This window comes from Mesorhizobium sp. B2-4-14 (genome assembly GCF_006442155.1).
In the GTDB taxonomy this organism is placed as follows: Bacteria; Pseudomonadota; Alphaproteobacteria; order Rhizobiales; family Rhizobiaceae; genus Mesorhizobium.
On record NZ_VFVA01000028.1, the window covers coordinates 1 to 56,155 of the forward strand.

The 56,155-nt window shown below is 64.6% G+C and carries 54 protein-coding genes and 2 pseudogenes (1 of these 56 cut by a window edge); 23 read left to right on the forward strand and 33 right to left on the reverse strand.

The window, feature by feature from the left end; translation table 11 throughout:
• Nucleotides 1–300 precede the first annotated feature (300 nt).
• The 5 genes from FJ938_RS21540 to FJ938_RS21560 form a co-directional block, all read right to left on the reverse strand.
• Nucleotides 301–1,812, reverse strand: a complete 1,512-nt coding sequence (locus tag FJ938_RS21540) for an ABC transporter ATP-binding protein (RefSeq protein WP_140697187.1) — start codon at nt 1,810–1,812, stop codon at nt 301–303.
• A 177-nt stretch (nt 1,813–1,989) separates the two neighbouring features.
• Nucleotides 1,990–3,021: a BMP family protein gene (locus FJ938_RS21545; protein ID WP_140697190.1), complete on the reverse strand. Its 1,032-nt coding sequence runs from the start codon at nt 3,019–3,021 to the stop codon at nt 1,990–1,992.
• Nucleotides 3,022–3,172: 151 nt separating this feature from the next.
• Nucleotides 3,173–4,378, reverse strand: coding sequence for a 3-oxoadipyl-CoA thiolase (pcaF, locus tag FJ938_RS21550; RefSeq protein WP_140613522.1), 1,206 nt, complete (start codon nt 4,376–4,378; stop codon nt 3,173–3,175).
• A 1-nt stretch (nt 4,379) separates the two neighbouring features.
• Nucleotides 4,380–5,174 carry a CoA-transferase subunit beta gene (locus FJ938_RS21555; RefSeq protein WP_140613523.1) on the reverse strand — a complete coding sequence of 265 codons (795 nt, stop codon included), beginning with the start codon at nt 5,172–5,174 and terminating at the stop codon, nt 4,380–4,382.
• A complete protein-coding gene (locus FJ938_RS21560; protein WP_140613524.1) occupies nt 5,171–6,028 on the reverse strand; it encodes a CoA transferase subunit A in 858 nt (285 codons plus the stop codon). Before FJ938_RS21560 ends, FJ938_RS21555 begins: the two co-directional genes overlap by 4 nt.
• 121 nt (nt 6,029–6,149) lie before the next feature.
• Here FJ938_RS21560 and FJ938_RS21565 point away from each other — a divergent pair, with 121 nt between their 5' ends.
• A complete protein-coding gene (locus FJ938_RS21565; RefSeq protein WP_140697193.1) occupies nt 6,150–6,920 on the forward strand; it encodes an IclR family transcriptional regulator C-terminal domain-containing protein in 771 nt (256 codons plus the stop codon).
• Nucleotides 6,921–7,159: 239 nt separating this feature from the next.
• Here the strand turns inward: FJ938_RS21565 and FJ938_RS21575 are convergent, their stop codons facing one another.
• From FJ938_RS21575 to FJ938_RS21590, 4 genes and pseudogenes are all read right to left on the reverse strand, one after another.
• Complete coding sequence (locus FJ938_RS21575; protein WP_181169152.1) at nt 7,160–8,455, reverse strand: FAD-binding oxidoreductase; 1,296 nt, start codon at nt 8,453–8,455, stop codon at nt 7,160–7,162.
• Nucleotides 8,456–8,457: 2 nt separating this feature from the next.
• The gene (locus FJ938_RS21580) at nt 8,458–9,837 is read right to left on the reverse strand and encodes a glutamine synthetase family protein (protein ID WP_140612533.1); all 1,380 of its coding nucleotides are present in this window, start codon (nt 9,835–9,837) and stop codon (nt 8,458–8,460) included.
• Between the two features lie 5 nt (nt 9,838–9,842).
• Nucleotides 9,843–10,109 (reverse strand): annotated as a pseudogene (locus FJ938_RS21585) (glycosyl transferase family 1); the annotation flags it as partial.
• Nucleotides 10,110–10,228: 119 nt separating this feature from the next.
• The gene (locus FJ938_RS21590; protein ID WP_246673451.1) at nt 10,229–10,600 is read right to left on the reverse strand and encodes a hypothetical protein; all 372 of its coding nucleotides are present in this window, start codon (nt 10,598–10,600) and stop codon (nt 10,229–10,231) included.
• 83 nt (nt 10,601–10,683) lie between these two features.
• Between FJ938_RS21590 and FJ938_RS30045 the strand changes: the two are divergent.
• Nucleotides 10,684–10,877 (forward strand): annotated as a pseudogene (locus FJ938_RS30045) (aldehyde dehydrogenase); the annotation flags it as partial.
• 109 nt (nt 10,878–10,986) lie between these two features.
• Complete coding sequence (locus tag FJ938_RS21600; RefSeq protein ID WP_140697196.1) at nt 10,987–11,430, forward strand: GFA family protein; 444 nt, start codon at nt 10,987–10,989, stop codon at nt 11,428–11,430.
• A 102-nt stretch (nt 11,431–11,532) separates the two neighbouring features.
• On the opposite strand, the gene FJ938_RS21605 is transcribed toward FJ938_RS21600, so the two are convergent.
• Together FJ938_RS21605 and FJ938_RS21610 are read right to left on the reverse strand one after the other, a co-directional pair.
• Nucleotides 11,533–13,605, reverse strand: coding sequence for a 3-hydroxyacyl-CoA dehydrogenase NAD-binding domain-containing protein (locus FJ938_RS21605; protein ID WP_140697199.1), 2,073 nt, complete (start codon nt 13,603–13,605; stop codon nt 11,533–11,535).
• A 100-nt stretch (nt 13,606–13,705) separates the two neighbouring features.
• Complete coding sequence (locus tag FJ938_RS21610; protein ID WP_140697202.1) at nt 13,706–15,418, reverse strand: MFS transporter; 1,713 nt, start codon at nt 15,416–15,418, stop codon at nt 13,706–13,708.
• 266 nt (nt 15,419–15,684) lie between these two features.
• On the opposite strand from FJ938_RS21610, the gene FJ938_RS21615 reads away from it, so the two are divergent.
• Nucleotides 15,685–16,215, forward strand: coding sequence for a TetR/AcrR family transcriptional regulator (locus FJ938_RS21615; protein WP_181169153.1), 531 nt, complete (start codon nt 15,685–15,687; stop codon nt 16,213–16,215).
• Nucleotides 16,216–16,422: 207 nt separating this feature from the next.
• On the opposite strand, the gene FJ938_RS21620 is transcribed toward FJ938_RS21615, so the two are convergent.
• The 4 genes from FJ938_RS21620 to FJ938_RS21635 are packed head-to-tail and all read right to left on the reverse strand — an operon-like array spanning nt 16,423 to nt 20,935.
• Nucleotides 16,423–17,370 carry an ABC transporter permease gene (locus FJ938_RS21620; RefSeq protein ID WP_140697207.1) on the reverse strand — a complete coding sequence of 316 codons (948 nt, stop codon included), beginning with the start codon at nt 17,368–17,370 and terminating at the stop codon, nt 16,423–16,425.
• Between the two features lie 3 nt (nt 17,371–17,373).
• Nucleotides 17,374–18,354: an ABC transporter permease gene (locus FJ938_RS21625; protein WP_140697210.1), complete on the reverse strand. Its 981-nt coding sequence runs from the start codon at nt 18,352–18,354 to the stop codon at nt 17,374–17,376.
• Nucleotide 18,355: 1 nt separating this feature from the next.
• Nucleotides 18,356–19,873, reverse strand: coding sequence for a sugar ABC transporter ATP-binding protein (locus tag FJ938_RS21630; protein ID WP_181169154.1), 1,518 nt, complete (start codon nt 19,871–19,873; stop codon nt 18,356–18,358).
• A gap of 48 nt (nt 19,874–19,921) precedes the next feature.
• On the reverse strand, nt 19,922–20,935 hold the full coding sequence (locus tag FJ938_RS21635; protein ID WP_140612521.1) for an ABC transporter substrate-binding protein: 1,014 nt from the start codon (nt 20,933–20,935) through the stop codon (nt 19,922–19,924).
• A gap of 202 nt (nt 20,936–21,137) precedes the next feature.
• Here FJ938_RS21635 and FJ938_RS21640 point away from each other — a divergent pair, with 202 nt between their 5' ends.
• The 7 genes from FJ938_RS21640 to FJ938_RS21670 all read left to right on the forward strand — a co-directional run bounded on the left by FJ938_RS21640 (nt 21,138) and on the right by FJ938_RS21670 (nt 30,128).
• Nucleotides 21,138–23,543: a glucan 1,4-alpha-glucosidase gene (locus FJ938_RS21640; protein WP_140697213.1), complete on the forward strand. Its 2,406-nt coding sequence runs from the start codon at nt 21,138–21,140 to the stop codon at nt 23,541–23,543.
• A 51-nt stretch (nt 23,544–23,594) separates the two neighbouring features.
• Nucleotides 23,595–24,608, forward strand: a complete 1,014-nt coding sequence (gnd, locus tag FJ938_RS21645; protein WP_140697215.1) for a phosphogluconate dehydrogenase (NAD(+)-dependent, decarboxylating) — start codon at nt 23,595–23,597, stop codon at nt 24,606–24,608.
• A 22-nt stretch (nt 24,609–24,630) separates the two neighbouring features.
• A complete protein-coding gene (zwf, locus tag FJ938_RS21650) occupies nt 24,631–26,007 on the forward strand; it encodes a glucose-6-phosphate dehydrogenase (protein WP_140612515.1) in 1,377 nt (458 codons plus the stop codon).
• Nucleotides 26,008–26,022: 15 nt separating this feature from the next.
• Complete coding sequence (locus tag FJ938_RS21655; RefSeq protein WP_140697218.1) at nt 26,023–26,727, forward strand: ROK family protein; 705 nt, start codon at nt 26,023–26,025, stop codon at nt 26,725–26,727.
• A 211-nt stretch (nt 26,728–26,938) separates the two neighbouring features.
• Complete coding sequence (locus tag FJ938_RS21660; RefSeq protein WP_140697220.1) at nt 26,939–27,403, forward strand: MucR family transcriptional regulator; 465 nt, start codon at nt 26,939–26,941, stop codon at nt 27,401–27,403.
• A 122-nt stretch (nt 27,404–27,525) separates the two neighbouring features.
• Nucleotides 27,526–28,626, forward strand: coding sequence for a pyridoxal phosphate-dependent aminotransferase (locus tag FJ938_RS21665; protein WP_140697222.1), 1,101 nt, complete (start codon nt 27,526–27,528; stop codon nt 28,624–28,626).
• 263 nt (nt 28,627–28,889) lie between these two features.
• Nucleotides 28,890–30,128, forward strand: a complete 1,239-nt coding sequence (locus tag FJ938_RS21670) for an MFS transporter (RefSeq protein WP_140612509.1) — start codon at nt 28,890–28,892, stop codon at nt 30,126–30,128.
• Between the two features lie 17 nt (nt 30,129–30,145).
• On the opposite strand, the gene FJ938_RS21675 is transcribed toward FJ938_RS21670, so the two are convergent.
• The 6 genes from FJ938_RS21675 to hemC all read right to left on the reverse strand — a co-directional run bounded on the left by FJ938_RS21675 (nt 30,146) and on the right by hemC (nt 36,230).
• Nucleotides 30,146–30,862 (reverse strand): glutamine amidotransferase, encoded by a 717-nt coding sequence (locus FJ938_RS21675; RefSeq protein WP_140697225.1) that lies wholly within the window; start codon nt 30,860–30,862, stop codon nt 30,146–30,148.
• Nucleotides 30,863–30,880: 18 nt separating this feature from the next.
• Nucleotides 30,881–31,360, reverse strand: a complete 480-nt coding sequence (locus FJ938_RS21680) for a TerB family tellurite resistance protein (protein WP_140612505.1) — start codon at nt 31,358–31,360, stop codon at nt 30,881–30,883.
• Between the two features lie 36 nt (nt 31,361–31,396).
• Nucleotides 31,397–32,998, reverse strand: a complete 1,602-nt coding sequence (locus FJ938_RS21685; RefSeq protein WP_140697228.1) for a heme biosynthesis protein HemY — start codon at nt 32,996–32,998, stop codon at nt 31,397–31,399.
• A 10-nt stretch (nt 32,999–33,008) separates the two neighbouring features.
• Complete coding sequence (locus FJ938_RS21690) at nt 33,009–34,475, reverse strand: COG4223 family protein (protein WP_140697231.1); 1,467 nt, start codon at nt 34,473–34,475, stop codon at nt 33,009–33,011.
• A gap of 109 nt (nt 34,476–34,584) precedes the next feature.
• Nucleotides 34,585–35,301 carry a uroporphyrinogen-III synthase gene (locus tag FJ938_RS21695; RefSeq protein WP_140612499.1) on the reverse strand — a complete coding sequence of 239 codons (717 nt, stop codon included), beginning with the start codon at nt 35,299–35,301 and terminating at the stop codon, nt 34,585–34,587.
• Between the two features lie 2 nt (nt 35,302–35,303).
• Nucleotides 35,304–36,230: a hydroxymethylbilane synthase gene (gene hemC, locus FJ938_RS21700; protein ID WP_140697234.1), complete on the reverse strand. Its 927-nt coding sequence runs from the start codon at nt 36,228–36,230 to the stop codon at nt 35,304–35,306.
• Between the two features lie 101 nt (nt 36,231–36,331).
• On the opposite strand from hemC, the gene tsaD reads away from it, so the two are divergent.
• The 7 genes from tsaD to FJ938_RS21735 all read left to right on the forward strand — a co-directional run bounded on the left by tsaD (nt 36,332) and on the right by FJ938_RS21735 (nt 41,176).
• On the forward strand, nt 36,332–37,417 hold the full coding sequence (gene tsaD / locus FJ938_RS21705; RefSeq protein ID WP_181165728.1) for a tRNA (adenosine(37)-N6)-threonylcarbamoyltransferase complex transferase subunit TsaD: 1,086 nt from the start codon (nt 36,332–36,334) through the stop codon (nt 37,415–37,417).
• 26 nt (nt 37,418–37,443) lie between these two features.
• Entirely contained in the window at nt 37,444–38,460 is a 1,017-nt protein-coding gene (locus FJ938_RS21710) for an NAD(P)H-dependent glycerol-3-phosphate dehydrogenase (RefSeq protein ID WP_140697329.1), read from the forward strand.
• A gap of 20 nt (nt 38,461–38,480) precedes the next feature.
• Complete coding sequence (locus tag FJ938_RS21715) at nt 38,481–38,777, forward strand: YciI-like protein (RefSeq protein ID WP_140697236.1); 297 nt, start codon at nt 38,481–38,483, stop codon at nt 38,775–38,777.
• A gap of 88 nt (nt 38,778–38,865) precedes the next feature.
• On the forward strand, nt 38,866–39,291 hold the full coding sequence (locus FJ938_RS21720) for an EVE domain-containing protein (RefSeq protein ID WP_140697238.1): 426 nt from the start codon (nt 38,866–38,868) through the stop codon (nt 39,289–39,291).
• Nucleotides 39,246–39,944 (forward strand): methyltransferase, encoded by a 699-nt coding sequence (locus FJ938_RS21725; protein WP_181169155.1) that lies wholly within the window; start codon nt 39,246–39,248, stop codon nt 39,942–39,944. Before FJ938_RS21720 ends, FJ938_RS21725 begins: the two co-directional genes overlap by 46 nt.
• A 50-nt stretch (nt 39,945–39,994) precedes the next feature.
• On the forward strand, nt 39,995–40,411 hold the full coding sequence (locus FJ938_RS21730; protein WP_140612487.1) for a DUF1761 domain-containing protein: 417 nt from the start codon (nt 39,995–39,997) through the stop codon (nt 40,409–40,411).
• 21 nt (nt 40,412–40,432) lie between these two features.
• Nucleotides 40,433–41,176, forward strand: a complete 744-nt coding sequence (locus FJ938_RS21735) for a glycosyltransferase family 25 protein (RefSeq protein ID WP_140697243.1) — start codon at nt 40,433–40,435, stop codon at nt 41,174–41,176.
• Nucleotides 41,177–41,197: 21 nt separating this feature from the next.
• On the opposite strand, the gene gcvA is transcribed toward FJ938_RS21735, so the two are convergent.
• On the reverse strand, nt 41,198–42,130 hold the full coding sequence (gene gcvA / locus FJ938_RS21740) for a transcriptional regulator GcvA (protein ID WP_140697246.1): 933 nt from the start codon (nt 42,128–42,130) through the stop codon (nt 41,198–41,200).
• Nucleotides 42,131–42,297: 167 nt separating this feature from the next.
• Here gcvA and FJ938_RS21745 point away from each other — a divergent pair, with 167 nt between their 5' ends.
• Complete coding sequence (locus FJ938_RS21745; protein WP_140697248.1) at nt 42,298–42,537, forward strand: hypothetical protein; 240 nt, start codon at nt 42,298–42,300, stop codon at nt 42,535–42,537.
• Between the two features lie 141 nt (nt 42,538–42,678).
• Here the strand turns inward: FJ938_RS21745 and FJ938_RS21755 are convergent, their stop codons facing one another.
• Nucleotides 42,679–43,215: a L,D-transpeptidase gene (locus tag FJ938_RS21755; protein ID WP_181169156.1), complete on the reverse strand. Its 537-nt coding sequence runs from the start codon at nt 43,213–43,215 to the stop codon at nt 42,679–42,681.
• A 143-nt stretch (nt 43,216–43,358) separates the two neighbouring features.
• Between FJ938_RS21755 and FJ938_RS21760 the strand changes: the two genes are divergently transcribed.
• Nucleotides 43,359–44,042, forward strand: a complete 684-nt coding sequence (locus tag FJ938_RS21760) for a response regulator transcription factor (protein WP_140612477.1) — start codon at nt 43,359–43,361, stop codon at nt 44,040–44,042.
• Nucleotides 44,043–44,163: 121 nt separating this feature from the next.
• On the forward strand, nt 44,164–44,625 hold the full coding sequence (locus tag FJ938_RS21765; RefSeq protein WP_140697253.1) for a cyclic nucleotide-binding domain-containing protein: 462 nt from the start codon (nt 44,164–44,166) through the stop codon (nt 44,623–44,625).
• Nucleotides 44,626–44,697: 72 nt separating this feature from the next.
• Here the strand turns inward: FJ938_RS21765 and FJ938_RS21770 are convergent, their stop codons facing one another.
• From FJ938_RS21770 to tesB, 7 genes are all read right to left on the reverse strand, one after another.
• Nucleotides 44,698–45,504: an exodeoxyribonuclease III gene (locus FJ938_RS21770; protein WP_140697256.1), complete on the reverse strand. Its 807-nt coding sequence runs from the start codon at nt 45,502–45,504 to the stop codon at nt 44,698–44,700.
• 266 nt (nt 45,505–45,770) lie between these two features.
• Nucleotides 45,771–46,451 carry an outer membrane lipoprotein carrier protein LolA gene (locus FJ938_RS21775; protein ID WP_140697334.1) on the reverse strand — a complete coding sequence of 227 codons (681 nt, stop codon included), beginning with the start codon at nt 46,449–46,451 and terminating at the stop codon, nt 45,771–45,773.
• A 134-nt stretch (nt 46,452–46,585) separates the two neighbouring features.
• Nucleotides 46,586–49,246, reverse strand: a complete 2,661-nt coding sequence (locus FJ938_RS21780; protein WP_140697259.1) for a DNA translocase FtsK — start codon at nt 49,244–49,246, stop codon at nt 46,586–46,588.
• Nucleotides 49,247–49,454: 208 nt separating this feature from the next.
• Nucleotides 49,455–49,736, reverse strand: a complete 282-nt coding sequence (locus tag FJ938_RS21785) for a hypothetical protein (protein WP_140697262.1) — start codon at nt 49,734–49,736, stop codon at nt 49,455–49,457.
• A 325-nt stretch (nt 49,737–50,061) separates the two neighbouring features.
• On the reverse strand, nt 50,062–51,243 hold the full coding sequence (locus FJ938_RS21790) for an ammonium transporter (RefSeq protein ID WP_246673449.1): 1,182 nt from the start codon (nt 51,241–51,243) through the stop codon (nt 50,062–50,064).
• Nucleotides 51,244–51,448: 205 nt separating this feature from the next.
• Nucleotides 51,449–51,787: a P-II family nitrogen regulator gene (locus FJ938_RS21795; protein WP_140697267.1), complete on the reverse strand. Its 339-nt coding sequence runs from the start codon at nt 51,785–51,787 to the stop codon at nt 51,449–51,451.
• Nucleotides 51,788–52,024: 237 nt separating this feature from the next.
• Nucleotides 52,025–52,885 (reverse strand): acyl-CoA thioesterase II, encoded by an 861-nt coding sequence (tesB, locus tag FJ938_RS21800; protein WP_140612461.1) that lies wholly within the window; start codon nt 52,883–52,885, stop codon nt 52,025–52,027.
• 99 nt (nt 52,886–52,984) lie between these two features.
• Between tesB and FJ938_RS21805 the strand changes: the two genes are divergently transcribed.
• The gene (locus FJ938_RS21805) at nt 52,985–54,244 is read left to right on the forward strand and encodes a ubiquinone biosynthesis hydroxylase (protein ID WP_140697294.1); all 1,260 of its coding nucleotides are present in this window, start codon (nt 52,985–52,987) and stop codon (nt 54,242–54,244) included.
• Nucleotides 54,245–54,469: 225 nt separating this feature from the next.
• On the opposite strand, the gene FJ938_RS21810 is transcribed toward FJ938_RS21805, so the two are convergent.
• The 3 genes from FJ938_RS21810 to FJ938_RS21820 form a co-directional block, all read right to left on the reverse strand.
• A complete protein-coding gene (locus tag FJ938_RS21810) occupies nt 54,470–54,997 on the reverse strand; it encodes a hypothetical protein (RefSeq protein WP_140697296.1) in 528 nt (175 codons plus the stop codon).
• Between the two features lie 194 nt (nt 54,998–55,191).
• The gene (locus tag FJ938_RS21815) at nt 55,192–55,548 is read right to left on the reverse strand and encodes a YciI family protein (protein WP_140612455.1); all 357 of its coding nucleotides are present in this window, start codon (nt 55,546–55,548) and stop codon (nt 55,192–55,194) included.
• On the reverse strand, nt 55,545–55,772 hold the full coding sequence (locus tag FJ938_RS21820; protein ID WP_140612453.1) for a hypothetical protein: 228 nt from the start codon (nt 55,770–55,772) through the stop codon (nt 55,545–55,547). Before FJ938_RS21820 ends, FJ938_RS21815 begins: the two co-directional genes overlap by 4 nt.
• A gap of 221 nt (nt 55,773–55,993) precedes the next feature.
• Here FJ938_RS21820 and FJ938_RS21825 point away from each other — a divergent pair, with 221 nt between their 5' ends.
• On the forward strand, nt 55,994–56,155 hold the beginning of the coding sequence (locus tag FJ938_RS21825) for an OsmC family protein (protein WP_140612451.1). It continues 264 nt past the right edge of the window; only the first 162 of its 426 coding nucleotides appear in the window; it begins with the start codon at nt 55,994–55,996; its stop codon lies off the right edge, out of view.

A 56,155-nucleotide genomic window follows, 5' to 3' on the forward strand; every position in this document is an offset into this window, starting at 1 on the left:
CTTCAAGCCCCATCTGCCGCCCGGCCAATACGTCCCTTGACACCCCTCCGAAGCAGATGTGTGCGCACGCTAGCCCCGTATAGGGACGGGGAGAAGGGGACTGGCCGCATCCCTGGCACCTGTCCCGCAACGTCGGTAATTGGCGAAATCCGCGATGACGGCGCCCCTCTCCCCGTCCCTATACGGGGAGAGGATGCCGGCAGGCAGGTGAGGGGCAGCGCTGACGTTGAGCCTCAAGCGATCACCTTGGACAAAGTCATTGGAGCAATCTGCGAAGGATTGACGAAGCAAACCCATGCACTATGCCTTCCCCTCCGCGCCTGTCATCAAGAGACCGAGCCGGACTATGGTCGCCTCGGCGCTGTCCAGCGTGCCGACGATGCGGCCCTCATACATCACCGCGATGCGGTCGCAAAGCACGAGCAATTCTTCCAGATCCTCGCCAATCACGATGATGCCGCAGCCCTTGGCCCGCATGGCGAGGAACTTTTCATGGATAAAGCGGGCAGCGCCGATGTCGAGGCCGCGCGTCGGCTGCGAGACAACAAGCACTTTCGGATCGAAGGCGAGTTCACGCGCCAGCAGTGCCTTCTGCAGGTTGCCGCCGGACAGTGCGCCTGCTCGCGTCATCGGCCCGGGGCAGCGTATGTCATACGCCTTGATCTGCGCCTCGGCGAAGGCGCGGATCGCGTCGGGCTTGAGCAGGCCCTTGCTGCTGAACGCCGATGTGCCGATGCGCGGCAGCACCATGGAATCGGCCAGCGGCAGGTTGGTGACCAGGCCGGTTGTCATACGGTCTTCCGGGATGCGGCCGAGACCGAGTGCCTGTACCTCGCGCGGGGTGAAGCGCGCCACTTGTTTGCCGGCTATGGTCATCCGCCCGGCCTCGGGCGAAATCATACCGGAGATCACCTCCGCCAGCGCCCGCTGGCCATTGCCGGAGACGCCGGCGATGCCGAGGATTTCGCCAGCGCCGACGGCAAGCGATACGCCGCGCAGCACCGTGCCCGAATGCTTCGAGGTGAAGATGCCGTCGAGGGTGAGTACCGCTTCGCCCGGCGTCGATGATCCCCTTGCCGGCGGCACGATCTCATGGCCGCACATCAGTTGCGCCATTGCCGCGGACGTCGTGTTGGCCGGATCGTCGACACGGCCGGCGACGCGGCCATGCCGCAGCACCGTGCAGCGATGGGTGAGCGCCCGCACCTCGTTCAGCTTGTGCGAGATGAAGATGATGCCGAGCCCCTGTGCCGCCATCGAGCGCAACGCTGAAAACAATCCGTCGACCTCGCTCGGCGCCAGCACGGCGGTTGGCTCGTCGAGGATCAAAAGCTTGGCGCCGCGAAACAGCGCCTTGACGATTTCCAGCCGCTGCTGCTCGCCGACCGACAGCGCCGAGACCGGCACGTCGGGATCGAGCGTCAGCCCATGCTGCCGGCCGATCTCGGCCAGCCGCGCCAGCCCGCCGACACGGTCGATCCGTCCCGACTTGCCGGGAATGCCGATGAGCAGGTTCTCCAGGACGGTTAGCCGTGGCGCGAGGTGAAAATGCTGGTGCACCATGCCGATGCCCGCGGCCAGCGCGTCCGCCGAACTGGTGATCCGCACCGGCTGGCCCTGGATCAGTATCTCGCCGGCATCGGGCGCATAGGCGCCGAACAGCACATTCATCAGCGTCGTCTTGCCGGCGCCGTTCTCGCCCAGCAGCCCAAGGATCTCGCCCGGCGCGACGCTGAGGTCGACAGCCTCGTTCGCCTTCACCGCGCCGAAGCTCTTGGTGATGCCGCGCATTTCGATGAGTGGGGCAGGCAAGGTTTTCTTCCTTTGAAATGGCTTGGCGTGGCTCTTCACCCACCCCCTTGTGGGGAGGGTCGGCTTGCGATCGCAGCGCAGCGAAGATCGCGAGACGGGGTGGGGGTGCGCCCTACGAGACCCCCACCCCGATCCGCTTTGCGGATCGACCCTCCCCACAAGGGGGAGGGTGAAATATCAATCCGAAACCGGCGTGTTCTCGTCCACATCGACGCGGAAATTGCCTTCCAGGATGTCGGCCTTCTTTTTCTCGACCAGGTCCTTGACGTCGGCGGGCAGCGTCTTGTCGAATTTGTGGAAAGGCGCCAGATACGAGCCGCCCTTGGCCATGCGCGAGAAATCGCCATAATCCTGCGCCGTATAGACTCCGGCCTTGACCAGTTTGATCGCCTGCTCGACCGTCGGGTACATGTCCCAGACCGGGCCGGTGATGACCGTATCGGGACCGAGGCTCGACTGGTCGGACATGTTGGAGATGGCGAACACCTTCTTCTCCACCGCTGCTTCGATGACGCCGAACCGTTCGGCATAGATGACATCGGCGCCGGCATCGATCTGTGCGACCGCCGCCTCCTTGGCCTTGGGCGGATCGAAGAAGGAGCCGATGAAGGCGACCTTCTTCTTGACGTTCGGATTGACCTCCTTGGCGCCGGCGAAGAAGGCGTTGACCAGCCGGTTCACCTCCGGAATGCCCATCGCCGCCACGGCGCCGACCGTGCCCGACTTCGACATCTTGCCGGCGATCATGCCGGAGAGATAGGCCGGCTCATGGATCCAGTTGTCGAACACACCGAAATTGGGCTCGGCAGGGCCTGCGCCGGAGCCGAACAGGAAGGCCGTCTTTGGGAACTGCTTGGCCGTGCGGCGCGATTCGCGCTCGGCGGCGAAGGCATCGCCCAGCACCAGTTCGTATCCGCCTTGCGCATATTCGCGCATGACGCGGCTGAAATCGGCGGTCTGCACCTTCTCCGACCATTTGTATTCGATGCCCAGTTCCTTCTCGGCCTTCTGCAGGGCGACATGGATCTGGTTGTCCCATGGCTCCTCGATAGGCGTGGCGAAGATCGCAGCCACTTTCAGCTTCTTGTCCTTGGCGAAGGCCGCGCCCGGCAGCATCGCCGCCGCCAGGCCAAGCGCGCCCAATTCCAGCACGTTGCGCCGCGACAGCCCGTCGCGTGCCGATTGAGATTTATTCTTCCGGTTATCCATTGCAGTCCCCTCTGTTCGACAGCCGTGTCGAGCCGGCTGTTCTAAAAATCAGACGGGGAACTATGGAACGGGTCCGGACTTTTGTCCACATGGTCAAATTTGACGGACGCGATCCGGGCACTCTGCTGGCCTGGCCGGGAAATGTGGCCGATCAGACCCGTTCGAGCGCGATGGCGATGCCCTGGCCGACGCCGATGCACATGGTGGCGAGTGCATAGCGCCCGCCACGCTCGCGAAGCTCCAGCGCCGCGGTGCCGGATATGCGGGCGCCCGACATCCCAAGCGGATGGCCGAGCGCGATGGCGCCGCCATTCGGGTTGACGTGCCCGGCGTCCTCGGCGATGCCGAGTTGGCGCAGCACGGCGATGCCTTGCGAGGCAAAGGCTTCGTTGAGTTCGATGACATCGAACTGTTGTGGCGTCAGGCCGAGCCGCGCGCACAGTTTCTGCGTCGCCGGCGCCGGACCAATGCCCATGATGCGCGGCGCGACGCCGGCGGCGGCTCCGCCCAGGACGCGGGCGATCGGCGTCAGGCCGTATTTCTTCGCAGCGGCTTCCGAGGCAACGATCAGCGCCGCGGCCCCGTCATTGACACCCGACGCATTGCCGGCAGTCACTGTCCCGCCTTGCCGGAATGGTGTCGGCAATTTGGCCAGCGCCTCGATTGTTGTTCCGGCTCGGGGATGCTCGTCTTTCGAGACGACAATCGCATCGCCCTTGCGCTGCGGGATTGTCACGGGCGTGATTTCCCTGGCCAGCCGGCCATTGGCCTGCGCGGCGATGGCCTTGTCCTGGCTGCGCACGGCGAAGGCATCCTGATCGGCGCGCGAGACGGCAAAATCCTCGGCGACGTTCTCGCCCGTCTCGGGCATCGAATCGACGCCATACTGCTTCTTCATCAGCGGATTGACGAAGCGCCAGCCGATGGTGGTGTCGTAAATCTCGGCATTGCGCGAGAACGCCGCGTCGGCCTTGGGCATGACGAAGGGCGCGCGGCTCATGGATTCGACGCCGCCGGCGATCATCAATTCCGCCTCGCCGGCCTTGATGGCGCGCGCCGCGATGGTCAGCGCATCCATGCCGGAACCGCACAGGCGATTGACGGTCGAGCCCGGAATTTCCTTGGGCAGACCGGCCAAAAGCAGCGCCATGCGCGCCACGTTGCGGTTGTCCTCGCCGGCCTGGTTGGCGCAGCCATAGACGACATCGTCGACCGCTTGCCAGTCAATACTCGCATTTCGCTCGAGCAAAGCCTTCAGCGGTATCGCGCCGAGATCGTCGGCACGCATCGATGACAGCGAGCCGCCGAAACGGCCGATCGGCGTGCGGATATAGTCGCAGATATAGGCCTCGGCCATGTCATGCAGCCTTTGCTTTTCCGGTTCCCTTATGCGCCGCCTTGGTGCGGGCCTGCAGGTCGCGCAATGTGTTGAGTTCGAGATCGCTTGGCGCCGGCGTCTCGTCAAGCGCGTCGGCGAACCTGACGACCCAGCCACAGGTCTCCTGCACCTGCTGGCGTGTGACGCCGGGATGCAGCGACACGACCGTGAATTCCTTGGTCACCGGGTCTGGTTTCCAGATCGCAAGGTCGGTGATCAGCAAAGTGGGCCCGGCCGTCTCGATGCCGAGCCGCTGGCGATGATCACCGCCCTCGCCGTGGCCGAAGGAGGTAAAGAAGTCGATCTTTTCGACCATTCCACGCCTTGTCTGCGCCATGGTGATGTAGATCTCCTTCGACGAGGTCGCGATCTCCGGCGCGCCGCCGCCGCCGGGAAGCCGGGTCTTGGGGTGGAAATAGTCGCCGATGACCGTGGTGTTGATGTTGCCGAACTTGTCGAGTTGGGCAGCCCCGAGGAAACCGATCGAGATGCGGCCACCCTGGAGCCAGTAGCGGAACATTTCCGGCACCGCGACGGTGGTGACCGCGGTTTCGGACAGTTCGCCGTCGCCGATCGACAGCGGCAGCACGTCAGGCGCGGTGCCGATCGTGCCGCTTTCATAGATCAGCGTGATGTCGGGCGCATGCGTCAGCCTCGCCACGTTGCAAGCGGCGGAGGGCGCACCGATGCCGACGAAACAGACATCGTCGTTCTTCAACACGCGGCTGGCGGCGATCGTCATCATCTCGTTGGGAGTGAAACCCCGTTCGCTCATGCCGCTCTCCTTAGATGCTCGACGCGGGCTGCGAAATCACCGGCGCTCTTGCCGATGACGTTCGCCTGCATCCACGCCTGGAACCTGCCACGGTCCGCGGCGATCTCGTCCCATTCGAGATAGGCGGCATTGTCGCGCGCATAATAGCCATGGGCGTAGGAGGGGTGCGAGCCGCCGGGAACGATCGAGATCGCCGCGATCGTCCAGCGCGGCAGCACGGTCAGGTTAGGGTGCAGATCGTCGAAATTGTCGACCACTTCCTCCACCGTCACCACCGCGCGCCTGGCCGCCAGCACAGCTTCCTTCTGAATACCGATGATGCCCTCGACCAGCACATTGCCTTTCTTGTCGGCCTTCTGCGCATGGATGAAGGTGACGTCGGGCCGGATCGAAGGCACCGCCGCCAGCACCTCGCCGGTGAACGGACAGGTGACCGACTTGATGTTCGGATTGACATCGGCCAGCCCGGCGCCGCGATAGCCGCGAAACACCGCGCAGGGCAGGCCAGCGGCCCCTGCCTCATAGGCGTTGGCCATGCCGGCATGGCTGTGTTCCTCGATCTCGATCGACCTGGGAAAGCCATTCTCGATCGAATCGCGGGCACGCCGCAGCAGGCCGACGCCGGGGTTGCCGATATAGGAGAAGATGATTTTCTTCGCCATGCCCATGCCGATCATCTGGTCGTAGATCAGGTCCGGCGTCATGCGGATCAGGGTCAGGTCGCGAAACCCCTGGCGGATCGCCTCATGCGCCGCCGCCGTCGGGATCAGATGGGTGAAGCCTTCGAAGGCGACGGAATCACCATTATTGAGGTTCTCGGCCACCGCCTTTTTGAGCGGCAGGAACTTGACCATCGCCAGGGCTCCAATCCCGAAAGTTCGCATTGCGAACATATGTATTGTATGTGATACTTTCTAGGCTGACCGGAGCCCCGAGTCAATCCGGGCGGACGGCAGCCTTTGGTATGGAGGTCAGATGGACGAAGGGGCTGCTTCGCGTGATCACGTCGGCTCGCTTGAACGCGGCCTCGCCGTCATGGAGATCCTCGCCCGCCACCCTTCGGGCATGACGCTGACCGAAATGGCGGAGGAAGCCGGCCTGACCCGGGCTGGCGCCAGGCGATTCCTGCTGACCTTGGTCGCGACCGGCTATGCCACACAGGCTGGCCGCGTGTTTTCGCTGTCGCCACGTCTGCTGACGGTTGCGCGCACCTGGCTCGGCGGCGCCTCGCTGTGGAGCTTCGCGGCCCCCATCATGCGCGCGGTGGCGGCGCAGCTGAACGAAGCCTGTTCGGCGGCGATCCTCTCGGGCGAGGATGTCGTCTACGTCGCCCGTATTCCTGGCCGCCGCATCCTCAGCGTCTCGCTGGATGTCGGCACCAGGCTGCCGGCCTATTGCACCTCGATGGGGCGCATGCTGCTCGCCGGGCTGACATCTGAAGAATTGGACACCTTTCTCAGCCGCGCGGCGATCGAGAGAAGAACGGCCAAGACGATCATCGACAGGCCCCTGCTGGCGAAGGCCATCGCCAAAGCGAGGAAGGACGGCTTCGCCATCGTCGACGAGGAGTTGGAACTCGGCCTGCGCTCCATCGCCGTGCCGATCCGCGACCGCTCGGGAAACACGGTCGCGGCCATCAATGTGTCGACACAGTCGGCGCGGTTCTCGGTTGCCGAGATGGAACGGGAAATCCTGCCCGCGCTGCTTGGGGCCAGGCAGCGCATCGAGGATTTCTTTGTGGTTTAGGAAAGTCTTGTTGACCTTCCCAACATCGGCGGGACAGCGCCCCCCACTGCCCTGCCGGGCATCTCCCCCACTTGGGGGGAGATCGGACGTCAAGCCGGCTTTCGCCAATCTCCAACGTCGCAGGAGAAGGCGAATCGATGAAACTGCCAATCTCCCTCCTTGTGGGGGAGATGTCCGGCAGGACAGCGGGGGGGGGCTGTCCCGCCGACCTCTCCTCAAAATGGCGACGCTAAGCGACCTCAGTGCTTGATCCTATCCCGCGCGTACCACAACATCCCGAGCACATAGAGCGGGCCGCGCAGCGCCGTACCACCCGGGAACGGCATCGGCGTGAGCGTCGAGAACAGGTCAAGCCGCGAGGCGTCGCCGGTGATCGCTTCGGCGAGCAGCTTGCCCGACAGCGTCGACAGGATGACGCCCTTCCCGGAATAGCCATGCGCGAAATAGACCTCGCCATAGTGCCCGACATGCGGCAGGCGCGATGTCGTCACCGACACCAGCCCGCCCCAGGCATGATCGATGCGGCAGCCCTTGAGCTGCGGGAAGGTGCCTTCCATGTGCGGCCGCACGAAGCCGGCAATGTCGGCCGGCGGCGACGGCGTGTAGCGCTCGCCGCCGCCGAACAGCAGACGGCCATCCGCCGACATGCGGTAATAGTTGACGACGAAGCGCGTGTCGGACACCGCGACGTTGGCCGGGATGACGTTGCGCTTGCCTTCCAGCGGCTCGGTGGCGACGATGTAGTTTCCGACCGGCATGATGCGGCTGTTGACGCGCGGCTCCAGCCCGTGAAGCAAGGCGTCGCCCGCCAGCACGACATGTTTTGCGCGTACCGATCCCTTTGCTGTCGAGACCCGTATGGAAGGCTCGCGCTCCAGCCGCGTGGCCACCGAATTCTCGTGGATGGTGACACCGGCTGCGACCGCCGCGCGGGCGAGGCCCAACGTGTAATTCAAGGGATGCATGTGGCCGCCAAGCGGCTCGTACATCGCGCCATGATAGGGCGTGTCGACCTTGGCCCGGGCTTCCGCCGCCGACAATATCTCGACGTCGCGGAATTTCATCACGCTTTCGAGGCAGCTGGCCTCCTCCTCCAGATCCCTGAGGTCGGAGCCGTTGACCGCGCCGACCAGATGACCGGTCAGCCTGAGGTCGCAATCGATGGCGTTGCGCTCGATGATGTCGAGCACCAGCCCACGCGCCTCGAAAGCGAGGTCGAACAGCACCTTCGCCCGCTCGGGCCCGTAGAGTTTGACCAGGCCCTTGGCGCCCTTGCGCAGGCCGGGGATCATCTGGCCGCCATTGCGCCCCGACGCCCCCCAGCCGATCTTGCCGCCTTCGAGCAGCATCACTTTCAGGCCGCGCTCGGCGGCGTGAAGGGCGGCGGACAGGCCGGTGCAGCCGCCGCCGACGACGACCAGGTCGGCGTCGACATCGCCCACGAGCGCTGCATGATCCGGCGCCGGATTGGCGGTGGCGACATAGTAGGATTTGCCGATATCGAGACCGGAATTGAAACCCGTCGAAGATGCCATGATCACACCTTCAACAGCAGGTGGTCGCGTTCCCAGCTCGTCACCACGCTCTGGAACAGGTCGAGCTCGACGCTCTTGACGCGCAGATAGGTCTGGAAGAAATCCTCGCCGAGCAGCGTCCGCACCGGCTCGCAAGCCGTGAAGCGGTCGAGCGCCTCCTCCATGGTCTTCGGCAGCGTGCTCTTGATCTTGTAGGCATTGCCCGACGCCTCGGCCGAGCGCGCCAGTTTCTGTTCGACGCCGAGATAGCCGGCGAGCAGCGAACCGGCGATCGCCAGATAGGGATTGCAATCCGCGCCCGGCAGGCGGTTCTCGACTCGCCGCGCGGCACGGCCACCGGCGGGCACGCGCAAGCCGCAGGAGCGGTTGTCATGCGACCACTCGATGTTGGCTGGCGCGCTGTGGTTCGGCCGGATGCGGCGATACGAATTCACGTTCGGCGCGAACAGCGGCATGATTTCGGGGACATATTTCTGCAGCCCGCCGATGAAGTGTCCGAACATCTCGGTGTCGGCGTCATCGGTGCCGGCAAACAGCGCGTTGCCAACCTCGTCGACGATCGACATGTGCAGGTGCATCGAGCTTCCTGCCTGCGCGGCGATCGGCTTGGCCATGAAGGTGGCGTGCATGCCGCATTGCTGCGCGGCCTGGCGCGTCAGCCGCTTGAACAGCAGCACCTGGTCGGCCAGCGGCAGCGCGTCGCCATGCAGCAGGTTGATCTCCAGCTGCGCCGTGCCCGATTCGTGGATCAGCGTGTCGAGCGGCAGCCCGGCGGCCGCGGCATAGTCATAGACGCGCCTGATCACCGGCTCGAACTCCTCGAGTGCCGCCATGTCATAGGGGTGCTGCACGCCCTCGGCGCGGCCATTGGCGCCGACCGGGGCGGTCAGCGGTTTGTCCGGATCGGGATTGGGCGCGGTGAGGTAGAATTCAAGCTCCGGCGCCACGACGGCCCGCCAGCCACGCTGCCGGTAGAGGTCGAGCACGGCCCGCAGCACATGGCGCGGCGAGGCCATCCATGGCCTCCCATCCATGTGGAAGGCGTCGGCGAAGACATAGGCCTTGCCAGGCCCGGCGCCGGGCGCCAGGCACAGCGTCGAGACATCGGGCACCATGCGCATGTCCGGGTCCGAATAGGCGAAACCCTCGTCGATCGAGCCGGAATAGCGGCCGTCGATGCTGACCAGGAAGGCGCTGCTCGGCAGATAGAGCGCGCGGTCCTCCAGCGCCTTCAGGAATTTCGCCGTCGGCAGCGCCTTGCCGCGCAGCACGCCGTTCATGTCGGGCACCAGGCATTCGACTTCATTGATGCCATGCTGCGCCAGCCAGGCCTTGGGATCGTTGCCGCCGGAGAGCGAGGTGTTGGTGTTCTTGTCAAGCATTTCGTTCAATTCCGTATCAGAGAGAGTATGGCTTGCGCGGCCAAATCCGTTCCGGGTTCCAGCGCCATCCGGGCTGCATTGTCCCTCAGGGGCGCGCATGGCGTCGTCGGCCAGCAGGCCGACAATGGCTCTCTCCATACTCCTTCTGTCCAGCCGTCACGGCCGATATGGTCGCCGACGCCGGTCTCTCCGGCGCGCCACGCATTGTCATGGCCGTCCCTGCAATAGAGCATGATCAGCGACGGCATGCCGAAGCGTAGCGCCTCGCAAAAGCGCGCGCCCCGCGCACGCAACGACCGCGCAATGCCGACGCAATTCAACGCCGCGCCGAAACTGGCTTCGGGAAACAGCGCGATGGTCGGACTGGCTTTGCGCGTCAATTATTTCCTCTTCAATCGGGCCGGCTGATCATGCCGAACAGCGCGGGGGCGCCGCGGCTGGCCGCTTGCGATCGCTGGCTGCGGGAGAGCCGCAGGTGGATACGAAGCAGATCGGCAGCCACCTCATACTGCCGGTTTTCGAGATGGTCGAGTATGTTCAGGTGTTCGCGCAAAGATTGCTTCAGGCGGAACACATTGACCCCGGCATAATGCCCGGCAGCCGGCGCAACCTTAGATGATCCGACAGCGCATCGGTGAGGAAACGATTGGCACAGCCCTCGGCGATCATGCCGTGAAAATCGATGTCCAGCCGCTGGAATTCGCGCATCGAACGCGGCGTCCGGCAGCGCGGCCTGCGCCTCCACGCCCTGGCGCAACGCCACGGCCCGCATCCCGTCCAGCCGGAAGCCGGGCGTCAGGATTACCCCGGCGCCCGGTCGAGCAGATCCTCCTCCGTCGGTCTGTTAATCCCCTGATCGACAATTGCGCGCTACCCTTCGGCGGCTGGAAAGCATCCGGACTCGGCCATGAACTCGGCCGCCAGGGCTGGATGCCTTCCGCCGCTCGAAGATGGTGATCGAGCACAAGCCGGCGATCCAGGAATGGTGGTATCCCTATCCCGACAGCTGGCTCCGCGCGACCGGCGGCCGCAAGCACGTCCAGGCCACACCGGCTTTCCTTTCGAAGGCAAGCAACAGGAACCTCGGCCAGCGAGGATGGTTGTTCCCTTGAATGGTCGGCGCGGCAGGCGGTCTTCGGGAGCGACGAGATGGACGGCAGGATTGAAACGGGCGCCTGTTTTTGCGGGGCAATTGCCGCCGAGATGCAAGGCGAGCCGTTCTGGGTCTGCTCCGACCATGACGACGATTGCCGCCGGGCAATCGGCAGCCCATTGACCGTATGGGTTGGCTACCGTCCGCATCAGGTGCGGCTCACTCGTGGCCGGCCGAAGGAATTCTCCAAGACCAAGGGCATTGTGCGAACATTCTGCGGAGATTGCGGCACGTCGATCGCTTATCGCGACGAAGGGCTGAGCGACGAACTCTACGTCACGATAGGCTTTTTCGACCATCCGGAGCGGTTCAGTCCGCAAGCGCACGCCTATTGGCGCCTGAGACTGCCTTGGGTGGAATTCTCGGACGACCTGCCGCGTATCGATACCTATTCGCGGCCACGCGATCCCGCGTTCGGAAATCCTGCCGACCGTAAATAGGTGTCCTTTTACGCCTGGATCGCTTCGATCAAAGCGCGCGAGACGCAAGCAATAGGCCGTCGCGGAGAGCGAGGCTGCAATGCAAAATCATTGGAAACGAGCTCAGCCCGCCGCGCCGCCGTCCCAGGAGCCGGTTTCGGCCATCCGCTTCAGCAGCGGCGCAGGCTTGAAAACTGGCCTGCCGGTCCGCTGGTGCCAGTACTCAAGCCTTTCGACGATCCGCGCCGGCCCTTCAAGCCCGGCCCAGAACATCGGGCCGCCCTTGCCGACGGGAAAGCCGTAGCCGTTGACCCAGACGACATCGATATCGGAGGCGCGTGCCGCGATCCCCTCCTCCAGAATTTTCGCTCCCTCGTTGACCAGGGGATAGAGCGTGCGCTCGATGATTTCTTCGGCGCTTATCGCATGCGGCGCGATGCCTTGCTCGGCCGCCTTGCCGCGGATCAACGCCTCCACTTCGGGGTCGGCAGCGCCCGCCCGTGCGCCCGCCTCGTAGAGGTAGAAGCCACGGCCGGTCTTCTGGCCGAAACGGCCCTGTTCGCACAGCGTGTCGGCGATCACGGCAGTCTGGCCGCGCGCCTTGCGGTTGCGCCAGCCGATGTCGAGGCCGGCGAGATCGCTCATCTGGAACGGCCCCATCGGCCAGCCGAAATCGGTGAAGGCCTTGTCGATCTGGCTGGGTGTCGCGCCCTCCAGCAGAAGCGCTTCGGATTCCGAGCCACGCGCCGCCAGCATGCGGTTGCCGACGAAACCATGGCAGACGCCGACGACGACAGCGACCTTGCCGATCCGCCGTGCCAGATCGACGGATGTCGCCAGCGCGTCGGGCGCGGTCTTTTCCGCCCGCACGATTTCCAAGAGCTTCATCACATTGGCCGGCGAGAAGAAATGCAGGCCGAGCACATCCTGCGGGCGAGAGGTCGACGCGGCGATATCGTTGATGTCGAGATACGAGGTGTTAGTGGCGAGAATCGCGCCCGCCTTGGCCACCGCGTCGAGCTTGCCGAAGATTTCCTTCTTGACCGCCATGTCTTCGAACGCCGCCTCGATGATCAGGTCGCAATCGGCGAGATCGGCGTAGTCGGTGGTGCCTTTGAACTGGGCGAGCCGCTGCCGCTTGGCCTCTTCACTCAGCGAACCACGCGAGACGGAGACGGTGTAGTTTTTCTCGATCGTGCCCAGCCCGCGCTGCAAGGCTTCATGACTGGCTTCCAGCAAGGTGACGGGAAAACCGCCATTGGCGAAGGCCATGGCGATGCCGCCGCCCATCGTGCCGGCGCCGATGACACCGACGCGGGCAATCCTGCGCTTGACGATGTCCTTGCCCGGAAGCTTTGCCGCCTCGCGTTCGGCGAAGAACAGATGGCGCTGCGCCCGCGACTGGTCGCTGGCGACCAGTTTCACGAAAAGCGCGCGCTCCGCCGCAAGCGCTTCGTCGAAGGGCAGCGTGACGGCATTGCGCACCGCCTCCGCGCAGGCGATCGGCGCTTCCAGGCCGCGGGCTTTCCGGGCGAGATCTGCTGCCTCGGCATCGAAGGCAGCAAGGTCGGTTTCCCTAAGCAGATCATTGCGATCGCGCACCGGTGTGAACGGCCCGCCCTTGCGGGCGATTTCCCGGGCGAAATTCACTGCATGCGTGGTCAGGTCACCTTCGAAGACAGCATCGACGAGACCAGTGGCATGCGCCTCATCGGCACCGATCGGCGTGCCTGAAACGATCATCTTCAAGGCCTTCAATGCCCCGACCAGCCGTGGCAGCCGCACCGTGCCGCCGCCGCCCGGCAAAATGCCGAGCTTCACTTCGGGAAGGCCAAGCTTGGCGCTGGCGTCGGCGACGCGGAAATGGCAGCCGAGCGCCAGCTCCAGCCCTCCGCCGAGCGCCGTGCCGTGAATGGCGGCGATCGTCGGCTTAGCGATGGTCTCGAGCAGAGCCACAATGGCGCGCAGGTCAGGCTGCTGCACCGGCTTGCCGAATTCGGTAATGTCGGCCCCGGCTACGAAAGTCCGCCCGGCGCAGGCGAGCACGATCGCGGCAACCGAAGCGTCGTTGCGCAAGGCAACCAACGCCTGCATCAGCGGCTCGCGGACATGAAAACTCAGCGCGTTGACCGGCGGGTTGTCGATGGTGACGATGGCGACATCGCCGTCGCGGCTGACCTTCAGGGAATCGGACACGCAAAAACCTCCCAGCAACGGTGAGCGGCTGGCCGCCGCTTGAACGGGATTTATAGCGCCATGACGCGGATGGGAACCGGCCTCCAGTCTGGCACAACGATTAGTGCCGGCCGGCGGCCTCCGTTGCCATCATCTCCGGCATGGCGTCGCTGGCGGTGCGTCCGCCGCGCCAAGAGGCAAAAGCCGCGACCAGATAGAGGATCGCTGAGAAGGTGAAGGCGAAGACCAGCCCGTGCTTAAATGGTCCCGACATCAGCTCGGGGAAGAAGGCGTGGCCGGTCAGCGTGTCGATGCTCTGCTTCGGCAGCGCATGCAGCACATCGGCAGGGATCAGCTCGCCCATCGGATTGTAGCCGAGGAAGGCGGCGAACAGGCTGGCGACCGGCGGCATATTGGCGATCTGGTGCGCGACCGCCTCCGGCACATGCTGCGCCAGCAGGCCGGCTTCCATGCTCTGCGGCAGGCTGGCGGCAAGGCCCAGGATCATCAGGCTGAAGAACAGACCGATCGACAGCACTTGCCCGGCGTTCGTCGTCGTCGCGCGCATGCCCGAGGCCTGGCCACGTTCGCGAGCCGGCACGGAATTCATGATCTGCGTCGAGTTCGGCGCCACGAACAGGCCGGAGCCAAGGCCGTTGAGGAACAGAAGTGCCGCGAAGGCGGTATAGGAGAAGTCGGCAGGCAAGGCCATCAACGCGATGAAACTCGCCGCGCCCACGACCATGCCGCCGACCGCGAAGGGCACGCCGCCGACCCGGTCGGAGAAATAGCCGGACACCGGACCGGCAATGAGGAAGCCGACGGTAAGCGGCAGCATGAAGATCGCCGACCACAGCGGCGTCTCCTCGAAGGAATAGCCGTGCAGCGGCAGCCAGATGCCTTGCAGCCAGACGATCAGCATGAACTGCAGCCCGCCGCGCGCGATGCCCGAGGCGAGGTTGGCGATGTTGCCATAGGCGAAGCCTGGAATGCGGAACAGCTTCAGGTCGAGCATGGGCTTCGTCACACGCTGCTCGATGAAGATGAAGGCGACCAGCGAGATGAAGCCGATGGCAAACAGGACAAGCACTTTCGGGCTGGTCCACGCCATCACCTGGTCGCCATAGGGTTGCAGCCCATAGGTGATGGCGGTGAGGATGAGCACGAGGCCGAGGCCGAAGCTGACATTGCCAAGCCAGTCGATCGTATGCGTCGAGCGGTTCGGCGCGTCGTGCAGCTTCATATACGCCCAGATCGTGCCGACGAGGCCGAACGGCACGTTGATCCAGAACACCAGCCGCCAGTCCGTGTCGGCCAGAAGGCCGCCGATCAGCAAGCCGACGAACTGGCCGCCAATGGCCGCCACCACATTGATGCCGAGCGCGAAGCCGCGTTCGTTTTCCGGAAAGGCATCGGTGAGCAGCGCCGTGGAGTTCGCCATGATCAGCGCGCCGCCAATGCCCTGGATGATGCGCACGGATATCAGGTACATCGCGGCGAAGTCGCCCTGGCCGGGCAGCAGGCTGAGCGCGATCGAGGCGGCGGTGAAGACGGCGAAGCCGAGATTGTACATCCTCGCCCGGCCGAACTGGTCGCCGAGCCGGCCGAAGGCAACGACCAGCACCGCCGTGGCGATCATGTAGCCGATGATCGCCCACAGGAGGTAATTGATGTTGCCGGGGTCGAGCGCCTTCAGGCCGATGCCGCGAAACACCGCCGGCAGGCTGATCAGCAGAATCGACCCGTTGATGGCGGCGGCGAGCATCCCGAGCGTGGTGTTGCTCAGAACCATCCATTTGTGGCTCTGCGGGCGGCTGTCAACGGTGGTATTCATGATGGTAACTCTCGACGGTGCTGGCGCGGTTGCCGCCAGTGCTATATATGAGGATAGTCTCAGGTTTGGAAATATGAGGATGGACTCAGAAAAAGCAAGAGCCTTATGCATGTCGCCCGAAAGTGAGCTCGGTTTTGGGATAACGACATGCATGAAAACAAAGACCGAAAGCGCGTCGCATGAATTCGGTTAGACGCGACGCGCTTTCGACAGCGAATCCGCGTGCACCGCAGCAAAAAAGAGGGCGAGAGCGGGTCGCGGCGCTCATGGCGAGCGGGGCAGCGCTGTTCGTCGAGAAGGGTTTCGACGCCACGACGATGACCGAGATTGCCGCACGCGCGGGCGCGGCCATCGGCACGCTCTATCTGTTCTTCCCGACCAAGGAGGCCCTGGCGCAAGCCATTCTGGCCGAGAACGCGGAAAGCCTGTCCACGCAGCTTGACGCCTTGCAGGAACGCGCCAAGGGCCTGGCGCCGGCAGCCATCGCCGATGCGCTGTTCGAATTGCTTGGCGATTTTCTCGCTACGCACCCGGCCTATTCCGCGCTGCTCGATCTTCCCGGCGACGAAGCCTGGCGGCGCAAGATGCGGGCCCGTCGGCGTGAGCAGATCGCCGCCCTGTTCGCGCAGGCCGAACCGCCGCTCCCCTTGGGTCAGGCCGAGCGGCTCGCCGTCATCGTGCCGCAGTTGATGCGCATCCCGCTGGCACTGGTTGGCGAAAAAAGACTGCGTGACGGCGTGCTGGAGGAATTGCGGCTAATGCTGGCGCGGCATTTGCGGGTGAGCGGTGAAGTGTGAGCAGTTCGATACGTTGCCGTTTTGCCGAACCTCCCATACTTCGTCATCCTAGGGCGGAGCAAGGAGCGCAGCGACGCGGCGTAGACCCTAGGATCCATGCCGCGACCTCAAGGCGTCACGGCGCTGCAGAGTTTTGTTCCGCTGCGTTCCGTAGCGATGTAGCCGCATGGATCCTCGGGTCAAGCCCGAGGATGACGAAGGCGCGGCTCAGCGCAGCGCCTTCTCCCCACCTGCCACCGTTATAACGCCGACGATGATCAGCCCGGTCAGCAGCAGCCGCACGCCGGCACTCACGCCGAACGTGTTGAGCATTGTGAGCAGCAGCACCAGGAACAGTGCGGCGCCCCAGACTCCGGGCACGTTGGCCTTGCCACCCGCCACCGACGTGCCGCCGATGACGACGACGGCGATCGAGGCGAGCAGGTACTCATTGCCGATATCGACATTGGCGCCGCGGAAATAGCCGGCGAGCAGCGCGCCATCGATACCGCCGAGCGCGCCCGACAGAGTGTAGGTGAGGAAGCGGATGCGGCCGACATTGATGCCGGCCAGCCAGGCGGCGCGGATGTTCTGCCCGATCGCCAGCACGGAGCGGCCATAGATCATGCGCTGCAAAGCTATGCCGGCGCCGATGGTGAACAGCACGGTCAGCATTGCCAGCACCGGAATGCCAAGAATTTGCCAATTGGTGAAATCGGCGAAGCCTGGCGGCGGCTTGATCTGCAGCCCGCGCCCATAGCTGATGTCGACCGACTGGATGATGAAGCTGGCCGACAGCGTGGCGATGATCGGCGGGATGCGCAACGCCCAGATCAACAGGTAGTTCACTGCGCCGATTGCGGCACCGCAAGCCAGCGCGGCAATCAGCCCGACCACGATCATGGAATCGCTGCCGCCCATCACCTTCATGGCGACGGCACTGGCGAGGCCGATATTGGCCGGCAGGGACAGGTCGACATTGCCCGGCCCGAGCGTGATGACGAACATCTGGCCAATGCCGACGATGACCGTGAACACGGCAAGCGACAGGGCAGCCGTGACCATGCCGCCGGCGCCATAGCCGCCGGTGAAGGCGATCGTCGCCAGCCACACCAGCAGCGCGCCGAGAAAGGACCAGATCCAGGGCTTGGCGGCCAGCGACTTCACCAATGTCATCGCTCACCTCTCCCTGCGGCTGATCAGCACCCGCGCCGCCAGCACGATGATGAGGATGGCGCCGTTTGCGGCCACTTGCCAGTCGGGTGGGATGTGCATGAAGGTGAGCAGCGGAGATGCGGCCAACGCCAGCGTCAGCGCACCGATCACGGCACCGATCGGCGAGACCCGGCCGCCGACGAATTCACCGCCGCCGAGGATGACGCCGGCGATCGAAAGCAGCGTGTAGCCATTGCCGATATTGGCGTCGGCCGACGTGGTGATGCCGATCAGCGCCATGCCGGACAGCACACCGAACGCGCCGGCGAGCGCAAACAGCACGACCTTGGTCTTGAGCAGCGACCAGCCGGCGCGCCGAAGGGCTGCCGCATTGCCGCCGGAGCCGCGCAGGATCACACCGTAGGAGGTACGCATCAGGCCGAAATGGACGATGAGCCCGATCAGCAGCGCGGCGATGATCGGGAAAGGAACGAAGGGCGGTTTGAACGACAGGATCGCCAGCAGCCAATCCGGCGCCTTTCCGCCTGGTTTGGGCAGCACGAGGATCGCCAGCCCCTGCCAGACGAAGCTCATGCCAAGCGTCACCACGATCGATGGCAGGTTGCGCAGATGGATCAGCGCGCCGAGCAGCGCATAGATGCCGATCGACCCGAGCAGGATGGCGACACCTATCAGCGGCGCGTCCTTCAGCCATGTCGCGGTGACGCAGCCGACGAACCCGACGAAGGTGCCGATCGACAGGTCGAGTTCGTTGCCGGCGATGACGAACATCTGCGCTATCGTTGCCAGCGCGATCGGGATCGCCAGGTTCAGCATCAGGCTGAAGCCGAAATAGCTGATCGCACGCGGGTTGAGCCAGGCGATGGCCAGCAGCACAAGCACCAGCGACAGCGCTGGCAGAAGCCCGCGCAACAGTCGGGCACGTGCCGCGCTCCCGCGCGCCGCGGATGGTTTGAGACCGGTTTCCACAGTTGCCGCCGTCATCTCAGGCCGCGTCGCCGAAGGAGGACTGGATGATCTTTTCTTCGCTCAGTTCGTCGCGCGTGAGATCGGCGACGATGTGGCCGTTCTTGAAGACATAGATGTGGTCGCAATTGTCGAGCTCTTCGGTTTCCGTTGTGTACCAAAGGAAGGTGCGGCCGCGCCGGGCTTCCTCGCGCACCAGATCGTAGACTTCGAGCTTGGTGCCGATATCGACGCCGCGCATCGGATCGTCCATCAGCACGATCCCGGCGTCGGAACCCAATGCGCGCGCAAAAAGTGCCTTCTGCTGGTTACCGCCTGAAAGCGAAAAGATGTTGTTGTTCATGTCTGGCGTGCGGATGCCGATCTTCTTCTGCCACGACGCGGCGAGCTCGGCCTCGCGTCGCGGCGAGATCAGCAGCCCGTTGCGCAGGCGGGCCAGCGAGCGGATGCCGATGTTCTGCGCGATCGACCATTGCGGGAAGATGCCGTCCGACTGGCGATCGCCGGCGACCAGCGCCACTGGCGCCGTTACCTCGACGCCGGCCCTGGCGCGTGATGCGGCATTGAAGATGGCCAGCAGCAGGTCGGTCTGGCCGTGGCCAGCCAGCCCGGCAAGGCCGATGATCTCGCCGGCGCGGGCGACGAGGTCAACGCCGTCCTTCTGCACGGCGGGACGCGCCCGAACCCGCAGCGGACCGGCCCCTGGCCTGGCCACTATTTCGGCCGCCATCTTCTGGCGGGCTTCCGCCCCGCCCATTACCGCCACCAGCCGGTCCCGGTCGAAGGCACCCGCGGCTTCCGACGCCACCACCTTGCCGTCGCGCATCACCACGATGCGGTCGGCATTTCTCAATACCTCGCCCAGCACGTGCGAGATGAGAATGCAGCTTTTGCCGCTGGCGACGAAGCGGCGCACGAAGGCCAGAAGTTGCCCGGCGGTATGGGCGTCGAGAGACGATGTCGGCTCGTCGAGGATGACGAGGTCGAGCCGGTCCTGCGTGACCGTGAAGGCGCGCGCCACCTCGACCATCTGGCGCCGGCCGATCGAAAGGTCGCCGACAATGTCGGATGCGGAGATGCCGTGGCCGGGAAAGATCTCGTCGAGCTTGCCGGCGATCAGCTCGGCCGCCCTGCCGCGCCAGCCAAAGCCGGTGAGTGAGGCGTGGTTGATGCGCGTGTTTTCGGCGACGTCGAGATTGGGGCACAGCGACAGTTCCTGGAATACGCAGCGTATGCCGAGCTGCTGTGCCCTCGACACCGAGTAGTTCTCCTCGATGCCGCCATGCACCGCGATCCTGCCGCTGTCGGGCGTCGAGGTGCCGGCCACCATGTGCATCAAGGTCGACTTGCCGGCGCCGTTGTGGCCGACAAGGCCGACGCACTCGCCAAGGCCGACATGGAAATCCACCCCGCTGAGCGCCCTGACAGCGCCGAAATGCTTTTCGGCACCGTCAAGTCTTACGATGTCAATATTGGCGGCGCCGAAATGTTTTTCGGCGCCGTTCAGCCTGATGATGTCAGCGTTGCCTTCAGCCATGCTCAACGATACCCGCTCGGCGATATGGACGGCAACGCTGCCGCGATTTCACTTGATGTTGGCCTTGATGGCAGCGATGGCGTCTTCCTGGCTGTATTCGTGGGTGGCGACGCCGCCCTCCTTGATCTTCGGCAGGGCTGCCTCGAAATCGTCCTGGGTGAAGGCCAGATACGGCACCAGAAGGTCATGCGGAATGTCCTTGCGGCCGTCGAGCACCTGTTGTGCCACCCAGAAGGCGAGCGACGACACGCCGGGCGCGATGGATGCCGACCAGGTTTTGTAGCCGTCCTTGTCCTTCTGCTCCTTCCACCACTTCAGCTCGTCCTGCCTGTTGCCCATGATGATGGTCGGGCGCGGCTTGCCGGCTGCGGCGAAGGCCTGTGCGGCGCCATAGCCGTCGCCGCCCTGGTCGACGATGCCGACGACGTCGGGCAGCGACGGCAGGACGGTCGCCACCGCCTTCTGGGCAGTGGTCTGGTCCCAGTCGCCGGTGACCGAACCGACGATCTTGAATTCGGGATGGGCGGCGACCCCTTCGAGGATGCCGGCGTGGATGGCATCGTCGATCGAAGTGCCGGCAAGGCCACGGATTTCAAGCAGGTTGCCGCCCTTCGGCTGGAACTTGGCCATGTGCTCGACTTCCTGCTTGCCCATGTCCTTGAAGTCGACGACGACGCGGTAGGCGCAGGGTTCGGTGACGATGCCATCGAAGGAGACGACCACGATGCCGGCATCGCAGGCCTGCTTGATGGCGCCGTTGAGCGCGTCCGGCGAGGCGGCGTTGATGACGATGGCGTCATAGCCTTGCAGGATCAGGTTCTGCACCTGCGCTGCCTGCGTCGGCACTTCCTTGTCGGCGGTGGTGAACACATCGGCGGCGGCGACGATCTTGTCGTCCACCGCCTTCTTGGTGACGATGCCATAGCTGTCGAGCATCGCCTGCCGCCACGAATTGCCGGCATAGTTGTTGGAGAATGCGATTTTCTTGCCGCTGGTATCGGCCAAAGCCGTACCGGCTGCGAGCACCGCTGCGAGGGTGCCCAAGACGAACAGTTTCTTCATGTCATACTCCTCCCAAGAGTTGTTGGTCGTGGCTGATTTCGATGAGGTCGTGGCTGCGTTCCTGTTTTTTATCTATTGTCAGACAAATGTAGTTGGGCGCGCTTGTCAACTGCGATCGGTAGCTGTCTGGCGATCAACTTGCGGTGCGGCGGTTGAAAAGGCTTCGGCGGATGGCTAGTCCTGCGTGCATGAGGGTGAAACCATGACGCCGACCGTCCCCCCGGGCGCACCGGGAATCCCGGCGCGCTGGACGTCCAGCGCCAAGAGCGGTGTCGGGTCGGCGCTTTCCCGGGACAGCCAAGTGTGGTTCACCATCAGCCACGGCATCCTGAACGAGATCTACTATCCGCGCCTCGACAGCGCCTGCACGCGCGACCTTGGCCTGATCGTCACTCGCCCCGGCAACTATTTCTGTGAAGAAAAGCGCGACGCCACGCATGCCATCGAACCGTTCGAGGCCGGCGTTCCCGCCTACAGGCTGGTCAACACGGCTGACGACGGCGCCTGCCGGATCGAGAAGCGCATCCTTGCCGATCCGGCCCGCCCGGCCTTGCTGCAGGAGATCACCTTCACCCCGCTCATGGGCGCTGTCGCCGACTACCGGGTCTACGCGCTCTTGGCGCCGCATCTGGTCAATGCCGGCATGGGCAACACCGCCTGGGTCGGCGACCATGAGGGAAAGCCCGTGCTGTTCGCCACGGGACGTGGCACCAGCCTGGCGCTGGCCTCGTCGCTGTCGTGGCGAGACTGTTCGGCCGGCTATGTCGGCTTCTCCGATGGCTGGCAGCAGCTTCACAACACCGGCGCACTCGATCCGGCTTGCCAGCGCGCCGAGGACGGCAATGTCGCGCTGACCGGCGAGATCGGTTTTACCGCTGCCAGGACAAAGGCCGTGCTGGCCTTGGGATTTGGCGCAACACCCGAAGAGGCCGCCGAAAATGCCTTCGGCAGCCTGAAGCGGGGCTTTGAGCCCGCGGCGAAATCCTGCGTCAAGACGTGGCGTAAATGGCAGGCGGGACTGCTGCCGCTGGACCGGCATGGCGAGGTCAACAGCTATCGCGTCTCCACAGCTGTCTTGGCAACGCACCGCTCGATCGCCATTCCGGGTGCGGCGGTCGCCAGCCTGTCCATCCCCTGGGGCTTCAACAAGGGCGATGACGATCTTGGCGGCTACCATCTGGTCTGGCCGCGCGATCTGGTCGAAACGGCGGGCGGCTTCCTTGCCGCCGGCGACGCCGCTTCGGCGTTGCAGATCCTCGGCTATCTCCGCTCCATCCAGCAGCCCGACGGCCACTGGCCGCAAAATGCCTGGCTCGACGGGTCGGCCTATTGGCCCGGCATCCAGATGGATGAATGCGCCTTTCCGCTGCTGCTCGCCGACGCCTTGCATCGCGCCGGCCATTTGCCGCGCGCCAGGCTGAAAACCTTCCTGCCGATGATCGAAAGCGCCGCCGCTTACGTCGTGCGCAACGGACCGGTCACTGGCGAGGATCGCTGGGAAGAGGACGCCGGCTACAGCCCGTTCACACTGGCCGTCGAGATCGCCGCCCTGCTTGCCGGCGCCGACCTGGTCGACGCCTGCGGCGAGAAGGCGGCCGCCGCCTATCTGCGCGGGACCGCCGATGGCTGGAACGACCAGGTCGAGCGCTGGACCTATGTCACCGCCACGGGCATCTGCAAGGCGGTCGGCGTCGAAGGCTACTACGTCCGCATCGCACCGCCCGACAGCGCCGATGCCGGTTCGCCGAAGGACGGCTATGTGCCAATCAAGAACCGGCCGCCAGGCGACACCGACAGGCCCGCCCAGGAAATCGTCAGCCCGGACGCGCTGGCGTTGGTGCGCTTTGGCCTGAGGGCCGCCGACGATCCCCGCATCGTCGATACGGTCAAGGTCATCGACGCGCGATTGCGCTGCGAGCTGCCGCAAGGGCCGCTCTGGTACCGCTACACCAGCGACGGCTATGGCGAGCACGAAGATGGCGCGCCCTTCGACGGCACCGGACAGGGCCGCCCCTGGCCGCTTCTGGCCGGCGAACGCGCCCATTACGAGCTGGCGGCAGGGCGCAAGGACAAAGCGGCCGAGCTGCTGGCGGCAATGGAACGATCGGCCGGGCCAGGCGGCCTGTTGCCGGAGCAGGTCTGGGACGGCACCGACCTGCCCGAGCGCGAATTGCTGCGTGGTGGCCCCTCGGGCAGCGCCATGCCCCTGGTCTGGGCGCATTCCGAGCACATCAAGCTTCTGCGCTCGCTACGCGACGGGGCGGTCTTCGACATGCCGCCGCAAGGCGTGAAGCGCTACATCGAGGACGAGACCGTATCGCCGTTCCGGACCTGGCGCTTCAACAACAAGATCCGCGCGCTGTCCGCCGGCAAGACGCTGCGCGTCGAATTGCTGGCAGCCGCGACCGTCCGCTGGAGCACCGACAATTGGGCAACCGCCCGTGACAGCCAGACAGCGGAAAATGCTTTCGGCATCCATCTTGTCGATCTGCCCACGGCAAGCCTACCCAACGGCAGCATGCTGATCTTCACTTTTTTCTGGCCCGGGACCGGCGATTGGGAGAATGTCGATTTCTCCGTCATGTCAGGCGCTCAGGGCAGCCAATAGACCCTTCCTCGATAAATCCAGCAAATCCTCCAAGAAACAGGGACGAAGACCATGCAGATCGGAATGATGGGACTGGGCCGGATGGGCGCCAACATGGTCCGGCGCCTGATGCGCGACGGCCATGAATGCATCGTCTACGACATCAACCCGGCCAGCGTCGCCGCCCTGGTGGCCGACGGCGCCTTGGGAGCGGCATCCCTGACGGAATTCGTCGGCAAACTCGCCAAGCCGCGCTGTGTGTGGCTGATGCTGCCGGCAGCGATCACCGGCAAGATCATCGATCAGGTCGCGGCCCTGATGGAGCCCGGAGACATCGTCATCGACGGCGGCAATTCCTACTATCACGACGCCGTCGACCAGGCCGCGAAACTCGCCCCCAAGGGTATCCATCTCGTCGATGTCGGCACCAGCGGCGGCGTCTGGGGCCTGGATCGCGGCTACTGTCTGATGATCGGCGGTCCCGACGTGGCGGTGCAGCACCTCGATTCGGTCTTTGCCACGCTGGCGCCGGGCGCCGATGCCGGTTCCAATCCGCCCAAGGATGCCGGCACCGCGCCCTTCGGGTACCTGCATTGCGGGCCGAGCGGAGCCGGCCACTTCGTCAAGATGGTGCACAACGGCATCGAATATGGCGTCATGGCCGCCTATGCCGAAGGCATGAACATCCTGAAATCGGCCAACGCCGGCAAAAGGCAACGCACCGCGGACGCCGAGACCAGCCCGCTGGAAAACCCGCAATACTACCAGTTCGACATCGACCTTCCCCAAGTGGCCGAGGTCTGGCGGCATGGCAGCGTCATCGGCTCCTGGCTGCTCGACCTCACCGCCGGCGCGCTGAAGAGCGACCCGGCGCTGGCGCAGTTCGGCGGCCGGGTTTCGGATTCCGGCGAAGGCCGCTGGACACTGAAGGCGGCGATCGACACCGGCGTGCCGGCGCCGGTTCTGTCCTCGGCCCTGTTCGACCGCTTCTCCTCGCAGGGCGAATCCGAATTCGCCGACAAGCTGTTGTCGGCCATGCGCTACGCGTTCGGCGGCCACGTCGAAAAGCCGAAGGCAGGCAAGTGACGCCAAAGCGGGAGACGCACGCATGAGTCAGGAACGATCCGATACGCTGGTGCTCTTCGGGGCGACCGGCGACCTCGCCCACAAGAAGATATTTCCAGCCCTTTACCAGATGGTCGCCAAGGGTACGCTCACCGAGCCGGTGATTGGCGTTGCCTTCGACGCCTGGGACCTGAAGCAGTTGCAGGACCGCGCCCGCGACGGCATCGTCAACACGCTGGGCAAGGTCGACGAGAGGGTGTTCGCCAAGCTGGCGTCGCTGCTGCGCTATGTCAGCGGCGATTATCGGGATCCGGCGACGTTCGAGAAGCTGAAGACGGCGCTCGGCAGCGCCCAGCGGCCGCTGCACTACATGGCCGTTCCGCCGACGATGTTCGAGACTGTCGTGCAAGGGCTTGAACAATCCGGCACCGCGCATGGCGCCCGACTGATGGTGGAAAAGCCGTTCGGCCACGATCTGCAGTCGGCGCGCTGGCTGAACCGGGTGCTCCACCTTGTGTTCGACGAACAGTCGATCTTCCGCATCGACCACTATCTCGGCAAGGAAGCGATCCAGAACCTGCTCTATTTTCGCTTCGCCAATTCCCTGCTCGAGCCGATCTGGAACCGAAATTTCGTCGAGAGCGTGCAGATCACCATGGCCGAGGATTTCGGCATCGAGGGGCGGGGCCGCTTCTATGACGATGTCGGTGCCATCCGCGACGTGATCGAGAACCATCTGCTCAACATCCTGCTGCTGCTGGCCATGGAGCCGCCGGTCGGCCGCTCCGCCGACGACCTCATCGACGAGAAAGTGCAGGTGCTGAGGGCGATCCGGACCTTGACCCGGGACGATGTCGTGCGCGGCCAGTTCAAGGGTTATCTTGCCGAGCCCGGCGTCAAGCCGAACTCGCCGGTCGAGACCTTCGCGGCGGTGCGCTTCTTCGTCGACACCTGGCGCTGGCAGGACGTGCCGTTCTTCATCCGCGCCGGCAAGAACATGCCGGTGCACGTCACCGAGGTGGTGGTGCGGCTGAAGCGGCCGCCGCTCGACGTTTTCGATCCGATCAAGCCCGCCGACCAGAATTACGTGCGCTTCCGCATCGACCCGCAGGTGATGATCGCCATAGGCGCCCAGCGCAAGGCTTCCGGCGACGACATGATCGGCGAGCAGGTCGAGTTGACGGCGCTCGACGACAGCAAGGGCGACATGCCTCCCTACGAACGGCTCATCGGCGACGCCATGAACGGCAACGGCCAGCTCTTCACCCGCCAGGACGCGGCCGAGCTTGCCTGGCGCATCGTCGGTCCGGTGCTGGGCGACACCACGCCGCCGCATCTTTACGAGCCGAAGACCTGGGGGCCGGCGGACGCCATGGCCGGCTTCGGGCCGCCCAATGGCTGGATCGACCCGGTGGCGTGAGTGGAGCGGACACGGATGGACAAGGCGGTGAAGCAACCAGCATCGGGCACGGACAAGGTCGTGCTGGCGATCGACATCGGCGGCTCGCATGTCAAGATCCTGACCAGCGTCGGTAGTGCGGAGCGCCGGGCCGATTCCGGCCCGGGCCTGACGCCACGGCAGATGATCGAAACGGTGAGAAAGCTGGCCGAGGGCCTGTCCTATGACGTGGTATCGATGGGCTATCCCGGTCCGGTCCGCCACGACAAGCCGACGCGTGATCCCATGAATCTCGGCAAGGGCTGGACCGGCTTCGACTTCGCCGCGCAGTTCGGCAAGCCGGTCAAGGTGGTCAACGACGCGCTGATGCAGGCCATCGGCAGCTATGAGGGCGGCCGGATGCTGTTTCTCGGTCTCGGGACAGGCCTTGGTGCGGCGATGATCCTCGACAACGTCGCCCAGCCGATGGAACTCGCTCATCTTCCCTACAGGAAAGGCGGCAGTTTCGAGGACTATATCGGCGAGCGCAGCCTGCAAAAGCGCGGCAAGAAGAAGTGGCGCGGCTACGTCTTCGATATCGTCGACCGGCTCCGCGCCGCCATGCAGCCCGACTATATCGTCATCGGTGGCGGCAATGTCGACAAGCTCGACCAACTGCCCGCCAACAGCAGGCGCGGCGACAACACACGGGCCTTCGAAGGCGGCTTTCGTCTATGGCGAGACAAGGCCTTGATCGTCTGATATTATTACAGTTTAGTATAGTCATTCAAAATAACGTGTGATGCCGCGCTAAATCATTGCCTTGGGCAGATTTGCCGACTAGGAATTCCGCCGTACTGCCGGCGTGCTCCCACGGATACACCAAAGACGATTCGGCATTTTTGATTTTGTGCCTCGTCCTTTCGAAACCGATCCCGATTTTCGAGGCCGTGCGCCATAGACGGAGGAAAGATTGAACGACGATAGCAACGACGCTCGCAAGGACATCGACCTTCTCGAGCTCACCGCCCATATCGTGTCCGCTTACGTCGAGAAGAATCGCCTGCCCGCCTCCGGCCTGGCCGACCTCATCGCCAGCGTCGCCACCTCGATCGGCGGGCTCGGCAAGCCGGCCGTTCCGGTGGCCGCGCCGCTGGTTCCAGCGGTCAATCCCAAGAAGTCGGTGACGCCGGATTTCATCATCTGCCTTGAAGACGGCAAGAAGTTCAAATCGTTGAAGCGTCATCTGGGCGTTCATTTCGGCCTGACGCCGGATGCCTATCGCGCCAAATGGGGCCTGCCGGCGGACTATCCGATGGTCGCTCCCAACTACGCGGCCTCGCGCTCGCAATTGGCGAAGTCGATCGGCCTCGGTCGCAAGGCAGCCGCGCCGGCACCCGCCAAGGCCAAGGGCCGGAAGGCCAAGGTTTCGGCCTGAGCAATTCAGCGCTGAGCCGATATTTAGGAAGACCGGAACAGAAGCCTGCCGGCGAAACCGCCTTGGCAGGCTTCCTGTTTTTGTGGCTTGGATAGACCAGACAAGATGATCTGGGGGAAGCCATGAACTACACCAGGATGGTGATCGAGAAGGAAGCGCCGGAGGAGTACGGCTATGACCGTATCCGCTACAATCTCTCCGAAAGCTCGATCGCCGACCAGAAGCTCTCCGACATCGGCCTGTCGCTGCCTGACCTGACGCTCTTTTATGGCGAGCATCGCGGCGACAAGGAATTGCGTGCGCTGATCGCGGCGCAAGATGCCGGCATTTCGCCCGATGACGTGCTGGTCACCGCCGGGGCCGCCGGGGCGCTCTTCATCATCTCGACTTCGCTTTTGTCGGCGAGCGACCACCTCGTCGTCATCAGGCCCAACTATGCCACCAACATCGAAACCCCACGGGCGATCGGCTGCGCCATCAGCTTTGTCGATCTGGCCTTCGAGGACGGCTTTGCCATCGATGTCGAGGCCATCAAGGCGGCGATACGGCCGGACACCAGGCTGATCAGCGTCACCTGCCCGCACAACCCGACCGGCACGATGATGTCGCGCGCCGATCTCGATGCGCTGGTGGCGCTCGCCGACGCCAGCGCCTGCCATCTGCTGGTCGACGAGACTTATCGCGATTTGTCCTATGGCACGAGGCTGCCTTCGGCGGCCTCGCTCAGCCCGCGCGCCATCAGCGTCTCGTCGCTGTCGAAGGCCTTCGGCATTCGCGGCATCCGCATCGGCTGGCTGGTCACCAGGGATGCGGCACTTCAGGAGACGTTCCTCGCCGCCAAGGAGCAGATCGGCATCTGCGGCAGCGTCATCGACGAAGCCATTGCGCGTGGCATGCTGGAGCGGCGCGATACCTTCCTGGCGACGCTGCTGCCCGAAATGGCGAAGCGGCGCGACATCGTCCAGGTCTGGACCGACCGCGAACCGCTGGTCGACTGGGTGCGGCCAGAGGGCGGCGTCGTCGGCTTCCCGCGCCTCAATGTCGAGCCCGACTTCGACCTCGACCGATTCTATGCGAAGCTGCTGGAAAGCCACGGCACCTATGTCGGATCAGGCCATTGGTTCGAGATGCCGAAGCGCTTCTTCCGCGTCGGCTTCGGCTGGCCCGCGGAGGCGGAGCTGCGAGGCGGGCTCGATGCCATTTCGGCTGCCTTGCGTGGATGAACATGACGTGCGATCCGCCGGACAGGCCGGAAAATCCTTGATCCGGGATTGATTTTAACGCACATCCCGCTGCGAACTTTGCTAAAAGTTCCATTGGTCGGACCAGCGCCCGTCGTGCAAGTGCCCCGCCGGCATCGCATCGGCGCGAAAATCTGTTCCGATTTTCGGAAAAGCACGATGCGGGAACCAACAGTGCTGGAGCGTACTTTGTGCGTTCGATTGGATGCACGTCGCTCCAGTGCCATCGCAATGGGGCTCTATTCATGACTGCCGCACAAACTTCGCCGGACCAGCGCTACGCCGCGTTTCGGCACCGTCCGTTCCTCAGCTACTGGACGGCACGCTTCCTCACCACCTTCGCGACCATGATCGTGTCGGTCGCCGTTGGCTGGCAGATTTATGACCTGACGCGCGATCCATTCGACCTCGGCATCGTCGGCATTGTCCAGTTCCTGCCGTCACTGCTTTTGGTGCTGGTCACCGGCGTCGTTGCCGACCGCTTCGGCCGTCGGCTGATCATGACGCTGTCGACGCTGATCGAGGCTGGCTGCGCATTGGCTCTGCTGTTCCTGACGCTGAACGTCCTTACCAGCCCGTTGCCGATCTTCGCCGTGCTCGTCGTGTTCGGAATTGCCCGCGCCTTCTACGGGCCGGCATCGTCGTCGCTGTTCGCCAATCTCGTGCCGCAGGAGGATTTCGCCAACGCGATCGCCTGGAATTCGTCCGCCTGGCAGACGGCGACCATCATCGGTCCGGTTGCCGGCGGCCTGCTCTATGGCGTCTCGGCCGAAGTGGCTTATGCCACAGCGGCGATCCTGATGCTCGCTGCGGCGTTGCTCATCTTCACCATCCCGAAGCCCGCCCAGCAGACGTCGACCGACAAGCCCACCATGCAGACATTGTTTGCCGGCTTCCGTTATATATGGGGCGAGAAGATCGTGCTCGGCGCCATCTCGCTCGACCTTTTTGCCGTGCTTCTGTCCGGCGCCTCGGCGCTGCTGCCGGTCTATGCCCGCGACATTCTGGAACTTGGCCCCTGGGGGCTCGGCTTGCTGCGTTCCGCGCCAGGCATTGGGGCCATTTGCGTCGCGGTGTGGCTGGCCGGGCACCCGATCCGCAACCATGCCGGCAAGATCATGCTCGGCTTCGTGGCGGCGTTCGGCGCCTTCACCGTGCTGTTTGGTCTGTCGACCCTCACATCGCTGTCGATCGTGGCGCTTGCCTTCCTCGGCGCCACCGACATGTTCAGCGTCTACATCCGGGAGACGCTGATCCAGCTATGGACCCCGGACGCGGTGCGCGGGCGCGTCAACGCCGTCAACCAGGTTTTCGTCGGCGCTTCCAACGAGCTCGGCGAATTCCGCGCCGGCACCATGGCGGCGCTGATCGGCACCGTTCCGGCAGTCGTGATCGGCGGCGTCGGCGCCATCGCGGTAGCCGGCCTGTGGGCTTACCTGTTCCCTCAGCTGCGCAAGGTTCGTCACCTCAACGGCCGCAACTGACGCGCAACGCCGTAATCCTACGGCACCGCCGGCCTGCCGAAGACCATGCGCAGGAACTCATCCAGCCAGCGCTTCAAATGCATGTCCCAGATCAGCCGGCCGCCGAGATGATCGCGGCCGGGCTGCGCGCCTGGCAGCTCGAAGCGGTGCGCGCCGCGCACCACCCAGCCCTGCATCATCACCCTTGTGAGTTCGCCGTGGAACTGGATGCCCCAGGCATTGTCGCCGTAGCGGAAGGCCTGGTTGGGATAGGTTTCCGCCGTCGCCAGCAAGGTCGCGTCCCTGGGCAGCGAAAAACCTTCGCGATGGAACTGGTAGACCATTTCGGGCCAGTGCATCAGCTTCTTGCCAGCCTCGGTGGCCGTGAGCGGATACCAGCCGATCTCGACCAGCCCTTCGCCGTGACCCTCGACCTTGCCGCCGAGATGATTGACCAGCATCTGCGCGCCAAGGCAGATGCCCAGCAGCGGCCGGTTTTCCCGGAGCGGAACTTCGAGCCAACTGGTTTCGCGGCGGACGAACTCGTCCTCGTCATTGGCGCTCATCGGCCCGCCGAACACCACGGTGCCGGCATGATGGTCCAGTGTTTCCGGCAGAACATCGCCCAGCGGCGGGCGGCGGATGTCGAGGTCAAAGCCCTCTTCGAGCAGCATATGGCCGACGCGTCCGGGGCTCGAATTCTCCTGATGCAGCACGATCAGGATTTTTGGATTCGACCTCGTTGTGCGCGGCATCGGCAGGCGAATTCCCGTCTATTCGTCGCTCGATGTCCCACGGGCGCCCGGCGCCTGCGCCGCCGCCTTGCGGCGCGTCTCGATCCGGTCGTGGCGCTCGACGCCGATCAGCTCGGCGACGCGCCAGACCGTATTGTCCTCGAGCTCGTGCAGTTCGCCATCGGCATAGACGATCTCCCACATCAGGCCGATGAACGCCTTGCGTCCCTCGGCGTCGAGATGCCGCTTGAGCACGCTGGTGAAGGCATAGAGGTCGATTGCCTCATTGTCGGCGCGTTCGCCGGCGGCGGCGAGCGCTTCGAGTTCGGCGCCGCTGATCGAATAGGTCTGCGCCAGCACCGCCTTGAAGCGCTCCCATTCGACATCCTGGCGCACGCCGTCGGCATTCATCACATGATAGAGCAGTGCCGATGCGGCGACGCGCGGATCATCCGCGCTCGGGCGGATCCCGGCGCCGGTCGGCAATTCCCTGAGAAACGACAGCACGCGCTCGAACATCAATCCATTCCCAAACGGCCAGACGACTGGCCCAGATCAAAACAGCCGGAAGCGGCGCGGTGACTTTCCCGCCTCGTCGTCCGGATCGACGCCCGGATCGTCCGGCAACCGCGTCAGCTCTTCCGCCGGCTCGACGGCCTCGGCACCGGCCGGCACCGCCGCGAACGCCGCGGCGGTGACAGGGGTGACATGGTCGTCGCGGCTTTCGGTTTCCTTGCTTGTCGCCTCGTTGGCCTGGGCGACATGATCGATGACGTCGATCGGCTTTTCCGGCACCGGTTTGGCTGGCGCCTCGATTGCCGCGACCGCTCCATCCGGCGCGTCGTCGTGGCTGTCGATCAGCTGGCCGAGGCGCTCCATCGGGGCGCGCCACTCGAAGGCGTCGAGCCGGCCGGTGATGGGCGATACCGGCGCCCAACGTTCCGAAACCACGCCATCCGCCACCCAGGCCGGGTCGCGCGGCGCCCGCACTGCCTTGGAGAGCAGCTGCCTGACCTTGCCCTGGTCACCGGTCTCGGCTTCCTCGATATCGGCGAGGAGCAGATACGCGCCCTCGCGCCGGTCCATCCGGATCGCGGCCTCGGCCTCGCGGCGGGCGGTGGCGAAATCCTGCGCATCGAGTGCCGCGCGCGCCACAGTCATCGACGATTCGGCGTGGTTCCTCTTCATCTCCTGCAGTTTCTTGGCCCGGTTGAGCCGGTCGAGCACGGCGTCACCCGGCCGCGCATGGGTGTAGAGCTCGGCGATCTCGGGATGCGGCTCGGTCCGCCAGGCCGTTTCCAGGATCTTCGATCCCTTGCGCACGTCGTTCTGCTTGAACAGCGCGGCGGCGGCGGCGACGGCGGCAGGCGCGAAATCCGGCCGCAGTCTGTTGGCCTCGATTGCCGCTGTCCTGGCGGCGGCGGGATCGCTGTCGGCAAGCGATTGCGCCTTGGCGGTCAACAGCACGGCGCGGCGGCGGCTGGCCGCGTCGCGTTCGATCTGCCGCGTCGACTTCTGCGCCTCGACCAGCTTCAGGGCGCCGTCCCAGTCGCCGCGCGCGGTCAGCTCCTCCAGCGTCGATTCGGCCGCCCAGGCCAGTTGCGGCGCCATCACCGCGGCACGGCCGGCATAGTGCCGGGCGGCGTTGCGGTCGCCCAGGCGTTCAGCTTCCAGATAAAGCCCACGCAGGCCGAGCAGCCGCATTTCGGGATCGTCGAGCATGCTCTCGAATTTCTGCCGCGCGCCTTCATGGTCGCCTTCGAGCAGCGACGCCTGTGCCTCGAGCAGATGGATCAACGGTTCCTGGTCGGAGCGGATCAGCTTGGCCGCTTCCTTGGTCTTCTTGCGGGCCAGCGCGCCGTCGCCGGCGCCGGCGGCGATCATGCCGGTCGACAGCGCCTGATAGCCACGGTCGCGGCGGCGCACGCGGAAATAGCGCGAGATGGTGTAAGGGCTGTTCCACAGCGACCTGATCAGCCACCACAGGATCATCACCGCGGCGACGACAGCGACGACGGCCACCGCCGCCACCATCAGGCTGACCTGGTACTGATAGCCGTTGAAGGTGACGACCATGTCGCCCGGCCGGTCGGCAAGCCAGGCGAAGCCCAGCCCAAGCGCGAAAACGACGATGAGGAAGGCGAGCAGGCGGATCATCGTGTTGCCCTCATGCCTTCATCGCGCCGGAGATCAGCGTGTCGACCTGGGTTTCGACCTCGATGCGCGCCTTCAGTTTGCCGGCAAAGTCGGCGCCGGCGGCCTTCGCGGCTTCCGGCAGTGCGTCGTATTCGCTGAGCGCCTTGGCATAGTCGCCCTGCTTGACCGCCACTTCCATGCGCGCCACGGTTTCCGGCGCGCCGGGACCTTGGACGGCGCCGATCGGCCGGACCTTGACCAGCGATTCGGCGCTCGACATCAGGCTCTGCAAAAAGCCGGCGTTCTGGTCGACAGGCGTCGCGGCGGCGACCATGGCATTGGCGGCGGCGTCCATCTGCGAGGCGATCTCGGTGCGGGTCGGAACCCCCTTTTCGGCATAGGGCCGCAAGGTCGCCAGTTGCGACGCATTGGGCGAAATCGCGGCCAGCGTATCGAGTTCGGTCGCGAACGGCGCGCCACGGTCGAGCGCTGCCTTCAGCGCCGAGGCGGCGATGGCGAGCGCGATCTTCGGCTGTCCCGCCTGCGCCTCGACCTTGCCGGAAAGCTGCGACACCGACTGCTCCAGCGCGGCGAGCCGGCCTTCCTGCGCCTTCGCCGCCTCGTCGGTCGACTTCACCAGCGCATCGAGACCCGCCAGCTTTTCGTTGAGCGGGCCGAGATCGACCGGCGCCGCATTGCCGGCCTTGCCTAGGGCGGCGACCGCCGTTTCGATCTGCTTGACCTTGTCGCCGAGTGCGGCAAGCCCGGCGCTGTCACCCGAGCCGCCCTGTGCGACCGTCGATTTCAACGTCGCGACATCCTTCTTGACCTGATCGAGTGCGGCCGACAGGCCGTCAACCTTGGCCGAGGCGTCGCCACCGCCCGCTTCCTTCATGCCGGCGATTTCAGACTTCAGCGAGGCGATCTGGCCGTTGACTCCGTCGCGTGAAACACCGGCGCCTGAACCCGGCGCGCCGAGCAGGCCGGCGAACTGCAGGCCGCCGGCGCCGACCAGTGCGATGACACCCCCGATGATGCCGGCAGCGATGCCGTTGACGCCGCCACGCTTCGGCTGTGCCGCCATCGATTCGCTCCTTGCCTCGGTTTTTCCGGCAGCCGCGTTGGTCTCGCCGGCCTTCGTGCTTGCGTCCTCAAAGCTGTAGTCGAAGGGCTTGGCGGGCGGCGCCTCCGAACCGGGGTAAGGCATCTCCGGTTCCGCGGCCTTGGTCGCCGCATTCGCCGGCGCATCTGCTCCAGCCTGCCCCGTGGCGTCGGCATGCTCCCAAGGTTCGAGATCGGTCTGGTCAGCATGCACCGGCTCTTCCGGAGCTTCCGGCTGCGAGGCGTTCGCGGCTTCCTCGGCCTTCGCCTCGTCGGTCTGGGCCGCGTCCTTGGCGGCATCCTCGTCGACGATGCGGGACACGGCGCCGGGCTCGAGATCGATGGTCACCGGCTCGCGGCGGCTTTTCGAGTGTCGCATCTTCGGCGTCTTGACCATGCCTGGGCTCCGCAAAATTCGCTTCGTCTCAACGCCTGGTGGCGCGTGATGGTTCAGAAGGGTCTAGCACATCACCAAGCGGTGAAAAGGGGCGGTGTGATGACGCGGGTCACGGCCGCTCCGGCAAAAGCGCCAGCATTGCCTCCTCGTCGGGTCGTGCGGCAATGCGAATTGACTTGCCGGCGCTGTCGGCGAAGGCAGCGGCGATGCGCGCGGAAAGCGCGAAAACCCTTGTTTTTTCAAAGAGCCCTTTCAATGCGGATCTTGCGGCCAGCACCTGCAACGCGACAGCCGCCTTGGCCGAATAAAGCAGCACCGCGTCGACCGGCTCGCCGGACAGCCGCGCCAGAATGGTCGCGTCCGAATACGGCACCGGGAACGTGTCGTACGTTTCGACCGCGCGAACCCGCACTCCAGCCGCCTCCAGCCGCTGTTCGAACATTGGAAACCGCACGCGTCCGCAGAGATAGACGACGGTTTTGCCGGGAAATGCCGCCACAATGCCGTCGGCAAGCGACTCGGCATCGCCGGAACCCTCAAAGACCGACAGGAGCCCCGCCTTGCGTGCGGCTTCCGCCGTCCTCGTTCCGACGGCATGGCACGGCAGAGCGGCAAGCGCAGCCATCATCTCCTTTGGGGCATGGCGCACGGCATTGGCGCTGGTCACGGCAACGGCGACAGCGTCATCTGCAACCAGCCGGGCATCGCCAGGCAAAGCCACCGTTTCGGTCAGGGGCAGGAGAACCGGCTGAAAACCTTTATCCTGAAGCCGCCGCGCCGTGCGCGATGCGCCCGGTTCCGGTCTGGTCACCAGGACGCGAAGCATTTTCAGAGCCAGCCGTCGAAGAACTTTTCGCCGGCCTTGGCCCGCACCGTCCGCGCCGCCTCTTCGCCGATGCGGACGGCATCCTGCGCTGCCCCCTGCAGCTCGACCGCGTGCGACTGGGTACCGTCGGGCGAAATGATCAGACCGGAAAAGGAGAGTTTTCCGGCCGTGATAGCCGCGTAGCCGGCGATCGGCGTGCGGCAGGAGCCGTCGAGCGCCGCCAGGAAAGAGCGTTCGCAGGCCAGCGCCTGACCGGTCGGCACGTCATGGATGGCCAGCAGCATCTTCTCGACCTCGCGGTCGCCGATGCGCGTCTCGACGCCGATCGCGCCCTGGCCGGGCGCCGGCGGAAAGATGTCGAGCGGCATCAGGTCGGTGATCACATGGTCGAGGCCGAGCCGCTTCAGCCCGGCATAGGCAAGGATGGTGCCTGCGGCGACGCCTTCATCGAGCTTGCGCAGCCGCGTCTGCACATTGCCGCGGAACATCACCACGTCTAAATCCGGCCGCATGCGGCGGATCAGCGCCTGCCGCCTGAGCGACGACGAGCCGACCGTCGCGCCGCGCGGCAGCTCTGCGATACTCCTCGCCGCCTTGCCGACAAAGGCGTCGCGCGCATCCTCGCGCGGCAGGAAGGCGGAGAGTTCCAGACCTTCGGGCAGTTGCGTCGGCATGTCCTTCGACGAATGCACGGCGATGTCGATCACGCCGGCGAGCAGCGCCTCCTCGATCTCCTTGGTGAACAGGCCCTTGCCGCCGGCTTCCGACAGTGGCCGGTCCTGGATGCGGTCGCCGCTGGTCGAGATGACGACGACCTCGAAGGCTTCCGCCGGCAGGCCATGCGCTGCCATCAGCCGCGCCTGTGTCTCATGCGCCTGCGCCAGGGCCAGCGGGCTGCCGCGTGTTCCGATTTTCAAGATTGTTTGCATGGCGCGCGGTCCGTGATAACCCCCGGCTGGCTTTGCGTTTCCGGGCACTCTCCTAACGAGGAACGCCCGGACATACAATCTCTGGAGACAGCGACGAATTGATCCGCGTTCTGGGCATTGAGACGAGTTGCGACGAGACCGCCGCCAGCGTCGTGGCGCTGGAAGGCGACGCCGCGCCGAAAATCCTCTCCAACGTGGTGCTCAGCCAGATCGAGGAACATGCCGCCTTTGGCGGTGTCGTGCCCGAGATCGCCGCCCGCGCCCATGTCGAGGCGCTGGACGGCATCATCGAGGCAGCCCTTGCCGATTCGGCCACGGCGCTTGCCGATATCGATGCGGTCGCCGCCACCGCTGGCCCCGGCCTGGTCGGCGGCCTCATCGTCGGGCTGATGACGGCCAAGGCGATCGCCGCAGCGGCAGGCAAGCCGCTGATCGCCGTCAATCACCTCGAAGGCCATGCCTTGACGGCCCGGCTGACCGACGGGCTCGAGTTTCCCTACCTGCTGCTGCTGGTCTCCGGCGGCCACACGCAGATCCTGGCCGTGCGCGGTGTCGGCGACTACCAGCGCTGGGCCACCACCATCGACGATGCGCTCGGCGAAGCCTTCGACAAGACGGCCAAGATGCTCGGCCTGCCCTATCCCGGTGGGCCGAATGTCGAGAAGGCGGCGGTATCGGGCGACGCGACACGCTTTGCCTTCCCCCGTCCGATGAAGGGCTCGGCGCAGCCCGACTTTTCCTTCTCCGGGCTGAAAACCGCCGTGCGCCAGGCCGCGACGGCGATCGAGCCGCTCAGCGACCAGGATGTCGCCGACATCTGCGCCTCGTTCCAGGCGGCGGTCGCCGATGCGCTGGCCGACCGCGTTTCTCGCGCACTGAAGCGGTTCGGCGAAACATTTCCCGGCACCAAGCAGCCCGCATTAGTTGTTGCCGGCGGCGTCGCGGCCAACCGCACGATCAAGGCGACGCTGCAGCGGCTTTGCGCGGAGGCCGGTTTCGCCTTCGTCGCGCCGCCGCTGCAGCTGTGCACCGACAACGCGGCGATGATCGCCTGGGCCGGCATCGAGCGGCTGCGCGAAGGCCTGGCGCAGGAGAACGGCTTCGATTTCGTGCCGCGCTCGCGCTGGCCGCTGGACAGCATCTCGGCGCCGATGGTCGGCTCCGGCCGGCGCGGAGCCAAGGCATGAGCGGTGAAGCCATGTGCGGCCAGCAGATGGGCAATGAAGGCGCAGGCAATCCGGCCAAAAGTGGCTGGCGTGTCACGGTGCTCGGCGGCGGTGCTTGGGGCACTGCGCTGGCGCTGGCCATGCTGCGCGCCGGCCATTCGGTGCGCCTGTACGCGCGCGACCCGCAAACCGTCGCCGCGATCGGCCGTGGCGAGAACCCGCGCTATTTACCCGGTATAGCCATCGCGCCCGGCATCGAGGCGACGAGCGACATCGAGACGGCACTCGCCGGCGCCGATTGCGTGCTGGCGGTGACGCCGGCGCAGTCGCTGCGAGCGACGCTGGCGGCGGCGAAAGACCATATGCCGGAGGGCATCCCGCTTGTGCTCTGCGCCAAGGGCATCGAGCGCGACACCGGCGCCCTGCTGTCGGCAATTGTCGAAGAAATCCTGCCGCGAAATCCGGTCGCGGCATTGTCCGGCCCGAGCTTCGCAACCGACGTCGCCCGTGGCCTGCCGACAGCGGTGGTTGTCGCCGCCCGTGACGAGATGCTGGCCGCCGACCTTGCCGCCCGCTTTTCCGCCGAGAACCTGCGCTGCTATTCGAGCAGCGACCTGATCGGCGTCGAGATCGGCGGCGCCTTGAAGAATGTCTTCGCCATTGCCGCCGGCGCGGTGACCGGCGCCGGGCTCGGCGCCAGCGCCCAGGCCGCCATGGTGACGCGCGGCTTCGTCGAACTGCGCCGTATCGGTGCCGCCTTCGGCGCCAGGCCCGAGACCTTGATGGGACTTTCCGGCCTTGGCGACCTGCTGCTCACCTGCTCGTCGGCGCAATCGCGCAATTTCGCCTATGGGCTGGCGCTTGGGCAAGGCAAGACGCTTTCCGGATTGCCGCTGGCCGAGGGCGTGCCGACGGCGGCGATCGCCGCCCGCATCGCCGCCGAGCGTGGCATCGACGCGCCGATCATTTCCGCCGTCGCCGCCATACTGGACGGCAAGGTGACCATAGACCAAGCCGTGACGGCGCTGATGACACGGCCGCTGAAAACCGAAACCAATGACTGAACGATCCGGAGTTAGAGACCATGCTGTTTGCGTTGATTTGCAAGGACAAGCCCGACAGCCTGCAGCTGCGCGTCGATACAAGGCCGGCGCACGCGGCGTTTCTGGAAGGCCTGATCAGCGAAGGGAGGCTTGCCTTTGCGGGCCCCTTCCTCGACTTCGACGGCAAGCCGGACGGCAGCTTGGTGATGATCGAAGCGCCTGATATGGCCAGCGCGCAAGCCCTCGCGGCAGCCGACCCCTATGCCAAGGCCGGCCTGTTCGAAAGCGTCGAGATCCGTGCGTGGAACTGGGTCTTCATGAAGCCTGCGAACGAATGATCGTTCGGTCGCGCAACCGTCATCGGGCAGGGCGGGGCAGCACCGACGCTATAGTAATATACTGCGACAACGGTAAGGAACCCCTGAGATGAACTACTGGCTGTTCAAGTCCGAGCCCTCGGTTTTCTCCTTCGAGGCACTGAAGGCCAAGGGCAAGGCCGGCACGCAATGGGACGGCGTGCGCAACTACGCCGCGCGCAACAACATGAAGGCGATGCAGATCGGCGATCTCGGCTTCTTCTACCATTCCAATGAGGGGCTGAACGTGGTCGGCATCGCCGAGGTCTGCGCGCTGGCCCACCCCGACACCACATCGGACGACCCGCGCTGGGAATGCGTCGATATCCGGGCCGTCAGCGACATGCCGAACCCGCCGACGCTGGAAGAGGTCAAGGCCAATCCGAAGCTTGCCGACATGGCGCTGGTGCGGCTCGGGCGGCTTTCCGTGCAGCCGGTGACCCCGGCGGAATGGAAGGAAGTCTGCCGCATGGGCGGCCTGACACCCGCCCCGTGACGGTGCTCACCCCGCACAGCGCCAGGCAGTTCATCCTCGACAACACGGCGCTGATGGCGCCGCCGCACGTACCCGAAATCCTGCTTCATCTTGCCGATGAGGCGCACGATCTGTGGCTGCGGACCGAGGACGAGCTGGTCGAGATCGGCCTGCCGCCGCCCTTCTGGGCCTTCGCCTGGGCTGGCGGCCAAGGCCTCGCCCGCTATGCCATCGACAATCCCGGCGCGGTGCGGGGCAAGCGCGTGCTCGACTTCGCCTCGGGATCAGGCCTCGTCGCCATCGCCGCCGCCAAGGCAGGCGCGGCCGGGGTAACCGCCGCCGACATCGATCCGTTCAGCGGGACCGCGGTCCGCCTCAATGCACAGGCCAATGGCATCGAAATCGAATTCCTCGGCACCGACTGCATCGGCGCCGATATGGGTTGGGACGTCGTGCTGGCCGGCGACGTCTTCTACGACAAGCCTTTCGCCGACCGGCTGATGCCGTGGTTTTCGGCTCTCGGACGGCGCGGCGCCGAGATTCTGATCGGCGATCCTGGGCGGTCCTATCTGCCGCGATCGGGGTTAGAGCCGCTCGGTGTCTACGAAGTTCCGGTGACGCGGGCGCTCGAGGACGCCGAGATCAAGCGCACGACCGTCTGGCGACTTGCTTGACGCCGTCGCCGAACAGGCGTTTCCATAAAATCCGCATCGGAGGGGAATTCATGGATTTTTCCGCAGTGAACTGGCTGGCGGTGATTGCCGCCGCCATCCTCGCATGGCTGTTCGGCGCAGCCTGGTACATGGCTTTGAGCAAGCCCTGGCTGAAGGCCGCCAAACTCGACCCGGCGACGATGAAGAGATCGCCGCTGCCTTTCGTCATCAGCTTCATCGCCGAACTGGTCATGGCCTGCATCATGGCGCTGGTTGTCGGAGCGATGACCGGGGGCGAGCCGACATTGCTGGCCGGGCTTGTCTTCGGCTTCGTACTTTGGCTCGGTTTCGTCGCCACGACGCTTTCGGTCAACCACCGCTACGAGAATTTCGGCTGGGACCTGACCCTTATCGATGGCGGCCACTGGCTGGGCGTGCTGTTGATCATCGGCGCGGTGATCGGTTGGTTCGGCGCCGCGGCAGGCTGAACGGATGACGGTACATTGACGATGGCAGACGAGTCCGGATTTCCGCGCGACTTGGTGTTCACCCGGATCTGCCACGTCAAGCAGGGCTACGACGACCGGCGCCGCCACATCGTCCGCGAGTTCGAGCGGCGCGGCGTGCCCGTCTACTTCTATACGGACTGGGACCGGCCGGATATCACACCGGAGATTCGCGACGAGTTGATCGCCCCAACCTTTACCCACCCGGCGGCCGTCTCGCTGGCGCTGAAACATGTCGGCATCTGGCGCGATTTCCTTGAGACCGACCTGCCCTATTGCCTGGTCTTCGAGGATGACGTTTTCCTCGCTCGCGGCTTCGTCGCCAAATTCCGGCAGGGGCTGGCCGAGCTCGGCGACCCCGCGCGCAAGGCCGTCATCTATCTCGGCAATGGCAGCAACTACTACACGCCGAGCTGGAAATTGCGCAGAGGTCAAAGGCTCTATCCCGCATTGCATGCCAGATGCGCCGATTCCTACCTCATCACCCGCCCAGTCGCCGAAGCCCGTTGCGCCTGGATCGCCCGCAATAAGATATCTACCGGAATCGACCACCAGATCGAACGGATGGACGAAGAACTGGGGGTCGAAATGTTGTGGTTTGAGCGGCCTATCGCCGAACAGGGCAGCGAGAACGGCACCTTCCACACTTCCGTTGCCGGCAAACCACACCCGCTTCTGTATAAGAAATTGCAGTGGAACTGGAAAAAATACACCCGCATGATCTTCGGCTACAACGCCCGGTCGTGAGCGAAGGGTTGGCCGGCCGGCCTACCCCTTGTCCGTGGCGCGCGTCCTGGCCACCTCATCGAGGATCCATTCGCGGAAGGCGACGATGCGGGGATCGTCAGCCGCCGCTTTGGGATAGACAAGGAAGTAGGCGTATTCGGGGGCAACCTTGATGCTGAGCTCGAAGGGCCGCACCAGCCGGCCCTCGGAAAGGTCGTTTGCCACCATGGCGAAATCGGCGAGCGCGACGGCGTTGCCGTCGAGCGCTGCCTGGACCGCGTCCGTGGATGTGCCGAAGACGACGGTGCGGCTGTCGTCGAAATCGTTGATGCCGGCCGCAGCCATCCACATGCGCCAGTTCGGCCATGTCACGCCCTGACGCGTCCATTCGATATGGGCAAGCGTGTGCTGGAAGAGGTCGCGCGGCTCGCGCAGGGGCGGCCCCGACGTCAAAAGGCCCGGGCTGCACACCGGAATGATGATGTTGTCGAATAGGCGGTGCGCGCAAAGCCCGGGATATTTGCCGGCGCCGAAGCGGATGCCGACATCGACATCGTCGAGATCGAAATCGCGCAGCCCGTAGGCGATGTCGAACCTGAGCTCGATGCCTGGCCTTTGCTTGCGGAAATCCTCGACACGCCGCATCAGCCATTTCGCCGCGAACTGCGCGTCCAGCGTCACCTTCAGAAATTCCGTTCCGCGCGCCATCTTGCGCGCCCGCATGGCGGCCCTGCCGAGCAGGTCGAGCGCATCGGTCGCGGCTTCGAACAGCACCGTGCCCGCCGCCGTCAGCCGGATGGTGCGGCTGGTGCGCGTGAAAAGCACGATGCCAAGCTGATCCTCGATTTCCTTGATCTGATGGCTGACGGCGGCCGGCGTCAGGCCGAGTTCGTCGGCGGCGCGGGTGAAATTGAGGTGGCGGGCCGCCGCCTCCAGCGTCCTCAGCGCCCGCGTCCCCGGCAGCAGGGCCGCCATCAGCGCGTGAACTCCGCAAAGCGGCTCATGACGTTCCCTCGATCCTCAAAGAAAACTTGATAATCGGAAAAAAACTACTCGTTTCCTCCCAGGATTTCAATCGGGCATGATGTGAACATCGGAACACCATCAAACCGGATTTGAAGCCCGGAAGAACGGATCACATCATGTCTCACATCGCGCTCCACCCCGCTTATGCCGCCCGGCCGGGCTGGCTATTGGCGATCCGTGACTGGCTGCGTCAGGCCAGGGTGGCGGTCAGCCTTCCGCACCAGAACGTCGAGGACCTGTCCGACCGCCAGCTGCGCGATATCGGCGCTGGCCGCAAGGACATCGCCCGGGCCATGGACCGCGAGATCGGCCGGCTCGGCCTTCTCGACATCGGCTGGCAGCAGCCAAGAAGGTAAGGGAATAGGGCAGTAAGGCAATACGGCAGAAGGGAAAGTCAGGCCAGCAACGAAGACCCTTCTACTGCCCTACTGCCCTACTGCCCTACTGCCCTACTGCCCTACTGCCCTACTGCCCTACTGCCCTACTGCCCTACTGCCCTACCTCACCACCCGCATCACCGTACGGTCCGACAGCAGCGGCAGCAGCCGCGCCATCGTGCGCGCGGTGACGGCGACGCAGCCTTGCGTCGGCGTGAAATCGGGGCGCGCCAGATGGAAGAAGATGGCGCTGCCGCGTCCCCTGCGGCGCGGCGCGATGTTCCAGTCGAGCACGAGGCAGGCGTCATAGAGCCGATCGTCGCGCCGCATGCGTTCATGGCTGGCGCCATAGGGAATCCTGACTGGACGGTTGTAGTTGCGGTCCTCTGGTACCTCGCACCAGCCGAGATCGGGGCCGATCGGCGCCATCGCCAGGCGGGTTTTGCGGCCGGCGGCAAACTGATCCCCCCGGAAATAGCCCGCCAGGATGCGCATCGAGCCAAGCGGCGTGGCGCCATCGCCTTCGCGCTTGTCAGCCGTGATGCCGCCGCGCCCCAATGCGCACGCAAACACCGTTTTTCCGGCCTGCAGCAGGCCCTGAGTTGGATGACCGGGCCTTGGCCGCACGGTCAGCACACGCAGCCCTTTCGGCAAAATTGCGCCAGCTGCATTGCGCGCGCGTTTTTTCTTGTATGATCGTGCCACGGAACAAATCACTGTGATCGGCTGTTGTGCCGATCAGCTTCCGCATAAATAGGCAGCGGTCAACAGAATTTCTTTTCAAAACAACGGATTGATCCATGACTTCACGCACCATCCTGATCGTCGACGACGATGACGACCTGCGCGGCACACTGGTCGAGCAATTGTCCCTCTACGAGGAATTCGACGTGCTGCAGGAATCGACTGCGGCAAAAGGCGTCACCGCGGCGCGCGGCGGCCTCGTCGACCTGCTCATCATGGATGTCGGCCTGCCTGACATGGATGGCCGCGAGGCGGTGAAGATCCTGCGCAAGGGCGGCTACAAGGCGCCGATCATCATGCTGACCGGCCACGACACCGATTCGGACACGATTCTCGGTCTCGAGGCCGGCGCCAACGACTATGTGACCAAGCCGTTCCGCTTCGCGGTGCTTCTGGCGCGCATCCGTGCGCAGCTGCGCCAGCATGAGCAGAGCGAGGATGCCACCTTCTCGGTCGGCCCCTACACATTCAAGCCCAGCCAGAAACTGCTCATCGACCCGCGCGGCGGCAAGGTGCGGCTGACGGAAAAGGAGGCATCGATCATCAAATATCTCTACCGCGCCGACCAGAAGGTGGTGACGCGCGACGTGCTGCTGGAGGAAGTGTGGGGATACAACTCCGGCGTCACCACGCACACGCTGGAAACCCATGTCTACCGCTTGCGCCAGAAGATCGAGCGCGATCCTTCCAATGCCGAAATTCTTGTGACAGAAAGCGGCGGCTACAAGCTGGTTCCTTAAACATTTCACTATCCAATAGGCGGTCTGGGCGGAGCCGCTTTCGGATACGATCCGGTTGGAGGGGGATTCTGGATCGTACCGCAAAGGAGGGACTGGACTGACCGTTCGGGGACACAGCTAGATGGCGCTGGATGACGACATCCGCATCCTGTCCGCCGTGAGGCTTTTCGAAGGCTTCACGCAGGAACAGTTGCGCCTGCTCGCCTTCGGCGCCGAAACCACTTTCTTGCAGGCCGACCACAAGCTCTATCGCGAGGACGACATGGCCGACTCGGCCTACCTCGTCGTCAGCGGTCGTATCGTGCTCTATCGCGAGCAGAACGGTGGCGAGCGCATCCCGCTAGGCACAGTCGGCCCCGGCACGATGCTCAGCGAACTGGCGTTGATCGCCGACACCAACCGGCTGACCAGCGCGTCGGCCGAAATCGACTCGGAAGTGATCCGGCTCAGCCGCAAGATGTTCCGCCGCATCCTGGAGGAATATCCGGAAGTGGCGGTGAAACTTCACCAGCGCATCCTGGAGGATTTTCAGGCCATGATCCGCCGCATCGAGCAACTGGCGCCGCGATTTACCGGCGATTGAAGGCGCGGCAAAGACAAAATCCTATCAAGCCAGCAGGACAGAGGCGCGTGGAGGGTCGCTGTCTTCGGCAAGTCAATGCAGATCGAAGCGCGCGATGACAGGCACATGGTCCGACGGCCGATCCCAGCCGCGTGCCGCCCTCAGGATCTCGTAGCCGGCGAAATCAGGCACCAGGTTTGGCGACGACCAGACATGGTCGAGCCGCCGGCCGCGATTGGAAAGCTCCCAGTCCTGCGCGCGATAACTCCACCAGGTGTAGAGCTTCTGTTCGAGCGGCACGTTGAGCCGCATGAGATCGACCCAGTTGCCGGCCAGCCGCATCGCTTCGAAGTTCTCGGTCTCGACCGGCGTATGGCTGACCACGTTGAGCAGTTGCTTGTGCGACCAGACATCGTGTTCGAGCGGCGCGATGTTGAGATCGCCGACCAGGATCGAGCCCGACACCTCGTTGTGCTCGGCGCGGATGGCGTTCATCTCGGCGACGAAATCAAGCTTGTGCCTGAATTTCTTGTTGATCTCCGGGTCTGGTTCGTCGCCGCCCGCCGGAACGTAGAAATTGTGAAGCAGGATCGCTTTGCCGCCGGCCCGCACCGTCACCGATAGATGCCGGCTGTCCTCGATCTCGCAGAAGCGGCGCTTCTCGACCACCTCGATCGGCCGCCGCGCCACCGTCGCAACACCGTGATAGCCCTTCTGGCCATGGAAGGCGATGTGCTGGTAGCCGAGCCTGCGAAAGGCCTTTTCGGGAAACAGTTCATCGGGGACTTTCGTCTCCTGCAGGCAAAGCACATCGGGCGCGTACTCATCCAGCAGGCGCTCGACGATCGGCATGCGCAGGCGAACGGAGTTGATGTTCCAGGTGGCGATGGAAAAGGGCATGCGGCGGGTCCGACAAAGATCAAACTACTGCCAGCCGCGCGTCACAAAGACAAGTACTGCAATATCAGAGGCCAGCGCGGCCTCCCTGCCGGGCATTTCTCCCCGTGAACGGCGAGCAGGAGGCTGGCCGCGACCTCGGCATCTTTCTGGCAGCGCTGGCAATTAAGCGAGACCGTCGGCGACTTCTCCTCGTTTACGGGAGAAGATGGCGGCAGCCAGATGAAGGGCAGCGCCGACGTCCAAAAGCTTTCCGCAGAGATTGCAGATTACCTGGTCTTGGTGTTGAGCTCGCGGTTCGCGGTATAGTCGATGGCGAAGGTGTCGGGGGCGAAACTGACGCCTTCCTTGGTGTTGAAGATCATCACCGTCGTGTCCTTGCCTTGCGTATCGGTAATCGTCCACTGGCGAAGGTCAAAGGTTTTCGGGTCGAACATCATGGTGATCCGCGCATTGCCGAACACCGACTTGTCGGCGAGCTGGATGGTGGTGAGATCGTCCTCTTCCTTGACGCTCTTGACGCGGTCGCCCGACAGGTCGATCCGGTCGTCGAGCAGCAGTTTCAGCGGTGTCTTCGACAGTGGATAAAGGTCTGACGTGTTCAGCTTCTTGTTGAGGATGACCACCGACTTGCCGTCCGAAATCACCCGGAAATTCGACGCTCCGTCATAGTTGAAGCGAATCTTGCCAGGCCGTTCCAGAAAGAACTTGCCGCCGGTCTGCTCGCCCTTTGGGCCGAACTGGACAAATTCGCCGCTCATCGATTTGACCGCGGAAAAATGGTCGGCGATCTTCTGCGCGGCCGCCGGCACGGCAGCCTGCGCTGAGGCCAGCAACTCGAATCCAGGCACCACATTGAGGACTGCGGCACCCGCGAACACCAGGCCAAGGCCAAGCAGCCGGCGTCGGGTCGTGGCAAGATCGCTGAGCGCTGAAAGATCATTTTTCATATCGGTCACTCTCATCTGATTCCTGATTTAGTCGCTGTCCTGGACCCCCAGTTGGGCTGAAGTTTGGCGGGCCGAACGCTGCCCAGTCGCTTGAACGCGCCAGAGGGTTCAAAGTTGCTGTGGGTTTCCCGCCGTCAGAACTTATCCTCTTCGGTCGGCACCAGGATTTCGCGTTTTCCCGCATGGTTGGCCGGGCCGACAATGCCTTCCTTCTCCATCTTTTCTATGATCGAGGCGGCGCGGTTGTAACCGATGCCGAGACGGCGCTGGATGTAGCTGGTGGACGCCTTGCCGTCGCGCAACACCACCGCGACGGCCTGATCGTAGGGGTCGTCGGAATCCTCGAAATTGCCGCCGCTACCGCCGCCGGAACCGCCCTTGCCGGACGGCTCGTCGTCATCTTCGCCGTCGTCCTCGGTGATGGCGTCGAGATATTCCGGCACGCCCTGCAGCTTCAGGTGCCCGACGATCTTCTCGACCTCGTCGTCGGAGACGAAGGGTCCGTGCACGCGCTGGATGCGGCCGCCGCCGGCCATGTAGAGCATGTCGCCCATGCCGAGCAGCTGTTCGGCGCCCTGCTCGCCAAGGATGGTGCGGCTGTCGATCTTCGACGTCACCTGGAAGGAGATGCGCGTCGGGAAATTGGCCTTGATGGTGCCGGTGATGACGTCGACCGACGGACGCTGCGTCGCCATGATGACGTGGATGCCTGCGGCGCGCGCCATCTGCGCAAGGCGCTGCACCGCGCCCTCGATGTCCTTGCCCGCGACCATCATCAGGTCGGCCATTTCGTCGATGATGACGACGATATAGGGCATCGGCTCGAGATCGAGATCCTCGGTCTCATAGATCGCCTCGCCGGTCTGGAGGTCGAAGCCGGTCTGCACCGTGCGTGAAATCTTCTCGCCTTTTTTCTCCGCCTGTTGGACGCGTGCGTTAAAACCGTCGATGTTGCGCACACCGACCTTGGACATCTTGCGGTAGCGGTCCTCCATCTCGCGCACGGTCCATTTCAGCGCCACCACCGCCTTCTTCGGATCGGTGACGACCGGCGTCAGAAGATGCGGGATGCCGTCATAGACGGAAAGTTCCAGCATTTTCGGATCGATCATGATCAGCCGGCATTCCTGCGGCGTGAGCCGGTAGAGCAGCGACAGGATCATGGTGTTGATGGCGACCGACTTGCCCGAGCCGGTGGTGCCGGCGACCAGCACGTGCGGCATCTTGGCGATATCGACGATAACCGCCTCGCCATTGATGGTCTTGCCCAGCGCCAGAGCCAGCTTGGCCTTGGTCGTCTCGAAATCGCGGCTGGCCATGATCTCCCTGAGATAGACCGTCTCGCGCTTCGCATTCGGCAGTTCGATGCCGATGGCGTTGCGGCCGGGCACGACCGCGACGCGGCAGGCGATCGCGCTCATCGAGCGGGCGATGTCGTCGGAGAGGCCGATGACGCGCGACGATTTGATGCCGGGCGCGGGTTCGAGCTCGTAGAGGGTGACGACCGGGCCGGGGCGAACGGCAATGATCTCGCCCTTGACGCCGAAATCCTCCAGCACGCCTTCGAGCAGCCGCGCATTCTGTTCCAGCGCATCCTTCGATAGGCTCGGGTCGCGCGCCACGTTCTTCGGTTCCGACAGGAAGTGCAGCGACGGCATCTCGAACTTGTCCGAGCCAATCAGCGAGGTCTGCGCCTCGCGCTGGACGCGGGCACCCGGAGCCGGGCGCGGCGCCGGCGCCTCGACGCGGGTGGCGGCGTCGGAACGGAACTGCTGCACCCTGGCCGTGGGGGCCGCACGGCGCTGGGCGACAGGCTCGTCGTCGAAATCCATGTCTTCACCGTCGCGGCCGAAGACGTCGTCATCGTCCGGATCGACGGAAACGCTGCGGTCGTTGACCATGGCGGCGAAGAATTCCGGCTCGACGCGGGCGCGGCCATCCTGGCTCATCCGCTGCTCGGCGAACTCGGCCGATTCGACCCGTTCGGCGGCGCGGCGCCAGGCGCTGGCGCGCGGCTGCATCTCCGGCTCATATTCGTCGCGCTCCTGCCGGCGGCGCACCGCGCGCCGGTGCATCCACGCGCGGAACGAGAGCCACCAATGGGTGATGGCGCCGAGCGCCAATATGCCTTCGTCACCCTCATCCTCGTCATTGTCGAACAGAAGCTCGTCCTCGCGCGGATCGGCGACGGCCGGCTCCTCCATGACGGCGAAGCCGTTCTTGCGTCCGATCAGTGCCGAGCCATAGGCGAACAGCCAGAGCGCCGGTGCTGCCAGCAACACGGCGAGCACGCTGGCGATCAGCCCGGTCGGATAACCGCCGGTGAGGATGCCCGGAATCTTGAGCACCATGTCGCCGAACACGCCGCCGAGGCCGGTGGGCAGCGGCCAGGTCTTGGGTGGAACGATGCAGCCGGCGATCGCGGCGGCGAGCAGCGCGAAGCCGAACCAGAACAGCCCGCGCTTGGGCAGCCTGTCGACGCCGCGCGCCGAAAACAGGAGGTATCCCCAGATCACCGCCGGAACCAGCGCGGCAACCGCGGCGAGGCCGAAGAACTGCATGGCAAGGTCGGAGAACACCGCGCCGGCATAGCCCATGGCGTTGGTGACGGTGTTGTTCGTGGCGTGCGAGAAGCTTGGATCGGCAACGTTCCAGGTGGCGAGGCTGGCGACCCCGAAGGCCACAGCCAGGAACAGGCCGGCGCCGACCAGCCGGCCGACCTGGCGCCGCGCGAAAGCCTGGATGCCGTGCCCCGTATCGGTCAGCGCGAGCGGTGCTGAAGCCCCTGAACGCATGCTCTTCCCCGTCAGTGATTGCCTGGCCCGGGCGCATGACGCACTCCGGCAGATTCGAGGGCCAGACTATGCGTGGGAAGGTTAAGGGCGCATTAACTATAAGGCCGCCGATGGTTACCCCTCTGCTACAGAGAACTTCTGGGCCTGGCACCCGCAGAAAGTGGCGGGCGCCCTGGCCCGCCATCCGTTCGGGTGGATCAGGCGGCGCTTACTTGCTGGCGCCGCCAAGGGCGCGCACATTGGCGCAGAACTCGGCATGCGGCTTGCTCATCGCGGCGTCGTTGCACTCCTTCATCATGGCGTCTTGCTTTTCCTTCGGCATGGCCATGAAGGCCGCCTTGAATTCTTCCGTGGGCTTCATGGTTTTCATGCTGGAATCGGTAAAGAAAGGCGACATGTCGACTGGACTGTCGAGAGCGCCGCCAGCCAAAGCCATGCCGCTGATCATGGAAAGTGCCAGTGCCCCGAGGCAGATATTCTTGAGGTTCATGAAAAATTCCTTCCCTGTGTTGTACAGACGAAACGCCAGGACGACGATCGCCTCCACAGTTCGGGCCAAGGCAGTGGATGTTTCTTTCAAAAATCCTTTTCACGCCAACGTGATTGCGCGAATCCAGGCGCGGCCGGGACGAATTTCTCAAAAAAAGAGGCCCGGATGCGATCCGGGCCTCAAGGCGTGAGCTCCTTGCGGAGCGTCACGACGGGATTCTTTTTCAGGCAATTCCGGGAAAAGCATGCAGCGCTTCATCGCCCGGAAATGCGCTGAGATATGGCCGGCGGGAGGAGGATCCGCCGGTCCATTGGCGAGGCGGGCCTTACGGCACCACTTCGCCATGCTGGGTGACGTCGAGGCCTTCGACTTCCTCCTGGCCGGACGGACGCAGGCCGACGAGCGCCTTGACGATGTAGAGGATCACGAAGGTGACGATCGCCGTCCACAGAATGGTGAAGACGATGCCATAGAGTTGGGTGGCGACCGATGCGCCCTTGCCGAGCGCGTTGATGGCCGGATCGGCGAGCGCGCCGGTGAGCAGCGCACCCACGATACCGCCGACGCCATGCACGCCGAAGGCGTCGAGCGAGTCGTCATAGCCGAAAATATGCTTCACCTTGACCGCCGAGATGTAGCAGACGACGCCTGCGACGATGCCGACGATGAAGGCGCCCGTCGGGTTGACGAAGCCGGAGGCGGGCGTCACCGCGACCAGGCCGGCGACGGCGCCCGAGACGATGCCGAGCACCGATGGCTTCTTGGCGACGATCCATTCGGCGAACATCCAGGCAAGCGCCGCCGCCGCGGTCGCGACCTGCGTGTTCATCATGGCCGCACCGGCAAGCCCGTCCGCCGCCAGTTCCGAGCCGGCGTTGAAGCCGAACCAGCCGACCCACAGCAGTGAAGCGCCGATCACCGAATAGACCAGATTGTGCGGCGCCATGTTGGTGGTGCCGTAGCCCTGGCGCTTGCCCAGCACCAGTGCGCAGACCAGGCCCGCGACACCGGCGTTGATGTGGACGACCGTGCCGCCGGCAAAGTCGAGCACGCCCGCCGTGCCAAGGAAGCCGCCGCCCCACACCCAATGCGCGATCGGCGCGTAGACGAACACCAGCCACAGCGCCATGAAGATCAGCAGCGCCGAGAACTTCATGCGCTCGGCGAAGGCCCCGGCGATCAGCGCCGGCGTGATAATGGCGAACGTCATCTGGAACATCGAGAAGACGAATTCGGGAATGTTGGCCACACCCGGCGCCCACAGCGTCGCGGTGGTAATGCCGTGATGGAAGAACTTCGAGAAGCCGCCGAGATAGGCATTCATGCCGCCACCGTCGGAGAAGGCCAGCGAGTAGCCGAACATGAACCAAAGCACCGTCACCAGGCAGGTGATGGCGAAGCTTTGCATGATCGTGGCGAGCACGTTCTTCTTGCGCACCATGCCGCCGTAGAACAGCGCCAGGCCCGGAATCGTCATCATCAGCACCAGCGCCGTCGAGGTCAGCATCCAGGCGGTGTTGCCGGTATCGAGCACCGGGGTCGGACCGGCGGCCGGCGCGGCCGCTGCGGCGGCGGGAGCGGCCTCCTGGGCGAAGGCGGCGACCGTGCCCAAGGCTGCGAGAGTGAGCGTACCCAAAAGGGCCGCCCGTCCCGTAGTCTTCAAGGTGGAAAAAATATTCATTGAACTCTCCATTGGAATACGTGTCCGGCGCTTAGAGTGCGTCGCTGTCTGTTTCGCCGGTGCGGATGCGCACCGCCTGGTCGATGCCGAAAACGAAGATCTTGCCGTCGCCGATCTGGCCGGTCTTGGCGGCTGCGGTGATGGCTTCGACGGCCTTGTCGACCACGTCGGCGCTGACCGCGACCTCGATCTTGATCTTCGGCAGGAAGCTGACCGCGTATTCCGCCCCGCGATAGATTTCCGTATGCCCCTTCTGACGCCCGTAGCCTTTGACTTCGGTGACGGTCAGGCCCTGGATGCCGACGGCGGTAAGCGCTTCGCGCACCTCGTCGAGCTTGAACGGCTTGATGATTGCCATCACGATTTTCATAAGGTTTCACCCTTTGCTGTTGCGGTCCCCCGCGTTTGCACGACTGCACCGATCCCAAGGAGCCGGAGAAGTGCCCCCAAGGATTCAAGCTCCGTGCCAAGTGCCGAAGCAGCATGGTAACCTGTTGTAAACAAAGGAGATGGATGGGCCGCAGCCAGCAGGTGCCGGAGCCTGCGGCATGCCGCATGCTTAAAATTTATGCAATTTTTTGGAAATGCCTATTTCGCCGGCTTCCGATCAACGCTTAAGCCGGATCAAACCTTCCTGGGCCATCGAGGCGATCAGCGTGCCGTCGCGTGCATAGAGCATGCCGCGGCTAAAGCCGCGCGATCCCGAGCTCGACGGGCTGTCCTGCGCATAGAGCAGCCACCCGTCGAGCGAATGCGGCCGGTGGAACCACATCGAATGGTCGAGGCTCGCCGCCTGGATGTCGGGATCGAACAGGCCGCGCCCATGCGCGAAGGTCGAGGTATCGAGCAGCGTCATGTCCGAGAGATAGGCGAGCAGCACCGATTGCAGCGCGCGGTCGTCGGGAACCGGTCCCGCGAGACGGATCCAGACATTCTGCCGGGGCGGCAGCTTGTCGCGGCTCTCATAATGTTCGAGGTTGACCGGCCGCAGCTCCAGCGGCCGCTCACGCGCCCAGAACCGTCGAACGGCTTCCGGCACCCGGTCGGCCGTTTCGAGCAGCTGACGCTGCGTCTTCAGTCCTTCCGGGGGCGGCACGTCGTCGGGCAGCGCGAATTGATGCTCCAGTCCCTTCTCGTCGACCTGGAACGAGGCTTCCAGCGAAAAGATCGCCTGTCCGTGCTGGATCGCCAGCACGCGGCGCGTGGTGAAGGAGCCGCCGTCGCGAATGCGGTCGACCTCGTAGATGATCGGCACCTTGATGTCGCCCGGCCGCATGAAATAGCCGTGCAGCGAATGCACGAAGCGATCGGGCTCCACGGTCCGCTGCGCCGCCACCAGGGCCTGGGCGATCGTCTGGCCACCGAAGACGCGCTGCCATTCCACCTGGGGGCTGCGACCACGATACAGATTGTGTTCCAGCCTCTCGAGGTCGAGAATGCGCAGAAGCTCGTCCATGGCCGCCGTCATGTTTTGTGACCTCGCCTCAAAATTGCTATGGCGGTTTCCGACAGGAAGAACGAGCCGTCAAGGGCGCAGGCCCGGGCCGGCGCGCAAGGAGCCAAGACAATGGAACGCAAGGCGGACGCCAAGACCAGATCCGGGCTCGATGTTCTCGTCGCTGGCGCCGGCTATGTCGGACTGGCCAGCGCCGTCTCGCTGAAGCAGGCGCGGCCGGGCCTTGCCGTGGCGCTGGTCGATGCCGCACCCGCCGGCGCCTGGCAAAGGGATAGCCGCGCCTCGGCCATTGCCGCGGCTGCCTGCCGCATGCTCGACCAACTTGCCGTGTGGGCCGAGATCGCACCCCAGGCGCAGGCGATCACCGAGATGATCATCACCGATTCGCGCAGTTCCGATCCGGTGCGCCCGGCGTTCCTGACCTTCGGCGGCGAGGTCGCGCCGGGCGAGCCCTTCGCGCATATGGTGGCCAACACGATTTTGAACGGCGCTTTGCGCCGCAGGGCCGAAAAGCTCGGCATCGACATTATCGAAGGCGTCGCGGTGCAGGGTTTCGAAACCAACGGCGCCGGCATATCAGTGCATCTCGCCGACGGCGCCACGCTGGCGGCGCGGCTGCTTGTTGCCGCCGACGGTGTCAATTCCAAGCTGCGCGACATGGCCGGCATCAAGACGGTGAAGTGGGAATACGGCCAGTCCGGCATCGTCTGCACCGTGGCGCATGAACGGCCGCACCATGGCCGCGCCGAAGAGCATTTCCTGCCCGCGGGGCCCTTTGCCACGCTGCCGCTCAAGCCGGACGAGGACGGCACCAACCGTTCGTCGATCGTCTGGGTCGAGCGCACGCCCGATGCCGCGGCGCTGGTGTCCGGCGACGATCTCGTCTTCGAGCAAGAGCTCGAGCGGCGCTTCGGCCTGAAACTTGGAGAGATCCGCGTTGCCGACAAGCCGCGCGCCTGGCCGCTCGGCCTGACCCTCGCGCGCGCCTTCGTGGCGCCCCGCATCGCGCTCGCCGGCGACGCCGCCCATGGCATCCACCCGATCGCCGGCCAGGGCCTGAATCTCGGCTTCAAGGACGTGGCGGCACTTGCCGAAGTGATCGTCGAGGCGGACCGGCTCGGCCAGGACATCGGCGCGCTCGACGTGCTGGAGCGCTACCAGCAGTGGCGCCGTTTCGACACGGTGCAGATGGGCGTCACGACAGATGTGCTGAACCGGCTGTTTTCCAACGACATCAGCCCGCTGCGCACTGCCCGCGACATCGGCCTCGGCCTGGTCGAGCGCATGCCGCGCTTGAAGGATTTCTTCATCCGCCAGGCATCGGGGCTGTCCGCCAATACGCCTAGGCTGTTGCGAGGCGAGCCGATCTGATCGCCTGGCAATTGGCCGAGGCCTACACGACGTCGTCATCCACGGGCGGAGCGGGAGCGAAGCGGACGTGCAGACCCAAGATCCATTCCGTGACCCTGGTCGAAGAATGCAGCCGAGCACAATTCTGCACCGCTGCACCGCTTATAGGTAACGGAATGGATTCTATGGTCTGCGCCGCATCGCTTCGCTCCTTGCTCCGCCATAGAATGACGAGAAGGCGGGCCCTCAGTTCACCTCGAACCCAAGCTTCTGCCGCAACCTCAACATCCGCTGGTCGGCGACCTTGACGCTTTGCCCGCCGCCCTGGGCGACGCGGTTCAGCATCCTGAGCAAGTCTTCCCGTTCGTTCGGGTCGAGACGCTCCCGCAGGAACGGCGCCAGCTTGTCGATGACGAGTGTGGTGTCGTCGATCTGTGACGCCGCCCATTTGGCGTATATCACCGCTTCGTCCGCCTTCTTCTTGTCGGCGATGCCAGAGATGACTTCGCGGATGACGGCCTCGCGCTGCGGCAGGACCGGCCCGTTCTCCGAGACGATCGATGTGATCAGCGTCGCGGCGGCCACTACTGGATCGTCGATCGCCGTCAGCGGCGACAGCGCCGCCTGCTTGCGCAGCTTCTTGCGCCGGATGTTGCCTTGCACGCGCCCGACGACATCGGCAACCTCGCGCGCGGCGTCGTTCATGGCCTTCATCCGGTAATACCACAATGCCGCCGCTCCCAGCACGCCAAGGATAGCAATCAGGAAAGGCATGCCGAAATCCCCCAAAATCCCGGCGACGATAGGAGAACTCGAGACTTGCTTCAACACGCAAAAGTTGCGTCAGGTGAAGAAATTTCGTGTCCGCGCTGGCAGTGCCGTCAGGGCTCAAGGCTGCTTCGCCGAGTTCCTTCCCAACTTCCGGACGGCAGGACAGAGGGGATGCTGTCGCCAGCATCCGGCATCTCCTATGATCCCGGTATGTCGTAGATCGCCCGCACCTCGATCGTACCGATCTCCGCCAACGGAATCCCGGCGGCGATGTCCAGCGCTTCATCGAGATTGTCGGCCTCGACCATGACGAAGCCGAGCAATTGTTCCTTGGTTTCAGCGAATGGTCCGTCAGTGACCAGCCTCTTGCCTTTGCGCCGCCGGACCGCCTTCGATGTCTGCACCGATTGCAGCGCCTGCGCGACGATCAGCTTGCCCTCTTGGTCCAGGGACCTGTCATAGGCGAGCGAATCGGCGTTGAGCTTGGCCCCACGCTCCGGGGTTAGCGCATGGAGGTCCTTTTCCTCACCATAGACCAGACAGACATATTTCATTTCCGGCTCCCGTGCTGCGACGAATCATAGGACGCGGTGGCGGGCGTGTCAGCCTTGCCCTCGACCGCCGCTGCTTGGTCGAGAAGGCAGGCTGCGGCCGCGATGATGGCGACGGCCGCAAGCAGCCGGCCGAAACCGGACGCCGGCGGGTCCAGCCAGAAGCCGTCTTGTCGCCAGGGCCTGCGGCGCCGTTCGTGCCAAAGCGCGAAAACCAGATTGTCCATGTGAACCTCCATCCGGCCACAAGCTCCGTGGCCGCCCGCAGGACGGCGGGACCGGATGGAAGCCGACATTTTCGCACGCGCATTTTTCAGAAAAAATTTTGCCACGGGCGCCGATGCCGCGGTTTCCGCCGCGATGGCGCGATGGCCTTCCCATGCGTCCGCGCTATAGTTGGAAGGAACGCTGGCGCCGGGCCGGCGCAAACGAGGCCAAGGAGACCACCATGGACCGCACCGCAACCGCCGTCTGGAAAGGCAATCTGAAAGAGGGAAAGGGCACGCTCGACAGCCAGAGCGGGACGCTCAAGGGCACGCCCTATTCGTTCAAGGCGCGCTTCGAGGATGAAAGCGGCAAATCCGGCACCAATCCGGAAGAGCTGATCGCG

Coding starts and splice junctions, on each gene's coding strand:
- FJ938_RS21545 (WP_140697190.1), bottom strand. CDS start 3,021: ATGGATAACCGGAAGAATAAATCTCAATCGGCACGCGACGGGCTGTCG.
- pcaF (WP_140613522.1), bottom strand. CDS start 4,378: ATGGCCGAGGCCTATATCTGCGACTATATCCGCACGCCGATCGGCCGT.
- FJ938_RS21555 (WP_140613523.1), bottom strand. CDS start 5,174: ATGAGCGAACGGGGTTTCACTCCCAACGAGATGATGACGATCGCCGCC.
- FJ938_RS21560 (WP_140613524.1), bottom strand. CDS start 6,028: ATGGTCAAGTTCCTGCCGCTCAAAAAGGCGGTGGCCGAGAACCTCAAT.
- FJ938_RS21565 (WP_140697193.1), top strand. CDS start 6,150: ATGGACGAAGGGGCTGCTTCGCGTGATCACGTCGGCTCGCTTGAACGC.
- FJ938_RS21575 (WP_181169152.1), bottom strand. CDS start 8,455: ATGGCATCTTCGACGGGTTTCAATTCCGGTCTCGATATCGGCAAATCC.
- FJ938_RS21580 (WP_140612533.1), bottom strand. CDS start 9,837: ATGCTTGACAAGAACACCAACACCTCGCTCTCCGGCGGCAACGATCCC.
- FJ938_RS21600 (WP_140697196.1), top strand. CDS start 10,987: ATGGACGGCAGGATTGAAACGGGCGCCTGTTTTTGCGGGGCAATTGCC.
- FJ938_RS21610 (WP_140697202.1), bottom strand. CDS start 15,418: ATGAATACCACCGTTGACAGCCGCCCGCAGAGCCACAAATGGATGGTT.
- FJ938_RS21615 (WP_181169153.1), top strand. CDS start 15,685: ATGGCGAGCGGGGCAGCGCTGTTCGTCGAGAAGGGTTTCGACGCCACG.
- FJ938_RS21620 (WP_140697207.1), bottom strand. CDS start 17,370: ATGACATTGGTGAAGTCGCTGGCCGCCAAGCCCTGGATCTGGTCCTTT.
- FJ938_RS21625 (WP_140697210.1), bottom strand. CDS start 18,354: ATGACGGCGGCAACTGTGGAAACCGGTCTCAAACCATCCGCGGCGCGC.
- FJ938_RS21630 (WP_181169154.1), bottom strand. CDS start 19,873: ATGGCTGAAGGCAACGCTGACATCATCAGGCTGAACGGCGCCGAAAAA.
- FJ938_RS21635 (WP_140612521.1), bottom strand. CDS start 20,935: ATGAAGAAACTGTTCGTCTTGGGCACCCTCGCAGCGGTGCTCGCAGCC.
- FJ938_RS21640 (WP_140697213.1), top strand. CDS start 21,138: ATGACGCCGACCGTCCCCCCGGGCGCACCGGGAATCCCGGCGCGCTGG.
- gnd (WP_140697215.1), top strand. CDS start 23,595: ATGCAGATCGGAATGATGGGACTGGGCCGGATGGGCGCCAACATGGTC.
- zwf (WP_140612515.1), top strand. CDS start 24,631: ATGAGTCAGGAACGATCCGATACGCTGGTGCTCTTCGGGGCGACCGGC.
- FJ938_RS21655 (WP_140697218.1), top strand. CDS start 26,023: ATGGACAAGGCGGTGAAGCAACCAGCATCGGGCACGGACAAGGTCGTG.
- FJ938_RS21665 (WP_140697222.1), top strand. CDS start 27,526: ATGAACTACACCAGGATGGTGATCGAGAAGGAAGCGCCGGAGGAGTAC.
- FJ938_RS21670 (WP_140612509.1), top strand. CDS start 28,890: ATGACTGCCGCACAAACTTCGCCGGACCAGCGCTACGCCGCGTTTCGG.
- FJ938_RS21675 (WP_140697225.1), bottom strand. CDS start 30,862: ATGCCGCGCACAACGAGGTCGAATCCAAAAATCCTGATCGTGCTGCAT.
- FJ938_RS21680 (WP_140612505.1), bottom strand. CDS start 31,360: ATGTTCGAGCGCGTGCTGTCGTTTCTCAGGGAATTGCCGACCGGCGCC.
- FJ938_RS21685 (WP_140697228.1), bottom strand. CDS start 32,998: ATGATCCGCCTGCTCGCCTTCCTCATCGTCGTTTTCGCGCTTGGGCTG.
- FJ938_RS21690 (WP_140697231.1), bottom strand. CDS start 34,475: ATGGTCAAGACGCCGAAGATGCGACACTCGAAAAGCCGCCGCGAGCCG.
- FJ938_RS21695 (WP_140612499.1), bottom strand. CDS start 35,301: ATGCTTCGCGTCCTGGTGACCAGACCGGAACCGGGCGCATCGCGCACG.
- hemC (WP_140697234.1), bottom strand. CDS start 36,230: ATGCAAACAATCTTGAAAATCGGAACACGCGGCAGCCCGCTGGCCCTG.
- FJ938_RS21710 (WP_140697329.1), top strand. CDS start 37,444: ATGGGCAATGAAGGCGCAGGCAATCCGGCCAAAAGTGGCTGGCGTGTC.
- FJ938_RS21715 (WP_140697236.1), top strand. CDS start 38,481: ATGCTGTTTGCGTTGATTTGCAAGGACAAGCCCGACAGCCTGCAGCTG.
- FJ938_RS21720 (WP_140697238.1), top strand. CDS start 38,866: ATGAACTACTGGCTGTTCAAGTCCGAGCCCTCGGTTTTCTCCTTCGAG.
- FJ938_RS21725 (WP_181169155.1), top strand. CDS start 39,246: ATGGAAGGAAGTCTGCCGCATGGGCGGCCTGACACCCGCCCCGTGACG.
- FJ938_RS21730 (WP_140612487.1), top strand. CDS start 39,995: ATGGATTTTTCCGCAGTGAACTGGCTGGCGGTGATTGCCGCCGCCATC.
- FJ938_RS21735 (WP_140697243.1), top strand. CDS start 40,433: ATGGCAGACGAGTCCGGATTTCCGCGCGACTTGGTGTTCACCCGGATC.
- gcvA (WP_140697246.1), bottom strand. CDS start 42,130: ATGGCGGCCCTGCTGCCGGGGACGCGGGCGCTGAGGACGCTGGAGGCG.
- FJ938_RS21745 (WP_140697248.1), top strand. CDS start 42,298: ATGTCTCACATCGCGCTCCACCCCGCTTATGCCGCCCGGCCGGGCTGG.
- FJ938_RS21760 (WP_140612477.1), top strand. CDS start 43,359: ATGACTTCACGCACCATCCTGATCGTCGACGACGATGACGACCTGCGC.
- FJ938_RS21765 (WP_140697253.1), top strand. CDS start 44,164: ATGGCGCTGGATGACGACATCCGCATCCTGTCCGCCGTGAGGCTTTTC.
- FJ938_RS21770 (WP_140697256.1), bottom strand. CDS start 45,504: ATGCCCTTTTCCATCGCCACCTGGAACATCAACTCCGTTCGCCTGCGC.
- FJ938_RS21775 (WP_140697334.1), bottom strand. CDS start 46,451: ATGAAAAATGATCTTTCAGCGCTCAGCGATCTTGCCACGACCCGACGC.
- FJ938_RS21780 (WP_140697259.1), bottom strand. CDS start 49,246: ATGCGTTCAGGGGCTTCAGCACCGCTCGCGCTGACCGATACGGGGCAC.
- FJ938_RS21785 (WP_140697262.1), bottom strand. CDS start 49,736: ATGAACCTCAAGAATATCTGCCTCGGGGCACTGGCACTTTCCATGATC.
- FJ938_RS21790 (WP_246673449.1), bottom strand. CDS start 51,243: ATGCTGACCTCGACGGCGCTGGTGCTGATGATGACGATTCCGGGCCTG.
- FJ938_RS21795 (WP_140697267.1), bottom strand. CDS start 51,787: ATGAAAATCGTGATGGCAATCATCAAGCCGTTCAAGCTCGACGAGGTG.
- tesB (WP_140612461.1), bottom strand. CDS start 52,885: ATGACGGCGGCCATGGACGAGCTTCTGCGCATTCTCGACCTCGAGAGG.
- FJ938_RS21805 (WP_140697294.1), top strand. CDS start 52,985: ATGGAACGCAAGGCGGACGCCAAGACCAGATCCGGGCTCGATGTTCTC.
- FJ938_RS21810 (WP_140697296.1), bottom strand. CDS start 54,997: ATGCCTTTCCTGATTGCTATCCTTGGCGTGCTGGGAGCGGCGGCATTG.
- FJ938_RS21815 (WP_140612455.1), bottom strand. CDS start 55,548: ATGAAATATGTCTGTCTGGTCTATGGTGAGGAAAAGGACCTCCATGCG.
- FJ938_RS21820 (WP_140612453.1), bottom strand. CDS start 55,772: ATGGACAATCTGGTTTTCGCGCTTTGGCACGAACGGCGCCGCAGGCCC.